General features: G+C 69.6%; 44 protein-coding genes and 1 pseudogene. 31 read left to right on the forward strand and 14 right to left on the reverse strand.

Annotated features, from left to right (window positions below):
* Nucleotides 1–134: 134 nt before the first annotated feature.
* Both ACFV2S_RS24880 and ACFV2S_RS24885 read right to left on the reverse strand, forming a co-directional pair.
* Complete coding sequence (locus ACFV2S_RS24880; RefSeq protein ID WP_385563087.1) at nucleotides 135–563, reverse strand: SRPBCC family protein; 429 nt, start codon at nucleotides 561–563, stop codon at nucleotides 135–137.
* 69 nt (nucleotides 564–632) lie between these two features.
* On the reverse strand, nucleotides 633–857 hold the full coding sequence (locus ACFV2S_RS24885) for a hypothetical protein (RefSeq protein WP_385563090.1): 225 nt from the start codon (nucleotides 855–857) through the stop codon (nucleotides 633–635).
* Between the two features lie 197 nt (nucleotides 858–1054).
* Here ACFV2S_RS24885 and ACFV2S_RS24890 point away from each other — a divergent pair, with 197 nt between their 5' ends.
* The 3 genes from ACFV2S_RS24890 (at nucleotide 1055) to ACFV2S_RS24900 (ending at nucleotide 3863) form a co-directional block, all read left to right on the forward strand.
* Nucleotides 1055–1639 carry a Clp protease N-terminal domain-containing protein gene (locus ACFV2S_RS24890; RefSeq protein WP_385563093.1) on the forward strand — a complete coding sequence of 195 codons (585 nt, stop codon included), beginning with the start codon at nucleotides 1055–1057 and terminating at the stop codon, nucleotides 1637–1639.
* A gap of 41 nt (nucleotides 1640–1680) precedes the next feature.
* Nucleotides 1681–2697: a DMT family transporter gene (locus ACFV2S_RS24895; protein WP_383796398.1), complete on the forward strand. Its 1017-nt coding sequence runs from the start codon at nucleotides 1681–1683 to the stop codon at nucleotides 2695–2697.
* Between the two features lie 176 nt (nucleotides 2698–2873).
* Nucleotides 2874–3863 (forward strand): DMT family transporter, encoded by a 990-nt coding sequence (locus tag ACFV2S_RS24900; protein ID WP_385563097.1) that lies wholly within the window; start codon nucleotides 2874–2876, stop codon nucleotides 3861–3863.
* 47 nt (nucleotides 3864–3910) lie between these two features.
* Here ACFV2S_RS24900 and ACFV2S_RS24905 read toward each other — a convergent pair whose 3' ends face one another.
* Complete coding sequence (locus ACFV2S_RS24905) at nucleotides 3911–4555, reverse strand: FMN-binding negative transcriptional regulator (protein WP_385563100.1); 645 nt, start codon at nucleotides 4553–4555, stop codon at nucleotides 3911–3913.
* 21 nt (nucleotides 4556–4576) lie between these two features.
* The gene (locus tag ACFV2S_RS24910; protein WP_385563103.1) at nucleotides 4577–5284 is read right to left on the reverse strand and encodes a pyridoxamine 5'-phosphate oxidase family protein; all 708 of its coding nucleotides are present in this window, start codon (nucleotides 5282–5284) and stop codon (nucleotides 4577–4579) included.
* Nucleotides 5285–5319: 35 nt separating this feature from the next.
* Here ACFV2S_RS24910 and ACFV2S_RS24915 point away from each other — a divergent pair, with 35 nt between their 5' ends.
* The 3 genes from ACFV2S_RS24915 (at nucleotide 5320) to ACFV2S_RS24925 (ending at nucleotide 8022) form a co-directional block, all read left to right on the forward strand.
* Entirely contained in the window at nucleotides 5320–6654 is a 1335-nt protein-coding gene (locus tag ACFV2S_RS24915) for an aminotransferase class I/II-fold pyridoxal phosphate-dependent enzyme (protein ID WP_385563106.1), read from the forward strand.
* A gap of 205 nt (nucleotides 6655–6859) precedes the next feature.
* On the forward strand, nucleotides 6860–7723 hold the full coding sequence (locus tag ACFV2S_RS24920) for an oxaloacetate decarboxylase (RefSeq protein ID WP_385563109.1): 864 nt from the start codon (nucleotides 6860–6862) through the stop codon (nucleotides 7721–7723).
* Nucleotides 7720–8022: a hypothetical protein gene (locus tag ACFV2S_RS24925; RefSeq protein WP_385563112.1), complete on the forward strand. Its 303-nt coding sequence runs from the start codon at nucleotides 7720–7722 to the stop codon at nucleotides 8020–8022. The genes ACFV2S_RS24920 and ACFV2S_RS24925 overlap by 4 nt, the downstream gene beginning before the upstream one ends.
* A 71-nt stretch (nucleotides 8023–8093) precedes the next feature.
* On the opposite strand, the gene ACFV2S_RS24930 is transcribed toward ACFV2S_RS24925, so the two are convergent.
* The gene (locus ACFV2S_RS24930; RefSeq protein WP_382869674.1) at nucleotides 8094–8279 is read right to left on the reverse strand and encodes a hypothetical protein; all 186 of its coding nucleotides are present in this window, start codon (nucleotides 8277–8279) and stop codon (nucleotides 8094–8096) included.
* A 101-nt stretch (nucleotides 8280–8380) separates the two neighbouring features.
* Nucleotides 8381–9508 (reverse strand): DMT family transporter, encoded by a 1128-nt coding sequence (locus ACFV2S_RS24935; RefSeq protein WP_385563116.1) that lies wholly within the window; start codon nucleotides 9506–9508, stop codon nucleotides 8381–8383.
* 73 nt (nucleotides 9509–9581) lie between these two features.
* Here ACFV2S_RS24935 and ACFV2S_RS24940 point away from each other — a divergent pair, with 73 nt between their 5' ends.
* Nucleotides 9582–10484 carry a LysR substrate-binding domain-containing protein gene (locus ACFV2S_RS24940; protein ID WP_383796419.1) on the forward strand — a complete coding sequence of 301 codons (903 nt, stop codon included), beginning with the start codon at nucleotides 9582–9584 and terminating at the stop codon, nucleotides 10482–10484.
* Nucleotides 10485–10500: 16 nt separating this feature from the next.
* Here the strand turns inward: ACFV2S_RS24940 and ACFV2S_RS24945 are convergent, their stop codons facing one another.
* Nucleotides 10501–10968 carry a pyridoxamine 5'-phosphate oxidase family protein gene (locus ACFV2S_RS24945; protein ID WP_383796422.1) on the reverse strand — a complete coding sequence of 156 codons (468 nt, stop codon included), beginning with the start codon at nucleotides 10966–10968 and terminating at the stop codon, nucleotides 10501–10503.
* A gap of 77 nt (nucleotides 10969–11045) precedes the next feature.
* Between ACFV2S_RS24945 and ACFV2S_RS24950 the strand changes: the two genes are divergently transcribed.
* Nucleotides 11046–11717: a cysteine hydrolase gene (locus ACFV2S_RS24950; protein WP_385563121.1), complete on the forward strand. Its 672-nt coding sequence runs from the start codon at nucleotides 11046–11048 to the stop codon at nucleotides 11715–11717.
* On the opposite strand, the gene ACFV2S_RS24955 is transcribed toward ACFV2S_RS24950, so the two are convergent.
* Complete coding sequence (locus tag ACFV2S_RS24955; RefSeq protein ID WP_385563124.1) at nucleotides 11704–12105, reverse strand: Rieske (2Fe-2S) protein; 402 nt, start codon at nucleotides 12103–12105, stop codon at nucleotides 11704–11706. The genes ACFV2S_RS24950 and ACFV2S_RS24955 overlap by 14 nt on opposite strands.
* Before the next feature lie 167 nt (nucleotides 12106–12272).
* Here ACFV2S_RS24955 and ACFV2S_RS24960 point away from each other — a divergent pair, with 167 nt between their 5' ends.
* On the forward strand, nucleotides 12273–13304 hold the full coding sequence (locus ACFV2S_RS24960; RefSeq protein ID WP_385563127.1) for an AraC family transcriptional regulator: 1032 nt from the start codon (nucleotides 12273–12275) through the stop codon (nucleotides 13302–13304).
* A gap of 103 nt (nucleotides 13305–13407) precedes the next feature.
* Nucleotides 13408–14016, forward strand: coding sequence for a signal peptidase I (lepB, locus tag ACFV2S_RS24965; RefSeq protein ID WP_385563130.1), 609 nt, complete (start codon nucleotides 13408–13410; stop codon nucleotides 14014–14016).
* 6 nt (nucleotides 14017–14022) lie between these two features.
* On the opposite strand, the gene ACFV2S_RS24970 is transcribed toward lepB, so the two are convergent.
* The gene (locus ACFV2S_RS24970; protein ID WP_385563133.1) at nucleotides 14023–14622 is read right to left on the reverse strand and encodes a TetR family transcriptional regulator; all 600 of its coding nucleotides are present in this window, start codon (nucleotides 14620–14622) and stop codon (nucleotides 14023–14025) included.
* 136 nt (nucleotides 14623–14758) lie between these two features.
* On the opposite strand from ACFV2S_RS24970, the gene ACFV2S_RS24975 reads away from it, so the two are divergent.
* The 7 genes from ACFV2S_RS24975 to ACFV2S_RS25005 all read left to right on the forward strand — a co-directional run bounded on the left by ACFV2S_RS24975 (nucleotide 14759) and on the right by ACFV2S_RS25005 (nucleotide 20153).
* Nucleotides 14759–15445, forward strand: coding sequence for a DUF6230 family protein (locus tag ACFV2S_RS24975; protein ID WP_385563136.1), 687 nt, complete (start codon nucleotides 14759–14761; stop codon nucleotides 15443–15445).
* 38 nt (nucleotides 15446–15483) lie between these two features.
* Entirely contained in the window at nucleotides 15484–15936 is a 453-nt protein-coding gene (locus ACFV2S_RS24980; RefSeq protein WP_385563140.1) for a DUF6114 domain-containing protein, read from the forward strand.
* On the forward strand, nucleotides 15933–16697 hold the full coding sequence (locus ACFV2S_RS24985) for a DUF6230 family protein (protein ID WP_385563143.1): 765 nt from the start codon (nucleotides 15933–15935) through the stop codon (nucleotides 16695–16697). Before ACFV2S_RS24980 ends, ACFV2S_RS24985 begins: the two co-directional genes overlap by 4 nt.
* Nucleotides 16691–17077, forward strand: a complete 387-nt coding sequence (locus ACFV2S_RS24990) for a DUF6114 domain-containing protein (RefSeq protein WP_385563146.1) — start codon at nucleotides 16691–16693, stop codon at nucleotides 17075–17077. The genes ACFV2S_RS24985 and ACFV2S_RS24990 overlap by 7 nt, the downstream gene beginning before the upstream one ends.
* Nucleotides 17074–17682 (forward strand): hypothetical protein, encoded by a 609-nt coding sequence (locus tag ACFV2S_RS24995; protein WP_385563149.1) that lies wholly within the window; start codon nucleotides 17074–17076, stop codon nucleotides 17680–17682. Before ACFV2S_RS24990 ends, ACFV2S_RS24995 begins: the two co-directional genes overlap by 4 nt.
* Complete coding sequence (locus tag ACFV2S_RS25000; protein ID WP_385563152.1) at nucleotides 17679–18371, forward strand: DUF6230 family protein; 693 nt, start codon at nucleotides 17679–17681, stop codon at nucleotides 18369–18371. Before ACFV2S_RS24995 ends, ACFV2S_RS25000 begins: the two co-directional genes overlap by 4 nt.
* 120 nt (nucleotides 18372–18491) lie before the next feature.
* Nucleotides 18492–20153 carry a peptidase M23 gene (locus ACFV2S_RS25005; protein ID WP_385563155.1) on the forward strand — a complete coding sequence of 554 codons (1662 nt, stop codon included), beginning with the start codon at nucleotides 18492–18494 and terminating at the stop codon, nucleotides 20151–20153.
* Nucleotides 20154–20232: 79 nt separating this feature from the next.
* Here the strand turns inward: ACFV2S_RS25005 and ACFV2S_RS25010 are convergent, their stop codons facing one another.
* The gene (locus tag ACFV2S_RS25010; RefSeq protein WP_385563158.1) at nucleotides 20233–21963 is read right to left on the reverse strand and encodes an FG-GAP repeat domain-containing protein; all 1731 of its coding nucleotides are present in this window, start codon (nucleotides 21961–21963) and stop codon (nucleotides 20233–20235) included.
* Nucleotides 21964–22123: 160 nt separating this feature from the next.
* The gene (locus tag ACFV2S_RS25015) at nucleotides 22124–25462 is read right to left on the reverse strand and encodes a hypothetical protein (protein WP_385563161.1); all 3339 of its coding nucleotides are present in this window, start codon (nucleotides 25460–25462) and stop codon (nucleotides 22124–22126) included.
* 656 nt (nucleotides 25463–26118) lie between these two features.
* Here ACFV2S_RS25015 and ACFV2S_RS25020 point away from each other — a divergent pair.
* Complete coding sequence (locus tag ACFV2S_RS25020) at nucleotides 26119–32796, forward strand: polymorphic toxin-type HINT domain-containing protein (protein WP_385563164.1); 6678 nt, start codon at nucleotides 26119–26121, stop codon at nucleotides 32794–32796.
* A 720-nt stretch (nucleotides 32797–33516) separates the two neighbouring features.
* On the opposite strand, the gene ACFV2S_RS25025 is transcribed toward ACFV2S_RS25020, so the two are convergent.
* A protein-coding gene (locus ACFV2S_RS25025; RefSeq protein ID WP_385563167.1) for an IS5 family transposase occupies nucleotides 33517–34378 on the reverse strand; the annotation gives its coding sequence in 2 pieces (ribosomal slippage) (nucleotides 33517–33861 and nucleotides 33863–34378; 861 coding nt in all).
* Between the two features lie 30 nt (nucleotides 34379–34408).
* Nucleotides 34409–35839: an ISAs1 family transposase gene (locus ACFV2S_RS25030; protein WP_385563170.1), complete on the reverse strand. Its 1431-nt coding sequence runs from the start codon at nucleotides 35837–35839 to the stop codon at nucleotides 34409–34411.
* Nucleotides 35840–35975: 136 nt separating this feature from the next.
* Between ACFV2S_RS25030 and ACFV2S_RS25035 the strand changes: the two are divergent.
* From ACFV2S_RS25035 to ACFV2S_RS25050, 4 genes and pseudogenes are all read left to right on the forward strand, one after another.
* Nucleotides 35976–36290, forward strand: a pseudogene (locus ACFV2S_RS25035) (transposase family protein); the annotation flags it as partial.
* A gap of 161 nt (nucleotides 36291–36451) precedes the next feature.
* Nucleotides 36452–37111, forward strand: a complete 660-nt coding sequence (locus ACFV2S_RS25040; RefSeq protein ID WP_385563173.1) for a ParB/RepB/Spo0J family partition protein — start codon at nucleotides 36452–36454, stop codon at nucleotides 37109–37111.
* On the forward strand, nucleotides 37108–38553 hold the full coding sequence (locus ACFV2S_RS25045) for a methyltransferase domain-containing protein (RefSeq protein WP_385563176.1): 1446 nt from the start codon (nucleotides 37108–37110) through the stop codon (nucleotides 38551–38553). Before ACFV2S_RS25040 ends, ACFV2S_RS25045 begins: the two co-directional genes overlap by 4 nt.
* 18 nt (nucleotides 38554–38571) lie before the next feature.
* Nucleotides 38572–39084: a hypothetical protein gene (locus ACFV2S_RS25050; protein ID WP_385563179.1), complete on the forward strand. Its 513-nt coding sequence runs from the start codon at nucleotides 38572–38574 to the stop codon at nucleotides 39082–39084.
* Nucleotides 39085–39127: 43 nt separating this feature from the next.
* On the opposite strand, the gene ACFV2S_RS25055 is transcribed toward ACFV2S_RS25050, so the two are convergent.
* A complete protein-coding gene (locus tag ACFV2S_RS25055; protein WP_376365930.1) occupies nucleotides 39128–39292 on the reverse strand; it encodes a hypothetical protein in 165 nt (54 codons plus the stop codon).
* Between the two features lie 784 nt (nucleotides 39293–40076).
* Between ACFV2S_RS25055 and ACFV2S_RS25060 the strand changes: the two genes are divergently transcribed.
* From ACFV2S_RS25060 to ACFV2S_RS25100, 9 genes are all read left to right on the forward strand, one after another.
* On the forward strand, nucleotides 40077–40613 hold the full coding sequence (locus tag ACFV2S_RS25060; protein ID WP_385563183.1) for a hypothetical protein: 537 nt from the start codon (nucleotides 40077–40079) through the stop codon (nucleotides 40611–40613).
* Nucleotides 40610–42148: a terminase large subunit domain-containing protein gene (locus ACFV2S_RS25065; RefSeq protein ID WP_385563186.1), complete on the forward strand. Its 1539-nt coding sequence runs from the start codon at nucleotides 40610–40612 to the stop codon at nucleotides 42146–42148. Before ACFV2S_RS25060 ends, ACFV2S_RS25065 begins: the two co-directional genes overlap by 4 nt.
* A 34-nt stretch (nucleotides 42149–42182) precedes the next feature.
* Nucleotides 42183–42935 carry a hypothetical protein gene (locus ACFV2S_RS25070; RefSeq protein WP_385563189.1) on the forward strand — a complete coding sequence of 251 codons (753 nt, stop codon included), beginning with the start codon at nucleotides 42183–42185 and terminating at the stop codon, nucleotides 42933–42935.
* Between the two features lie 87 nt (nucleotides 42936–43022).
* Complete coding sequence (locus ACFV2S_RS25075; RefSeq protein WP_385563192.1) at nucleotides 43023–43397, forward strand: hypothetical protein; 375 nt, start codon at nucleotides 43023–43025, stop codon at nucleotides 43395–43397.
* A 74-nt stretch (nucleotides 43398–43471) separates the two neighbouring features.
* Complete coding sequence (locus ACFV2S_RS25080; RefSeq protein ID WP_385563195.1) at nucleotides 43472–44023, forward strand: hypothetical protein; 552 nt, start codon at nucleotides 43472–43474, stop codon at nucleotides 44021–44023.
* Between the two features lie 54 nt (nucleotides 44024–44077).
* Nucleotides 44078–45721, forward strand: coding sequence for a hypothetical protein (locus tag ACFV2S_RS25085; RefSeq protein ID WP_385563198.1), 1644 nt, complete (start codon nucleotides 44078–44080; stop codon nucleotides 45719–45721).
* A complete protein-coding gene (locus tag ACFV2S_RS25090) occupies nucleotides 45705–45905 on the forward strand; it encodes a hypothetical protein (RefSeq protein ID WP_385563201.1) in 201 nt (66 codons plus the stop codon). The genes ACFV2S_RS25085 and ACFV2S_RS25090 overlap by 17 nt, the downstream gene beginning before the upstream one ends.
* Before the next feature lie 191 nt (nucleotides 45906–46096).
* Nucleotides 46097–46816, forward strand: coding sequence for an HNH endonuclease (locus ACFV2S_RS25095; protein ID WP_385563204.1), 720 nt, complete (start codon nucleotides 46097–46099; stop codon nucleotides 46814–46816).
* Nucleotides 46817–46918: 102 nt separating this feature from the next.
* A complete protein-coding gene (locus tag ACFV2S_RS25100) occupies nucleotides 46919–47116 on the forward strand; it encodes a hypothetical protein (protein WP_385563206.1) in 198 nt (65 codons plus the stop codon).
* Nucleotides 47117–47230 lie beyond the last annotated feature (114 nt).

Below are 47230 nucleotides of genomic sequence, written 5' to 3' on the forward strand. Positions count from 1 at the left end.
GCGCGCCCCCCCCGCGGGGGGGGGGGCGCGGGCCCCCCCCCCCCCGCCCCGGCCCCCCGGCCCCCCCCCCCCCGAGCGGGGGGCCCCCCACGCCCCCCGCCCCGCGCCCCCGGCCGTATTCTCCGGAGGTACGGTCAGGCCACCAGGCCCGAGAGCTTGCGCAGGGACTCGGTCAGCGCCGCCGTCGCCGAGTCCCTGAGCTTGCCCGCCATCAGGGAGACCGCCGCACCGGTGAACTCCCCGTCGATCCGTACCGTCGTGGCCTCCCCGTCCGCCGCCAGCGAGTAGCGCGTGGTGACGACGACCCCCATCGGGCCCTTGCCCCGGATGGCGAACGCCCGCTCGGACTCCAGCTCCTCCACCGTCCAGAGGACCTCGGCGGGGAAGCCCATCAGCTTCATGTTCTCGGTGAAGGTGGCGCCGGCCTCCAGTGCGGCCGGGCCGCCGTTCGGGAAGCTGGTGTGGGTGGCGTTCCACTCGCCGTACGAGGAGAAGTCCGTGAGCCGCGCCCAGACCTTTCCGGTCGGCGCCTCGATCCGTGCCTCCGCGCTGACTTCGGCCATGAGACCACCCCTTCACGCGTGCCAACTGGGTTCCGGTGTCGCGGAACGTAGCGGGGCGGTCGTGAACATTCAATACTGATGAACCGTCAGTTCTGCCGTCGCCGGTCCCGTGCCGTCGCCGATCCACCAGATCTCGGCCGCGTCGAAGCTGTCCGAGGCCCGCGGCGCCCCGTCCTCCTCGTGGCAGTGGAACGCCGCCCAGAACAGATCGGCCGGCAGCGCGTCCCGGGGTGCGTACACCCGGTACACGTACTGCCGCCCGTCGCGCGAGAGCAGCGCCACCATCCAGAACACGACCGGAGGACGAGCGGAGGGGGGTCCGTGGTTGCGGTGGGGGCGTAAAGCAAGGCGGCGCGCGCCCCTCGGGGGGCGACACGCGCGATCTCATCCGTAAGGAGGAGGAACCGTGCGGGCGTGCCCAACTCCGGTGGGATGCGGACATGCTTCTCCCCGGTGATGTTCCGGCCGCCCCGGCCTGATGAGGTGGGAGGGTGCACCATCCCGTCCCGCGCTCCCAGCCGCTCCCGTCGCCCGCCGCCCCGCGCGCGGAGCTCGCGCCCTTCCTCACGCCCTCGCTGGCGGCGGTCGCGTCGGCCGCGCGCCGCAGGGCCCTCAGGGACGGCGACCGCCAGATCGACACCGCCCACCTCCTGCACGCGCTCGTCGAGTCCGACCCCGAGGTCGGCGCCGCCTTCGAGAGCGGTCACCAGCTCGCCCGCGTCCTCGGCTACCTCGTCCAGCGGTCCATCGGCTACGGCCTGCGCTGGCAGCGCTCGGACGAGGAGTCCGCGACCCGGCGCCTGCTTCCCGCCGCGCGCGGGACCGAGCCCCCGGGATCCCGCACCTCCCCCTGGTCGCCGGCGGCGGCCGCGGCCCTGGAGGGCGCCTTCCGGCGGGCCGCCGACCGGGGCGAGACGCAGGCCCGCGGCCTCGATCTGCTCGCCGCGGTCGCCGCCGATCCCGAGAGCCGGGCCGTCGAGGTGCTCCGTCGGGCCGGGGTCGATGCGGACGCGCTGACCGCCCGGATCGAGGGTCTCGCGGCCGCCCGCGACGAGGAGCCGTCTCAACAGGTGTAACGGGGGTTACGGCCCTGACGGCGTCCTGTCATGATGGCCCGATGCACGCGTCTCAGGGGAGAAGCGCCGGCCTGGGACTCGCCCTGGCCTCGGCCTTCGCATTCGGTGGTTCAGGAGTGGCTGCCAAGCCGCTCATCGAGGCGGGACTCGACCCGCTCCACGTGGTGTGGCTCCGGGTCGCCGGCGCCGCGCTCGTCCTGCTGCCCGTGGCCTGGCGCCACCGGGACCTCCTGCGCCGCAAACCCGCGCTCCTCGTGGGCTTCGGCCTGCTCGCCGTCGCCGGAGTCCAGGCCTTCTACTTCGCCTCGCTCTCCCGCATCCCCGTCGGCGTGGCCCTGCTCATCGAGTACCTCGCCCCCGCCCTCGTCCTCGGCTGGGTCCGCTTCGTCCAGCGCCGTCCCGTCACCCGCGCCGCCGCCCTCGGCGTCGTCCTCGCCGCCGGCGGCCTCGCGTGCGTCGTGCAGGTCTGGTCCGGCCTGAGCTTCGACGTCCTCGGCCTGCTCCTGGCCCTCGCCGCCGCCTGCTGCCAGGTCGGCTACTTCGTCCTCTCCGACCAGGGAGCCGACGGGGCCGACGAGGCCGAGCGGGCCGACCCGGTGGGCGTCATCGCGTACGGGCTGCTCATCGGCGCGCTCGTCCTCACCGTCGTGTCCCGGCCCTGGGGCATGGACTGGGCCGTCCTCGGCGGCCGTGCCGACATGAACGGGACCAGCGTGCCCGCGTGGCTGCTGCTCGGCTGGATCGTGCTGATCGCCACCGTCCTCGCGTACGTCACCGGGGTCATCTCGGTGCGCAGGCTCTCCCCGCAGGTGGCGGGGGTCGTGGCCTGCCTGGAGGCGGTCATCGCGACCGTCCTGGCCTGGGTCCTGCTCGGCGAGCACCTCGGGGCGCCGCAGATCATCGGCGGTGCGGTGGTCCTCGTCGGGGCCTTCATCGCCCAGTCCTCGACGCCGAAGGCGCCCCCGTCGGGGCCGGTCGCCGGCTCCGGTGCGGCGGTCGCCGCGGCCGGTTCCACGGAGCGGGACGCGGAGTTGTCCTCCGGCCGGACCGCCCCCTAAGGTGCCGATCATGCATTCGACCGTGCTTCCGCCCCCCGCCGCCTAGCGCGCGGAGGACCCTCCTCGACGAAGACCGGGCTCGGCCGGGCGACTCCTTCGCCCCCGAGCGGTTCGTCGCTGCCCCCGCGCGGAGCCCAGCGACCACCCTTCCCTCCCGTCTTCCACGGAGCACCCACGTGTCGAACTCCTCGGGTCCCGCCCTGTCCACCGGGCGGAGCCTCCTCTATCTGATCGTCGCCGGCATCGCCTGGGGCACGGCCGGCGCCGCCGCCTCGCTGATCTTCCGCGTCAGCGACATGGGCCCGCTGGCCCTCTCCTTCTGGCGCTGCGTCGGCGGCCTCGTCCTGCTGCTCGGGGCGCTGGCGCTGCGGTCCCGCCGCACCGGCGCCCGCAGCGCCGCCCGTACCGCCGTTCGTACCGAGGGGGAGTCGCGGGGCCGGCGGACGGCCCGCATCCTCGGCACGGGGATCGGTCTCACCGTCTTCCAGAGCGCCTACTTCGCCGCCGTCGAGGCCACCGGCCTCGCGGTCGGCACCGTCGTCACCCTGGGAGCCGGCCCCGTCATGATCGCGATCGGCGCCCGGCTCACCATGGGCGAGCGCCTCGGGCGCGGCGGGGTCGGCGCCGTCGCCGGTGCGCTCGCCGGGCTCTTCGTGCTCGTGCTGGGCGGCGGGGCGGCGGAGGTGCGGCCGCTCGGTGTCGTCCTCGCGGTCGTCTCGGCGGCCGGATACGCGGCGATCACCCTGCTCACCCGGTGGCTCGGCCGGGACGGCGGCGGCGCGGACGCCCTGGCGACGACCACGTGGGCCTTCGCGATCGGCGCGGTCGGGCTGCTGCCCGCCGCGCTCGCCGAAGGGCTCGTCCCGCACACGGACGCGCCGCTGAGCGTCGTACTGCTCCTGGTCTACGTGGCGGCGGTGCCGACCGCGCTCGCCTACGCGCTGTACTTCGCCGGCGCGGCCGTCGTCCGGGCCGCCACCGTCTCCGTGATCATGCTCCTGGAGCCGGTCAGCGCGGCCCTGATCGCGGTCTCGCTCCTCGGCGAGCGGCTCACCGCCGCGATCGTGCTCGGCACGCTGCTGCTCCTCACCGCCGTGACGGGGCTGGCCCTCGCCGAGGCGCGCACGGCGGCGCGGGCGCGCAGGCGGGAGCCCGTGGCGGTCTAGGGCCCGTCGGGGGCGGGATTCCCGGTGACCCTCCCGCCCCCGGTGCGTCATCCGTCCGCGTGGCGCCGGATCTGGTGGGACCGGGCGTTCAGGTCGCCGGGGCCGGCCCGCTCCGCGAGGCGCCGGGAGACCCGCTCCCGGACCTCGCGCGGCTTGTTGCCCGCGTACTTGAACTTCGCCCGTACGTCGGTCACCTCCAGGCTCAGCACCCGGATCCCCGACAGCAGCCTGCCGAACGGGGCCTCGCCGGGGGCCACGGGCGCGGTGCCGCCCTCCGGCTGGAAGCGGGCGACCTGGCGGTTGAGCAGGGCCGCCTTCTCCGCCGGATCGTCCACCACGCGCGCGGTGCAGCGCAGCTGGACGGCCGTGTAGTACGAGGTCGGGGTGCCGTGCTCCGACGGGGCGCCCTCGGGGGCCGTCCAGTGCCCCGGGACGTAGACGTAGTCGTCGACCACGCTCAGGAGCGCCGCCGGGTTCGCCTCCAGGGCGCGCCAGAGCGGGTTCGGGCGGGCCAGGTGGACCAGGGCCCTGCCGTAGGGGCCGGGCTCGGGGTCGTACCGGAAGTGCGTCGGCTGCACCCACGGCGGCTCGCCGTCCTGGCCGTTGACGGCGAGCTGGCCGAAGTCGTGCCGGGAGAGCCAGTCGCGCCACTCGCCCTCGTCGTGCGCGGCGTCCCAGGGGTGGATCAGCATGGTCGGTTCGCCCTCTCCGCGTCAGAGCGAGGTGAGGTAGCCGGGCACGGCGACCGACGGGTCGAGGTCCTCGGCCGGGAGCGGCGTGCCGTACCCGCCCCGCACCGGGACCACACCGGCCCAGTGGGGGAGGGCGAGGTCCTCGGCGTCGTCGTTGGGCCCGCCGGTGCGCACCTTCGCCGAGACCTCCTCCAGGTCGAGCCGGATCACGGCGGTGGCGGCGAGCTCCTTGGCGTTCCCGGGGCGCGAGTCGGCCGAGCGGCCCGGGACGACGTGGTCGACGAGGGCGTCCAGGGCGGTCCTGAGCTCCTCGGGGTCGGTGACCTGGTGGGCGGTGCCGTGGACGACGACCGAGCGGTAGTTGAGCGAGTGGTGGAACGCGGAGCGGGCGAGCACCAGGCCGTCGACGTGCGTCACGGTCAGGCAGACCGGCAGGCCCGGGGCCGACGCGCCGTCGCCGGCCGCCCGCAGCGGCCGGGAGCCGGTGGAGCCGTGGACGTAGAGGCGCTCGCCGACCCGGCCGAAGAGGGTCGGGAGGACGACCGGGGCGCCGTCGCGGACGAAGCCGAGGTGGCAGACGTAGGCCTCGTCGAGTATCGAGTGGACGAGCTCCCTGTCGTACGAGGCGCGCTCACGGGAACGCGTGGGCACGGTCCGGTCGGTCGGCGTGTAGGCCTCGCCCGGCGCGGACGTCTCGGTCGCGGTGCTCGTGTCGGCGGCGGCGCTCATTGCGTACTCCATTGCACTAGTGCATAATCATGTTTGTGCTAGGAGAGTATCGGATCGAAGGCCGTCGCGCATCGGACATCGCCGCCAGCGTCGAGCGGGGCGTGGCTGCCGGCGCGCTCCAGCCCGGCCAACTGCTACCGCCCATGCGGGAGTTGGCGAGCGCCCTCGGCGTGAATCCCAACACCGTCGCGGCCGCCTACCGCACCCTGCGCGAGCGCGGGGTCATCGAGACGGACGGCCGGCGCGGCAGTCGCGTGCGGCCACGGCCCGCCACGACCGCGCGCGGCTCGATCCGGGTGGAGGCGCCCGCCGGGGTCCGCGACGTGAGCAAGGGCAACCCCGACCCCGCCCTGCTGCCGTCCCTCGCGGAGGCCTTCGAGGAGGTCGCCCGGAGGTCCGCCGAACGGCCCGGCATGTACGGAGAAGCCCCCGTCGACGAGGAGTTCGGGCGCCTCGCGCGCGCCGCCTTCGACGCGGACGGGGTGCCCGCCGGGCCCGTCGGCGTCGCCTCGGGATCCCTCGACGCCGTCGAGCGGGTGCTCGCCGTGCACCTGCGGCCCGGCGACGCGGTCGCCGTCGAGGACCCGGGCTGGGGCAGCCTCCTCGACCTGGTGCCCGCGCTCGGACTGCGCCCGGTGCCGGTCGCCGTCGACGACGAGGGGCCCCTCCCGGAGGCGGTCGAGCGCGCGATCCGCCAGGACGGCGCGCGCGCCGTGATCGTCACCGACCGGGCGCAGAACCCGACCGGGGCCTGTGTCACCGAGGAGCGTGCCCGCGCGCTGCGGCGGGTCCTCGCGGCCCACCCCGGCGTCCTGCTCGTCGAGGACGACCACGGGCACGGCATCGTCGCGCAGCCCCTCCATCCGCTGGCCGGCGTCACCGACCACTGGGTCCTGGTCCGTTCGGTCGCCAAGGCGTACGGGCCGGACCTGCGGATCGCCGCGTTCACCGGGGACGCCGAGACCGTCGACCGGGTGCTGGGGCGGCAGCGGCTCGGCCCCGGCTGGGTCAGCAGGCTGCTCCAGCAGGCCGTCGCCCACCTCTGGGTGACCGGCGCCGTCGACCCGGCCCACGTCGCGCGCGCGTACGGGAGGCGGCGCGACGGGCTCGTGCGGGCCCTGGCCCGGCGCGGCGTCGAGGCGCACGGGCGCGGCGGCATGAACGTCTGGGTGCCGGTGACCGACGAGACCGGCGCGGTGGCCCGGCTCCTCGCCGCCGGCTGGGCGGTCGCGCCGGGTGCCCGCTTCCGCATGGACACGGGACCGGCCGTCCGGCTCACCGTCTCGGGCCTCGCCGTCGCGGACGTCGAGGCGCTGGCCGACGCGGTGGCCCGCGCGGCGGGCCCGGCACCGGCGCGCAGCTACGGATAGGTCCCATCTGGGCTGCGGCGCAAGGCCGTTCCCCGCACAAGTGACGTTTCGCCGGTGAATGCGCTACGCCTGGAGAGTGAGTAAAGCCCTCGTAGGGAGATGTTCGCCGGTGTCTCAGGAAACCATCAGGTTTTGGTAAAGGCCCGCCGTGTTGCGGCGGTTCCGCACCGATGCCGTGTTTCCCGAGATGACCAGGAGTCACCCCTTGAGTTACGGAAGCAGTCTGCGCGAGGCCGTCGCGGCCCCCGGGACGACCCCGCTGATCGGCGTGTACGACATGTACTCGGCCTCCGTCGCCGCCGACCACTACGACGGGATGTTCGTCTCCGGGTTCGGCTTCGCCGCCTCGTACTACGGGCTCCCGGACATCGGCTTCATCGCCTGGCCGGACATGGTGGCGTTCGTGCAGCGGCTGCGCGGCGCCTTCCCCCGCCACCACCTGCTCGTGGACATCGACGACGGCTACGTCGACCCCGAGGTGGCCTGCCACGTGGTGGAGGGCCTGGAGCGGATCGGCGCCTCGGGCGTCATCCTGGAGGACCAGAAGCGGCCGCGCCGGTGCGGGCACGCGGACGGCAAGCAGGTGCTGCCGCTCGACGAGTACCTCGCCAAGCTGCAGATGGTGCTGGCCACCCGCCGGGACATGGTGGTCGTGGCCAGGACGGACGCCACGGACGAGGCCGACATCCTGCGGCGCGCGGAGTGCCTGGCGGCGACCGACGCCGACGTGGTCCTGGTGGACGGCGTGCGCAGCGTCGAGTGGATCCACCGCATCCGCGAGGTGGTCGGCGGCAAGCCGCTGCTCTTCAACCAGATCGCCGGAGGCAAGTCGCCGCGGCTCTCCCTGGACGAACTCTCCGAACTCGGCGTGGACGTGGCCATCTACAGCACGCCCTGTCTCTTCGCGGCGCACGAGGCGATGGACTCGGCACTCGTCGAGCTGAAGCGGGCCAACGGCCGGCTGCCGTCCTTCGACCCCGAGAGCGGTGTCGGGGTCGCCGCCTCGACGCGGCTCCTGGAGCGGAACATCGCCCGCCACCAGTCGGCTCCCGAGCGGGTCGGCGCGTGAGCCCGGTGATTCCGCGCCAGGTGCCGTACGGATCCGCGCCGGGGGCGGCCGCGGTCAGGGCGCCGCTCAAGGCGCTCGGTCTGGCCGCCGTCCTCCTCGCGGCGGGCGCCGCGCCCGCCGCGGCGGGCGGCAGCCTGCTGACCGTCGTCGACAACTCGCACGCCGACTCCGTCGTGGAGGTCGACCGCGCGGCCAACGTCCAGTACGGCAGCAGCGGTACGGCGGGGAGCGATCACGACGGCAGTGCCGTCGACGCCCTGCAGGCGCTCTTCGGGGGCGGTCGCCAGGACGGGGGCTGACGCCCACCGCGCGCGGAACGGCCGGACACCGCCCTCGTGGTGTCCGGCCGTTCCCGTGCCCCGCCGTGGCGTCAGTCCTCCAGCAGGTCGGGGAGGCCCAGCTCGTCGAGCTCGACCGGCTCCGGGCCGTCCATCGGGGCGACGGCCGTCACGGCACCGGCGGTGGCCGCGGCCTGGGCCGGGCCGGCGAAGCCGAGGAAGGCGCCTGCCACGGCGAGGGCGGCGACGAGGGTGCGGGGGATCGTGGTGAGGTTCATGCCCGGGGAACGACCTCGCCTCCACGGGAGTCACGGAGAGTGACACGGGAGAGGGAGAGGCGCCCGCCGGCGGCCCGCGCGCCCGCCGTTCGGGCGGCGCCTCAGTCGAGGGCGCCCGCCCGCGCGGACGCCGCGGCGTGTACGGGGGTGGGCGCGGGCGCGCCCACGGGCGCGGTCGCCGGCCTCGCGACAATGGTCTCCGGCGCCACAGCCGTGGTCTCCGGCGTCAGGGCGGTGGTCGCCGGCTTCACGGCGGTGGTCTCCGGGGTCTTCGCCGGGAGGGTCGTGCGGCGGGACGAACGGGTCTGGGTGAGGGCCGCGCCCGCCAGGACCACGAGCGCGCCCACCGGGGTGTTCCAGGTGAGCCGCTCGTCGAGCAGGGCGACGCCCGCCGCCGTGGCGATCACCGGGATGAAGTACGTGACCATGGCGGCCGTCGTCGGCCCGACCTCCGCGACGACGCCGTACTGCAGCAGCATCGCGTACCCCGTACCGAGCGCGCCGAGCGCGATCACGGCCAGGAGCGGCACGACCTCGACCGACTCCGGGGCCGAGGTGAACAGCGGTGTGACCACGGCCAGCTGCAGCGTCGCGAGTCCCACCTGGGAGCCCGCGAGCGACAGGTTCGAGGCGCCCGTTCCGCTGAGGGTCCTGCGGACGTAGATCCAGCCGACCGCGTAGCTGAAGGAGGCGAGCAGGGCCAGGGCCGTGCCCGTCACGTCCAGGCCGGAGAAGCCCTGCCAGGCGCCGAGCACGGTGAGGACGCCGATGAAGCCTATGCCCAGACCGGCCGCGCGGACCCGGGTCGGGCGGTCCTCGGAGAGCGCCACGAGCGAGAGCAGCATGCCCCAGAGCGGCGTCGTCGCGTTGCAGATGCCCGCCAGGGTGGAGGGGATGGTCAGCTCCGCGTACGCGAAGAGCGAGAACGGCAGCGCGTTGAGCAGGAAGGCCGCGACCGTCAGGTGGCCCCAGACGCGGGCCCCGCGCGGCAGCCGGTCGCGCTTCACGACGATCGCGACGGCCAGCACCGCCGTACCGAACAGGAGCCGCCCGAAGGTGACCTGGAAGGGCGCGAAGCCCTCTGTGCCGACCTTGATGAAGAGAAAGCTGAAGCCCCAGATCAGGGCGAGGGCGCCGAACCGGGCGCGCCAGTCGAGCAGGCGGGGAGCGGAGGCGGCGGCGGAGACGGAGGACGGGGAGGGCGGCGAGGGCGGGGCTGCGGGGCTCATGCACTCAGGGTGACGGGAGCGATGTCTTAGAACAAGCGAGAATTCCTCGACCCCTCCCCTTAGTATCGCTTACATGTTGAACCTGGAGCGTCTGCGCACCCTCGATGCCCTCGCCCGGCACGGTTCGGTCAGCGGCGCGGCCGACGGCCTGCACGTCACCACCTCGGCCGTCTCCCAGCAGCTCTCCAAGCTGGAGCGCGAGGTGGGGCAGCAGCTGCTCGCCAAGAACGGCCGGGGCGTGCGGCTCACCGACGCCGGGCTGCTGCTCGCCGAGCACGCCGCCCGGATCCTCTCCCAGGTCCAGATGGCCCAGGCCGACATCGAGGCCCAGCGGGGCCGGGTGGTGGGCGAGGTGCGGCTCACCGCCTTCCCGACGGCGGCGCGCGGACTCTTCCCGGCCGCGCTCGCCGCCCTGCGCGCCGGCCATCCCGAGCTCCGCGTCCGTACGACGGAACGGGAGCCGGAGCCGGGTGTGCGGGCGGTCCTGCGCGGTGACGCCGACCTGGCGATCGTCCTGGACTGGAGCAACAAGCGCGCACCCGTCCCCGGCGGCCTGGAGCGCGCCCACCTGCTCGACGACTCCGCCGACGTGGCCCTGCCCGCCGGACACCCGCTCGCCGGACGGGACGCGGTGGGCCTGGAGGACTTCGCCGACGAGGAGTGGGTCTCCTGGCCCGAGGGCGAGTTCTGCCACGACTGGCTCATGTTCACGCTGCGCTCGCAGGGCATCGAGCCGCGCATCGGGCACTTCGCCGGGGAGCACCACACCCAGCTGGCCCTGGTCGCGGCCGGACTCGGCGTGTGCGTCACGCCCCGGCTCGGGCGTCCGGTGCCGGAGGGTGTCGTCTTCGTCCCCGTCCGCCAGCAGGTCCGGCGCCACATCTACGCCACCTGGCGCGCCGACGCGGGCCGCCGCCCCTCCGTACGGGCCGTCGTCGCGGCGCTGCGGGCGGCGGCGGAGCCCCTGGCGAGCTGAGGCCGGGAGGCGCGCGTCAGAGGTCCGCGAGCTTGCGGAAGTCCCAGGACGCGATGGCGTCCGGGGTCAGCCGGAGCCAGGCGTGCCGGCCGTCGTGCGGCATGGTGTCCAGGCCGAAGTTCTTGGCGGGGAAGAGCTGTTCGGGCACGTCGAGCTCGGGACACGGCTCCCCGGTCCTCGGTGCCTCGCCGACGAAGACGGCCGTCCCGGACAGCTCCACTCCGCGCAGTTCCCCGTACTCCTCCCCGTCGTCCACCACCACGGCGATCCTCGGGTCGGCGCGCAGTTCCGCCCAGCGGCGGCTGCGCGTCAGGGAGTACAGCCACAGCGAGGAGCCGTCCCAGACGAACCAGAGCGCGCTCACGTGCGGGCGGCCGTCGGCGGAGACGGTCGCGACCCGGCAGGTGCGCTGCTCGGCGAGGAAGGAGTCGAGCTCGGCCGGGGTCATCATGATCCGGCGTCCGCGGCGCTGTGCGACGGTCATCGTCCGCACCCTTCTGGATTTCTGATGAGACGTCAGAAAGCATGGAGGGCCATCCGCGCGCGTGCAAGGGGGAGACCATGGGAGAGAGTCCGAGAGAACGGCTCGGGGAGCGGATCCGTCCGGACGGCGGAGTCGTCCTGCTCACCGTCGAGTGTCAGCGGGGTGTCGTCGGTCCGGACAGCGCCCTGCCCGAACTGGCCGCCGTCGCCCGGGCGTCGGGCGCCCTCGGCAACGTCGCCCGGCTCGTCGCCGCCGCGCACGCGGCGGACGTCCAGGTGATCCACGCCGTCGCCGAGCGGCGCCCCGACGGCCGGGGCGCCAACAGCAACGCCCGGCTCTTCGCGGCCGCCGCCCGGCTGCCCGTGCAGCAGCACAGCGGCAGCGCGGCCGTCCGGATCGCCGAACCGATCGAGGTCACCGACGAGGACCTGATCGTCCGGCGGCTGCACGGGCTCTCGCCGCTCGCGGGCACCGACGTCGACGCCCTCCTCCGCAACCTCGGCTGCCGCACGCTGATCGTCACCGGGGTCTCCGCGAACGTGGCCGTGCCCAACGCCGTGTTCGACGCGGTGAACCTCGGCTACACGGTCGTGGTGCCCGGGGACGCCATCGCGGGGGTGCCGGCCGACTACACCCCCGCGATGATCCGGAACACGCTCGCGCTCGTCGCCACGATCACCACGACGGACGAGGTGCTGGGGTGCTGGAAGGCGCCCCGGAGTCCGGGGGGCGCCGTCAGCCGGGGCTGATCTCCTCGCCCACCACCTGGATCGGCTCCGGCGGCAGCGGCGCGGGCGCCGGGCCGGACTTCACGCTGCCGTCCGAGATGTCGAAGTGGCTCTGATGGCAGGGGCAGACGATGACGCCGTCCTGGATGCTGCTCACGGCGCATCCCTGATGGGTGCACTTCGAGGAGAAGGCCTTGAACTCGCCTGCCTTGGGCTGGGTGATCACCAGGCCCTTGTCGGCGAGGATCTTCCCGCCGCCCACCGGGATGTCCCCGGTCCGCGCGATCGCCGTTCCCTCCGGAGCCGCCGCGCTCTTGCCGTCCGCGCCGTCCCCGCAGGCGGCGAGTGCCGCCGCGAGGCCCGCGCTTCCCGCCGCCGCGACCACCGTCCGGCGTGCCACTCCGCTCATGTACTTGCCCCTTTGTCGCTCGCTGTGCACGGGCACGGGTGTGTGCCGGCACCCGACGGTACGGCTGTGAGCTGTGTCCCGTTCACAGGATGCGTACTTCGGCCGCCTTACAGTTCTGAGTAGAGTGTCTGGATCTGGACATCCTTCGATGAAAGTGTCTAGCTTCGGTGAACTCGTCGGTCAGCACCCATCACCTACGGGCCGTCCTGCTCGGCGCCGAGCGGCGCGGCGTCGCCCCGGGGCCGCTCCTCGCCCGCGCCGGACTGCCCTCCGCCCTCCTGGAGACGCCCCCGGCCAGGGTCCCCGCCGACCAGTTCGGACAGCTCGTCAGAACGCTGTGGGCCACGCTCGACGACGAGCTGATCGGCTTCGGCGGCGCGCCCAGCAAGGTCGGGACCTTCGCGATGATGGCCCATGTGGCGGTCCACGGCAGCCGCGACCTCCGCGAGGCGCTGCGACGCGCCCAGACCTTCTACGCCCTCTTCCCGGCGGGACCGCGCTTCCGGCTCCTCGAACCCGGCGCGGGCGGGACCTGCGGAACCGACGAGGCGCGGATGGAGTTCGACGTCTCCGGCTACGACGACCCCCTCCACTTCGGCGCCGAGTCCACCGTCCTCGTGGCGCACCGCTTCGCCGGCTGGCTCGTCCGGCGCCGGATCGGCCTTCGGCGGGTCGAGTTCGTCCACCCCGAGCCCCCGCACGCCCGCGAGTACGCCCCGCTCTTCGGCGTGCCCTGCGTCTTCGGCGCGGACCGGACCGCCGCCGTCTTCGACCGGGCGGACCTGGACGAACCGGTCCTGCGGGACGCGGCGGCGCTCAGGGCCTTCCTCCGGCGCGCCCCGGCCGACGTGCTGGTCCGCGCCGATCACAGGAGTACGGCGACCGGCCGGGTGCGGCACCTCATCGGGCGGGCCCTGCCCGGCGGGCCGGTTCCGACGCCCGAGGAGCTCGCCGACCTCCTGTCCGTCAGCCCGCAGACCCTGCGGCGTCAACTGGCCGCCGAGGGGACGACGTACCAGCGGCTCCGCGACCAGGTGCGGCGCGACCACGCCATCGCCGAGCTGACCGGCGGCCGGGTGTCCATCGAGCGGCTGTCCCGGCAGCTCGGCTTCTCCGAACCCAGCGCCTTCCACCGGGCGTTCAGGCGCTGGACCGGTGAGACGCCCCGGTCCTATCAGACACGCGGTCAACAACCCTGAGCGGTACGGTCACAGCCGCCGCCCGGCGCCCGGCCTACCGTCCCGCCATGACCGAAATCGACCGGTCCCCAGGCCCCCGGCCGCCGGACCGCACGGGGTGCCGGTGAACGCGCGCCGGGCGGCCGGGGCCGTCCTCTGCACCGGTGTCCTGCTCTGCCTCCTCGCCGGGGTCGCCGTCACGGCCCTCGGCGTCCGGGTCGACGGCACCAGCATGACGCCCACCCTCCACCAGGGAGACCGGATCCTCGTCGCCCCGGGTTCGGCGGGCGGGGCGCGCCGCTTCGACGTGGTGCTGCTGCGGGCCACCGGGAAGGACGCCCTCCTGGTGAAGCGGGTGATCGCCCTGCCGGGCGACCGGGTGGCGATCGTGTCCACGCCGGACGAGCCCTTCCAGGTCCTCCTCCAGGAGGGCGGCCGGGGGCCCGTGCGCCGGGTGGTGGCGCCCCAGTGGGCGGCGCAGGCGCACCGTACGAGCGCCTGCTGCGGGCCGGACGGCACCCGGTCGGCGCGGCCCGGGCTGCGGACCGTGCCCGAGGGCGCGTTCTTCTACCTGGGCGACAACCCCGACCTGTCGGACGACTCCCGGGCGTACGGCTGGGGCAGGCTCGACCGGATCCAGGGCCGGGCCGGCGTCCGGGCCTTCCCGGTCTCCGCGTCACCGGACATCGGCAACCGGCCCGTCCTGGAGGACTACCGGGGGCCGGGCCCCTGACCACTCCTACGGGATCCGTTCCCGGCCCGTGCTCAGGGCGATCCGGAGCACGGTGTCCGCGATGCGCCGGGCCGACTCCTCGGGGGAGGGGCCGGCCTGGACGATGTGACTGGCGGTCAGCCGGACCGCCGCGTCCACGGCCAGTTCGCGGGCCACCGGGTCGACCGAGGGCCAAGCCTCCGTGGCGTACGCGCCGGCCATCGCGGTCGCGGTGCCGAAGGCCGCCGCGGACCGGGTCGTGAGGTACGGGAGGAGCCCGTCCTCGCCGGTGCTGGTCAGCATGGCCCTGATCAGGGGGTTCCGCGCGGCCAGCGTCAGGGTGAAGCCGACGGCGGCCTCGACGGCCGCGCGCAGGTCGTCCCGGTGGGCGTCCAGGCCCTGCTGGATGCCAACGAGGCAGCGCTCCAGCTCGCGCTGGAACAGGGCCTCGCCGACGGCCTCCTTGGAGGGGAACTCCGCGTACAGCGTCTGCCGGCTGACGCCGACCGCGCCGGCCAGGTGGGACATGCGCAGCTTGTCGAAGCCGCGGTCCGCGACCGCCTCGTACGCGGCGTCGAGGAGGCGCTCGCGCAGCAGTGTCCGGACCGTCTCCCTGAACCGTGGCATCGGGCAAGCCTAGTCCAGCGGGAAAAAGTCTCAGGATTGTCAGAAGTGTTGACACTTCTTTGGAAGCTGTCCAATTCTCGGACATGAGGCCGCGAAGTGTCATTCGACCGGTGCGGCACGACGGTTGGAGATTCAGATGCAGCACGAGACCCGGGGCGTCACCCGCTGGCGGAGATCGGCGTTCCTCGCCGTACCCGCGACGGCCGCCATCGCCGCCATGGCCACCGCCATGGTCCAGGGCGCGCTCGCCGCGAACCTCTCGCTCACGAGCGTCCCCTTCACCCTCAGCTCCAAGACGGTCGCCGCACCGCAGGGCATCGGCGCGGTCATGCACACCATCGACGCCGGCGGGTCCAAGGGCGCCGCCGAGGTCGGCATCGCCAAGGCGGGCCTCGACGGCATCTGCGTCCACGCCGTGCAGTCGGTGAACCTCCCGGTGATCGGCAGCCTCGGCACCTGGTCGCTCAACATCTCCTCGCCCGCCGCCGCCACCCCGCTCACCAGCGACCAGCTCGTCGCCGGAGCAGGCCTCCAGGCGAACAAGCTCGTGCTCGACGCCCAGGCGCTGAAGGCGGCCACGGCGACGCTCAACGCGAGCGACACCACCCCGAACGTCATCGGCGCCGCCGCCGACGGCGCCGGGATCAAGGGCACCGGAATCGACGACGGCACCCCGGGCCAGTTCGGCCTCGACGCCACCGGCGGCCGGACCGACATCAAGAACCTCAACGCCGACGCCAACGGCGCCACGATCGCCGGCGCCCTCACCCTCCCGGACCTCGCGATCGCGGTCGCCCACGGCGACAGGACCTGCGGAGCCTGACACCCGCACCACCCCGACCGACCGCTGCGAGGCCTCCCATGACCACCGACCCGCCGCCCGAGCCGACCGAAGGGTCCGTCACGGGCCGCGCCCGACGGGCCTTCCGCCGCTGGCGCCGCACCCGGCCGTTCTGGGCGGCCCTGTGGACCGGACTCGGCGGCTTCGTCATCTTCTTCCTGCCCATGGCACCACTCGGCAAGATCCTCCAGATCGGCGTCGGAGGGATCGCGGGGATGGCCGGCGGCGTCGTCCTCATGGCGATGGCCCTGCTCATCCTGCTGCTGCCCGGGCAGCGCCACACGGCAGGCGTCATCGCGGTCATCGCGGGCGTCGCCTCGTTCCCGCTCTCCAACCTCGGCGGCCTGCTCGTCGGGATGTCCCTCTCGGTCCTCGGCGGCTCCATGGCCTTCGCGTGGCTGCCGGAGAAGCCCGCCCGGCGCCGCCTCCTCGCCCGTACGACACCGGCCCCCGAAGGGAGCGGATCCGCGTGAACCCCCTCGCCTCCGGAGCGCGGGCGGGCCTCCGGGTCGGCGGCCGCGCCGCCGCCGACTGGAACGCCCGCATGCTCGCCCAGGCCGCCGACGGCACCCGCCGCGGCACCCGCTGGGGACGCGGCGCCCTCGCCCTCGTCCCCTCCGCCCTCGCCATCGGCGTCCTCGGCACCGCCCTCGCGCAGGGCGCGCTCGCCGCCAACTTCAGCGTCACAGGCCAGCCCTTCACCCTGACCACCAACGGGGTCCAGGGCAGCGGCTTCGGCGCCGTCGTCAACACCCCCGCCGTCGGACGCCCCGACGGCACCACGACCACCACCACCGCGATGGCCCGCGTCGGATTCGCCAGCGCCGGACTCGCCGGACTCTGCGGGATCGTCCACCAGACGATCGCCGGAGTGCCGTACTCCCTGCTCCTGACGGGCGGCCAGAAGGTGACGGGCGCCCCGCCCGCCGCCTTCACCACCGACATCGACGCCTCCAACCTCTACATCCAGGCCACCGAACTCCAGTCCTACGGGCCCACCACCCTCCAGAACGCGGTGATCGGACAGTCCGCCGACCAGGTCACCGTCGCCGGGAAGCCGCTCACCGGCGCCCTGCCCGGCGGCTTCGGACTCGGCTCGGCCGGCGGCGAGGGCGGCAGTTCCATCACGCTCCACGGACTGAACGCCACCGCGTACGACGCAGAGATGGCCGGGGCGCTCGTCCTGCCCGACCTGAGGATCAGGGTCGTCGCGGGAACGGCGACCACATGCTGAGCCGGGCCGGGGACGCGTCCGCCTGGTTCCGCGCCTTCCGCCGCACCCGGCCGTTCTGGGGCGCCGTGTGGCTGGTCGCCGGCGGCTGGACCGTCCTCAAGTTCTCCCTCAGCTCGCTGCAGTTGATCGTGAGCACCGGCTTCGGGGGAGTGGCCGGCTACCTGGTCGGCGGCGGGATGATCCTGTGCGGCCTCATCCCGCTCGCGCTGCCCGCCCAGCGGTACACCTTCGGCCTCATCGGCGTCGTCCTCGCCGTCGTCTCGCTCGTCGTCTCCAACCTGGGCGGCTTCCTGCTCGGCATGACGCTCGGCGTGCTCGGCGGCTCCATGATGGTCGGCTGGGGCGTCAAACGGCCGCGCCGCCGGGCGGTGGAGGGGTGACGGCCGGCCGGCGAGCCCTCGCCGTGGTCACGGCCCTCCTCCTCGCGCTCGGCACGGCCCTCTGGTCGGGCCTGCCGAGCAGCGCCTCGGGCGAGGCCGCCGCGGTCGCGCCGCTGGGCGTGCCCTTCCTGCCCTCCCCGGACCCCCTGCGCGTCACCATCGGCAGCATGGTCGCCGTCTCCATGACGGTCGAGAAGAACGTCACCATCCGGCTCTCCGACGGCTCGACACGCACCACCACCCAGTACACCTTCACCAAGCTCAAGATCCGCTCGCACATGAACGTGGTCCAGCGCGCGGCCGGGCACACCGTCACCATCGACGTCCCCGGCGAGGGCTCGCTCGGCGGCTACGACAGCGCGGGGAAGGCCGAGACGACGACGATGTGGGGGAACATCACGAACGTCTGTGTCCGGGTCCTCGTCAAGGTCTGCGGCGTGCAGGGGCTGCTCGACTTCTTCGGGTCCCTCATCCCGCTCACCGCCGGTGCCGAGGACTTCGCCGGCGACATCTACGCGATCCGGACGGTCGACGACCACGCGGCCCTCGACTCCACGGACAACCCCGTCCACCTCCCCGGAACGATCACGGTGACCACGCCATGAGCGTCCGCGAGGAGGGACGCACCCACTGGCGCCGGTCCCTCGCCGTCGCCCTGCCCGCGCTCCTCGCCGCCGGCGGCCTCGGCTCCGCCATGGCGACGGGCGCGCTCGCCGTCGGCCTCCGCGTCCAGGACCGGCCCGTCGACTTCACCACCAGCAGTCTGTACGGGACGCAGTACGGCGCCGCCGTCGTCGACCAGACCGTCGTACGGCCCGACGGCTCCACCGGCAGCGAGCGCGTGCTCCGCATGGGCTTCGCGGACGGGGTCATCAACGGCCTCTGCCTGAGCCGACGGCAGCAGATCGCGGGAGCCACGTACACCCTGCTCCTCACCCTCGGCGACGACGACCCGGACTCCTGGGAGATCAGGACGGAGAACACCGTCCTCGACCTGCGCAGCGCCACCGGCGTCCTCGACATGGACGGCGTCGTCGACCTCAACGTCAACGGCGCCGACGTGAGGACCGTCAAGGACGCCACCGGCGCGTACGTCGCCAACCCGCTCGACAGCCCGCAGCACCGCTTCGGCATCCAGGCGCGCTACGCCAAGTTCGACCGGATCACCGGCACCGCCCAGGACTTCCAGATACCCGGCCTCCTGACGACCCCGAAGCTCTCGCTGTCCGTCCGCCCCGGCACGGTCGCCTGCCCCTCACCGCCGCCCCCCACGGGCACACCCGGCACGCCCTGACCCCCGACTCCCCTGCCCCGCCCCGCTGTCACTCCGGATCGTTCCGGATGCCCTCCCCGGTGCCCCCGCCCCTACCGTGACGACGGCGTCCGCCTCCCACCCGTGACAGAAAGGCCCACCATGCCCAGAGGCTCATTACGCCGCGTGCTCACCCGGCTGGCCGTCGTCGCCGGTACCGGGGCCCTCGTCGTCGGGGCCGTCGCCCCGGCCGCCACGGCCCGGCCCGTGCCCGAACCGGTCCCGGGCAAGGACCGGGCCGGCGTCTCCCGCTACTTCGCGGGCCCGGAGGGGTTCGCCATCCCGACCGTGCCCTGCGACCCGGCCGGCCCGTCGGCCACCGACGGCCTCCTCGCCGACCAGCTCAACCCGCAGCTGAACGCGAAGATGGCCGGCTACCTGGACGCGTACAAGATGTCCTGCGCGCGGAGGGTCACCCAGGCGGTCAAGGACCGCGGGCTCAACCCGAGGGCCGCGGCGATCGCCATCGCCACGATCATCGTGGAGAGCAGCATGAACAACTACGCCCAGGCCGTCGACTACACCAGCCTCGGACTGTTCCAGCAGCAGGACTGGTGGGGCAGCAGGGAGCAGCGTCTGGACCCGGTCTACGCCACCAACGCCTTCTTCGACGAGGTGGAACGGCAGTACCCGGGCGGCTCGTGGAACGACGAGGCGATCGGCGAGGTGTGCTGGCACGTCCAGCGCCCGCGGGAGGACCTGCGCTACCTGTACGGAGTGGAGGCGGGCGACGCGACGCTCATCGCCAACGCCCTCTGGTCCGGGATGACGACCGGCCCCCGGCACCCGTACGGCTCGGGCCGCGTCGTGTCCGGGCGGTCCGCCGACGGACGCCTGGAGGCCTTCGCCGCCGGGGCCGACGGGGTCCACCACGCCTGGCAGACCGCGGTGAACGGCGCCTGGTCGCCGTGGCGTTTCGAAGGCGGCCCGCGCAACGCGCAGCTGGCGGTGGCGGCCAACGCGGACGGCCGGCTCGAACTGTTCGCCCTGTCGGGCAGCACCTTCGACCACATGTGGCAGACCGGGCCGAGCGCGGGCTGGTCCGGCTGGGCCAACTTCGGCACCGGCGGCCACCGGCTGGCCGTGGGCAACAACGCCGACGGCCGCATCGAGGTGTTCGCCTCCAACGCCGACGGCGTGTTCCACCGCTGGCAGACGGCGCCCAGCGGAGGCTGGGCGAATTGGGAGGGCGCCGGCGGCGGACCGGCGAACGCCCGGCTCGCCCTGGAGACCGCGCCCGACGGCCGCCTGGAGGTGTTCGCCCTGTCGGACACGACGTTCGGGCACCTGTACCAGACGGCGGTCAACGGCGGCTGGTCCGCGTGGGAGGACTTCGGCGGCGGCGGGCACGACGTCGCCGTCAGCCACGACCAGGACGGCCGCCTCGAGGTCTTCGCCTCCAACGCGAACGGGATCTTCCACCGCTGGCAGACCGGCCCGGCCTCCTGGTCGGCCTGGACGGGCACCGGCGGCATCGCCGACGCCGAGCTGACCACCGCGCGCTCGGTCGACGGCCGGGTCGAGGTCTTCGCGATCAACTCCGCGACCGCGAGCCACTCCTGGCAGACCGGCCCGAACGCCGCCTTCTCCGGGTGGGAGACCTTCGGCGGCGGTGGCACCGAGATCGGCGCGGCCAACAACGCCGACGGCCGCATCGAGGTCTTCGGCACCAGCCACGCCGGTGTCTACCACCGCTGGCAGACCGGCTTCACCAGCTGGGCGGAATGGGCCTGGCTGAGCGACTCGGGTCCCGCGGTCGACTAGGGAGCGGGCGGGGACGAGGGCGCTCGTCGAGCGATCCCGTCCCCTGCCGTCGCGTCACCATCGGAGACGGAGGGGTACCTCAGAGCAGCAGGTCGTACGTGCTCCAGCCGCCGCCGATCCGGGTTCGGGTGCTGAACGGCTTGGCGGCGCTGCCGGTGCCCCGGTACAGCCACAGCACCCCGGCCCGGTCGCAGGCCACCCCGTCCGCCTTGCCGTCATCGGTGAGGTCTCCTGCGACGACGAGTTGGTCGTAGACGCCCCAGCCGCCGCCGACCCGCACCCGCGTGGCGTACGGTGCTGTGCCGTTGCCGGTGCCCCGGTACAGCCACAGCACCCCGGCCCGGTCCCGCGCGAGCAGATCGGCCCGGCCATCACCGGTGAGGTCGGAGCCACCGGCGAGGTGGTTGTAGCCGCCCCAGCCGCCGCCTATCTTCACCCGCGTCTTGAACCGCGCGCTGGTGAAGCTTCCGGTGCCCTTGTAGAGCCAGAGCACGCCAGCCATGTCCCGGGCGAGCAGGTCCACGAACCCGTCCCGGTCGAGGTCCCCGGAGCCGGCGATCCGGTCGTAGGCGTTCCAGCCGCCGCCTACCTTGACGCGGGGTGCGTAGGGCGCCTGGTCGACGAGCTGGCGGTCGTAGTACCAGAGGGTGCCGGACGCGTCGCGGGCGACGACGTCGCCGAGACCACGGGTGACGGCGGACGGCTTCACGTCGGCCCGGTAGTAGAGACCCTGCTTATAGGGGGACAGGGATGTGATCGTGGCGTACGTCTGCCACCCGGCGCCGATCTCGGTTCGGCTGTTGAAAGGGGTGGAGGCGGTGCCTGTGCCGTAGTACTGCCACAGCTTGCCGGATGCGTCACGTGCCAGGAGGCCGTGCCGGGGGAGAACCTTGCTGCCGAGTGCCGCGAACGGCGCGCTCGACTGCACGACGTCACTGGACATGGTCGGGAAGTCGTAGATGTTGTAGCGCGACTGGGCCTGCAGCCGCACGGCCTTCTGTTGCACGGATGCCGTCAGCTCGTAGCTGATCGTGTGCTCACCAGGTTCGACGCGGCAGTCCAGGTTCATCGCGTCGACGATGAGCTGATCCGCACGGTACGAGCAGGACGCCCCGGAGTCGGTGGTGACGTTGCCCAGGGGGATCTTCCCGGGCCGATTCCAGAGCTGGCCTTCGGTGAGCCTGAAGGAGAGGGTCACCCTCCCGGCGTCGACGGCGTGGACACGGAGCTGCTGGCGGACCTTTCCGCCGGAAGGGACATCGGGCAGGTCGAAGAGGACAGTGTTCAGGGCGGCGTGTGCTGCGGTCCTGACCACGACCTTCGCGCTGCCGTGAGTGGCGTCGGCCGGCGTGGCACCGGCGGTGCGAGCTGCCTCGATGCCAGCGGCCAGGTCGCCGCCCCTGGGAACGTAGGCGAAGCCCCAGTGGACCGCGGTGTCCGACGCGTCCGCAGGTACGACGAAGCCGGGGCGCAGCCCAGAGGGACCACACACATAGACGGCGACGAGACCGGCGGCCTCCGTGCAGCCGTTGGCCTGCGCGGTGAATCCCTTCGGGACTCCCGCTCCGTCTCCGGCCGGTCCGGTCAGCGGCTTGGTGGAGAAGGCGATCACGGTCTTGCCGTCGGGGGTGCCGGACTCCACCTGAGGCGCGAGGCGGGGCGCGGTACCGGGAGCCGCGATCTGGTCGTGCGCGGACAGTCGCAGGACGTTGGCGTCGGCTGCGGCCGTGCCGGAGTTCGCGACTGTCGCCACGGTGAGGAGACCGGTGGTGGCGCTGGCGGCTGCTATGCGGCGTGCTGCTCGGTTCATGGATCCTTCTGCGTGTAGTGACGTGTGGAAGGGGATTCTGGCAGCGCAAGGCCCATGTGTCGGCAACTGAGTTGGAGGTCGCGCCAGAGAGAGGCAGGGCGGGCCGCGCCCATTTCGGGAGCGGCCCGCCTTGATGGGGCTATTGGTTGACCAGGGATGGTTAAAAGATGCCGGTGATAGTGGTGGCCCAGCCGCTGGTGCCGGCGAGACGTGGTGTTCCGTGCCGCGTCGAGCCGCCGGGGTAGGTGAGCAGGCAGCCGGTCGGGCACAGCCTGCTGGTCAAGTTGCCCGACGTGTCCATGTATTCGACGGGCGTGTCGGGGTCGGCAGGTGTCGTGGCCCAGATGTCGCCGTAGCTCTCATTGGCCGTGGGTTCGAACTGCTTGAACACCGAAGGTGTGCCCTCGTCGTCGAACGTGACTGCCTTGACGGTTCCCTGGATATTGCCCGGTGAGGTGAGGTAGGGGCGCTGGGTCCAGCCGCCGCTGCCGTATTCCTTCCTGTCCGCGAAGGGGAAGGAGAGGGTGCAAGCGGGGCAGCCGCCGGTGAGCTTACCCGGGTAGAGCCACAGCTTGCCCGTGGCGGGCTCACGACCGACGAGGTCGCCGACACCGTCACCGTTGATGTCATCTACGGCAAGGTTGGTGAAGTCCCTCCACCCACCGGTGCCCAGGACGGTCGACGTCGCACTGAAGGGCGCGGTCTGGTCCTGGCCGCCATCGGCGGCGGCCCTGCCGCTGTAGAGCCGGAGTTCGGCGTTGACACAGCTCGTGCGTGCCTTGGGGTCGTCCCAGATGCATTCGACGGTGATGAGGTCGTTCCCAGGCTTGCCGTCGATGTTGCCGGGCATCACGATCTGGCGCAGGCCGAGCCAGTCTTCCTGAGCCGAGTGGGTGATCTCCTGGCGGGAGTAGACCCAGGGAGAGCCCATTCCGTTGCCCGGGTACAGAAAGAGCTTGTACCTGTACTTGCCGTCGTCATCCTTGACGTAGAGACGCACGAGAAAGTCCTCGTAGCCGTCCGGCCCTCCGGTGGGACTGAGGAGGTTCTGAAGGTCACCACCGTGGGCGATGAGCGATCCGCTCCACCCGCCGGTGCCGACGATCTTCCCTGCCGCAGGGGTTCCGAGAGTTCCGTTGCCCGCGTAGAGCGACAGTTTGCCGTCGGTGTCGGTGGCGACGAAGTCGGCGTATCCGTCTCCGTTGAGGTCTCCACGACGGTCGTGGGGATAGGTGCCTGTCGTGTAGGGGGTGATGCCGGGCTCGTAGACCATCTCGGACTTGGTGGTGGAGAGCTGCACCGCTTCCTTACCGCCGTCGATCGGGGAGTGGTTGTCGGCGGCGTCGTAGGCCACGGCGTAGATGGTGCTGTATGGGGAGGTCGCGGGGGTGAAGGTGACAGTGGCGGTGTTCTTAGCGTCAGTGCCGGCGTTCACCCACGTTCCGTTGGAACAAAGCCCATTGTCGACGGATACGTAGTGGTCGGACCAGCAGTATCCGACCACATCGGCTGTGGGGTGGGTGAGGCGGAGCGTGACAGGCTTGCGGGCCGGGTACAGGTCCTTGGGCCGACGGCTGCCGTCGGGGTTCGTGGTTGTGCCGTCTTCGTCGACGGCGCTGCCGTCGGTGTTGAGGACGGTCACGGGCCCGCTAGGGCCCTTGCTGTCGACGGTGAAGGAGCAGGAAGCAGACGAGGCGCTCGTAGGGCCCTCGTCATCGTCCGCGTACACGCTCCAGGTGTACGTGCCGTCGGTCAGCTTGGCGGGCATGGTCGCGGATGCCCACTGGCCGCTCGTCACCCATTGGTAGTTCATCTTCGGGGCGAAGGAGACGGCCGTCCCACTGGAGTTCTTGACGGAGAAGACGGCCTTGACCTTGCCGCCGTCGGGGTCGATGACTTTAGCGGTGAGCGCGATGCCACTGTTGCCGATGGCGGTGCCGCAGGGGACAGGCTTGTTGCCATCACCCGAGGGGACCCAGGAGCCTTCGTAGGCAGCCGAAGCCTTCACCTGGGGCTTGTAGTTGTAGTCGACTTCAAGGACCGGGTTGTTGCGGAATCGCTTGAAGCTGTTCACGTTGCCGAGGTAGCTGTCCGGGACGCGCAGGCCCAGGACGAGGGTGCCCCAGCTGTTGTCGGCTGCCTGCTGGACGTACTCCTTAAGGGCGGTGCCGGTGAAGTCGTGCCCGGGTTCGTTCTGGGGGCAGTACGTCGCGTTGAAGCCGGGGAAAGAGTTGGACGCGAGCCTGCTGCCCCAAACCTGGGTGCGCCAGGTCGGGGTGGTGCCGATTCCTCCAGCCGACCACAGCTCTACCGGGCCTGTCGTGCTGGCATCGCAGGCCCAGGAGTGCGTCTGGATCACCGCGAACCTGGAGTCGAGGATGGTCGCACCCTCGAGCCCGTTGGTGTTCATGGCGAAGAAGGAACGAGTGTTGCCATCACCGTTGAACCCGATCCGCGGCTCGTCGGCGGGGGTGGAGGAGTTCCAGCCCGCCCCATCGGGGTAGGCGCCATCGGGCGTGGCCGAGTACACCACCGCCCACTTCTCACGGTACCCACCGCTGAAGGGCGGGTCGATGACCAGCGGGAACTGGTCAGCCGTGGCGAGGAGACCCGCGTCCGGGGTCAGAGTAAGCGTGTCACCGCTCACATCCGCAGCAACGGGGGCACTGTCGAGAGACTCGGACTCCGAGGCCTCAACAGAAGTCATCATCGTCGACATACCGGCCGCGGCTGTCTGCTGCCCCTCGGGCGCAGCCGCCGGCTGCTCCCACATCTTGGGTGCGGGCGCGCTGAAGACAATCTCGCCAGCCTCATCCTTCGCCAGGAGCTGGTGGTCGGCGGTCTCGGCGAGGGTGACTCCGTCCGTCTGGACGCCGAGTTCGATGCTGCGGAGGGCCGGGTTAGCGGCAGCTTCGGGGGTGTTGACAACCAGGTGCTGGGCGAATCCGTCGACTTCGGCTATGAGCTTCAGATCGACCCCGGGAAGCACGGAGCGGTACGTTGCGGTATCACCGTTTATTACTGGTTCGGGCAGAGTGCCTGGCCAGGACAGGGCGAGCTTCTTGCCCTCCTTGACCATCGTGGCCAGCGGCTGGGAGCCGCCGCCCGAGAAAGCGATGGAGAACACCGGGGCAGTTGGCGTGACCGATCCGTCGGACTTCTTGACGAGCGTCGTATCGGCCTGACGCCACTGGCCCTCGAACCGTGTCCACTTCGGAGTGGCGTAGGAGCGGCGGGTGGTGGTGCCGTCGGGGTTGGCGAAGAACTCGGCCGTCTCCTCGCGACGCTCGATGATCTCCACGCGCTGGCCCGTCCGTGCGGCCGTAGCGAAGGCTGTCTTCTCGAACTCGGCTTCCGGCGCTGCGGCTCCGCTGGCGGTGCTCAAGGTTGCGGAGGTCTCGGGCAGGGCCGCGGCTGCTGATACGGGCAGCGCCATTGAGGCGGCTATTGCCAGAGCGATCGACCTGCGGCCGCGTCTGGAGGATCTGGTGGTGCTCATGTTCTGTGATGCCTTTCCGGAGGGCGTAGCTCTCTTTACGGGTAAGAAAGCAATCCTGTCTCTCCTGGCGCCGGACTCTATCTCGGGTGCGGATGCCGCGATGCATCGGGATCCCTTTCCGTCGGGCGCGGAGAGAGCTGCGGATGGAAGGGCGGTCTTTACAACTGGAGCAGCTCACTCTGTTGTGGCGCGCCCTGAGAGATGCGGCTTTTGACCCTCGATGGCGCACAAAATGCCTGGTTGGAGGGTTGGTCACCCTTGTCGAGGGTCGTCTTGGATTGGAGGTGTGGCAGGCGTTCATCCGGAATCAGGCTTCACACTTGTGCTTGCCATGTGCGCAGGCTGCGGTGTTGGATGAGGGTGATCATCTGTATTTTTCGTGTTCTAACGGGGTGGGAATTCATATGTTGTTCCGCCATGCCTTCGCCATGCCTTTTTATGGGTGGCCGAAAAGGCGAGCGGCGAAGCAAGTGCAAACCGGGGCGGTCGGGGTTCTCTCCGTAGCCTTGAGCGTTTCTCTTCTCTCCGCACCTGCGTGGGCTGCCCAGGCCGTAGTGCCAAGCCCTCCGCCTGCGCCCAAGACGAAGTCGGTCAACGGCACCGACTACATCCCCACCGGGCTGAAGAGAAGACCCAAAGCGGACCCACCCTGGCAGGTGCCACCGGTCACCTGGCCCACCCCCGCCACGCAGCAGTTCACCGTTGAAACCGGAGAGCAGAGCCATGTGACGGTCGGCGGACTGCCGGTCCGCCTCGGGCGCGCCGCCTCACACGCGAGGAAGGCTGCTGCCGGCTCCGACCGAGTAGAGCTCGCGGTCAAGGATCGAGTCACCGCCCGGAAGGCGGGAGTCGAAGGCGTGCTGATGTCGCTCCGCGCCTTCGCACCGGCGACCGCCTCATCGAACAAGCTCAACGTAGAGATCGACTACACGGCTGTCCGCGGCGCGTACGCGGCGGGATGGTCTTCCCGTCTGCGCCTGGTGACGCTCCCGGCGTGCGCACTCACGACGCCTGAGAAGCCGGAGTGCCGCAAGCAGACGCCGCTGGCAACTGAGAACGACACCAAGAACCACACCCTGAGCTCCACGCTGACGACGACGGGTCCCCCGACCCCTCAGGCGCCGGCGATCGGAGCAGCGGCCAAGACGCCGACCGCGCTGTCTTCGCTCGCGGTGAACACCTCTGGGGCCACGATCCTGGCCGCCACTGCAGGCATCAGCGGCAGTGAGGGATCCTACGAGGCGACCTCACTGGCCACCTCCGGCTCCTGGTCGGCCGGCGGGAACTCGGGCGGCTTCGGCTGGAGCGTGCCGATCGGCGTTCCCACCGCACCCGGAGGACTCGTCCCGAAGATCGCCCTGGCCTACAACTCGTCCGCGATCGACGGACGCACCGCATCGACGAACAATCAGCCGTCCTGGATTGGCGAGGGCTGGGAGTACTCGCCCGGCTTCATCGAGCGCCGCTACGCCTCCTGCGAGAACGACAAGCAGGGCGGCAACAACACTGCCAACACCGGTGATCTGTGTTGGAAGTCGGAGAACGCCACCCTCTCCCTCAACGGCGCCTCCAACGAGCTCGTCTGGGATGCCGCCAAGAGCACCTGGAAGCTCGAAGGTGACGACGGCTCCCGCGTCGAACGCGTCTACGACAGCGAGCCGAACAACTCGGGCGACGAGGACTCCGAGTACTGGAAGGTGACCACAACCGACGGGACCCAGTACTGGTTCGGCAAGAACCGTCTCCCGGGTTGGTCCAGTGGAGAGGCCGAGACGAACTCCGTCTACACCGTGCCTGTCTACGGCAACCACACCGGTGAGCAGGGCCACGCGGACGACTACGCGTCCTCTGCCGAGCAACAGGGCTGGCGCTGGAACCTTGACTACGTCGTCGACCCGCACGACAACGCCATGGCCCTCTACTACACCAAGGAGCAGGGCTTCTACGCACAGAACAGCAAGATCGACGACCCCAAGTCCTACACCCGCGGCGGCTATCTCAACCGCATCGACTACGGTCTGCGCGCCGGCGCCGTCTACAGCACCACCAACCCCGCCGGTCGCGTCACCTTCACCACCGCCCCGCGCTGCACCGCAACGGACTGCACCTTCGACAAGGCGCATGCCACCAACTGGCCCGACACGCCCGTCGATCTGAACTGCACCCCTGGGACCGAATGCCTCCAGGGCGCGCCGTCGTTCTGGTCCAAGCAGCGGCTGACGAGCATCAACACCTTCTCTCTCGTCGGCACTACCCTGCAGCCAGTCGACACCTGGGCCTTGACGCAGTCCTTCCCCGCGACCGGTGACACCTCCACGCCGTCGCTGTGGCTGGACACGGTCCAGCGCACCGCCAAGGCCGGATCCCTCACTGACATCACGCTGAACCCCACCGTCTTCGGCGGCGAGCTGATGGCGAACCGGGTCGATGCCGCCGAGGGCCGGCCTGCCCTGAACCGCAAGCGCATCACCAGCGTCACCAATGAGACCGGCGGTCAGACCCTGGTCACATACAGCCCCGCCGAATGCACTTCGACCGCTCTGCCTGCGGCCCCGGACACCAACACCAAACGCTGCTACCCGTCTTGGTGGACCCCGGACGGCTACGTCGACCCGGTCAAGGACTGGTTCCACAAGTACCTCGTCACCCGGATCGACGAGAACGACACCACCGGCGGCAGCGGCTCCGAGTCGAACGTCACCAGCTACGAGTACGCCAACGGCCCGAACTGGCGTCGCGACAATGACGAGTTCACTCTCGACAAGCATCGCACCTGGAATGACTTCCGCGGCTACGGAACCGTTCGTGCCTATAGCGGCGCCACCAACCGGGTGAAGACCGAGAAGACGTACTACCTCGGCATGGCAGGCGACACCCTCGCCGACGGCAGCCCCCGGCCCGGTTGGGCGATCAACGGCCTCGCCGACCGCGAAGACTTCGCGGGCCGCGTGGCTTCCGATGCCACCTACGACAAGGACGGTACGGGCGGCAAGATCGTCAGTAGGACCACCTACACTCCGTGGGAGTCCGACGGCACTGCCACCCAGACGGTCAAGGGCATCACAGACCCCGACAGGCCGGACGACACTGCCCCGACACTTCAGCCAAAAACCGCGCACCTGGGCGGCACCGCAACAGAGAAGGCCAGCACCCTCCTCGACGACGGCACCTGGCGCACCCTCACCACCAGCCGCACCTTCGACTCGACTTACGGGCTCTTCCTGAAGGAGACCGACGACGGGGCCGGTACGGTCGAAACACGCTGCACCGTCAACACCTACGCAACGCCTGACACGACAAACTGGCTCATCGCATACCCCAGTGAGACCGTCACCACCAGCAACACAAACTGCCTCGCCACGCCTGACCAGGTGACCGGGCACGCGCGTACCTACTACGACAACCAGGTGCTAGGCGCGGCGCCCCAGACTGGCAAGGCCAATCCCACCAAGACAGAGCAACTCTCCGGATACAAGCCCGACGGCAACCCGGATTGGGACACAGTCGTCCAGGCCGGTCACGACGAGTACGGACGCGTCGTCACCCTCAAGGGACAGGACGACCAGCCGGTCACGACTACCTATGCTCCGGCCAACGGTGCACAGCCGACGACTGTCTCGACGACCAACGTCAAGAACCACGTTGTCAGGACCACCTTTGACGGCATGCGTGGTCTCAAGCTGACGGTCAAGGATGCCAACAACCGTACGTCCAGCAGCGAATACGACGCCCTAGGTCGACTGACCAAGGGCTGGAGCACAGGACGCGCCACCACGGAACAGCCCAACGCCACCATCACCTACAACCTCTCCAGCAGCATCCCTTCCACTGTCACCACGAAGAAGCTGTATGAGAACGGGACGTGGGGCACCAGCACCACCTTCTACGATTCGCTCCTGCGCGCGCGCCAGACGCAATGGGACGCCATCGGCACCACTGGCCGAGTCGTCAGCGACACCTTCTACGACAACCATGGCCGCGCCTACCTCGCCAACGCGCCGTTCTACAACAGCAGCGCAGTCTCGAACGCGATGCTGGTCGTCACGCCCAACCAGATCCCGCAGGCCGTGCGCGATGAGTACGACGGTCGGGGTCGTGTGATCGCCAGCATTCAGCTCTCCCTGAATGTGGAGAAGTGGCGAACCAGCACCGCCTACGGTGACTTCTGGACGGCCAGCGTCCCGCCTGCCGGCGGCACTGCCGCTCTCACTCTCAACGATGTGCGCGGCCGTACGGTCGAGGAGCGCCAGTACAAGGACCGCAATCCCCTCATCAACGCCGCGGCAACGCAGTACGAGAAGACCACCCGCACCTATGACAAGGCTGGCCTGCTCGCCGCCGTCACGGACACGTCCAAGCGCAACACCTGGACCTACGCCTACGACCTGCGCGGCCGCCTGACCGACACAACCGACCCGGACAAGGGTGCCACCAACACCCACTACGACCAGCTCGGCCGCGTAGACACCGTGACGGACGCCCGCAACGTCCTCTTCAACACCTACGACGAGCTCGGCCGCAAGACCGGCCTGCGCGTCGGCAAGATCACCGGCACCAAGCTCGCCGAGTGGACCTATGACATGCCCGGCGGTCTTGGGCTGCCAGCCACGTCGACTCGCTATGACTCTTCCATCTCCGCCAACGCCGAGTACAAGACCGCGGTCAGAGGTTACGACGCCACCGGGCAGCCCACGGGCACCACGGTGACCGTCCCGTCGGTGGCAGGAGAGGAACTGCTTGCGGGAACCTACACAGTCGCCACCACATCCTCTCCGGTCAGCGGCCTGCCGGCGACCGCTGCCTACAGCACCACCAACACCAACGCCACCGTGCACCTTCCTGCTGAGACCGTCACCAGCCATTACGGCGCGCAGGACATGCTCGGTCTTGTCGACGGCACTCTCAGCCAGGTCTACCTCCGCGGCGCCGGCTACACCCCGTTCGGAGAGCTCGCCCAAGCCCAGCTCGGCAACCTCGGCAAGCTGGTCACCCAGACGAACACCTACGAGGCGTCTACCCGGCGCCTGATCACATCCAAGGTCGACCGCGAGGCGGCGGGCCCCGCCACCCCATCCAGCATCACCTACAGCTACGACCCGGCCGGCAATATCACGTCCATCCGTGACGCCCAGGACGACGGCGCCTCCCTGGACCAGCAGTGCTTCGCCTACGACTGGGCTCGGCGCATCACTGAAGCCTGGACCACGGGCGATGCCTGCGCCACCAAGCCCGTTAACGGCACTGGCACCCCGAACCTGGGTACCGTCGAACCGTATTGGACCAGCTGGACCTTCACCGACACCGGCCAGCGAGCCACGGAGACACTCCACAAGGCCGGCACGATCACGGCCAACACCACTCGCACCTACGCCTACCCCCCCACCGCTGGTGCCGCCCAGGCCCACGGTGTTCGCACCGTCACTGCCACAGGCGGCGTAACGGGAACAGACACCTACACCTACGACGACACCGGCAACCTCATCAAGAAGGCCCCCGCTAACGCCGGACCGGTCCAGGACCTGACCTGGAACGAAGAGGGCAGGCTCGCTACCTCCACGATCTCGAGTAACACGACGTCGTTCCTGTACGACGCCGAGGGAACTCGGATCGTGAAGCGAGACCCGACCACCACCACGCTCTACCTGCCTGGTGGCCAGGAACTCGCCCTCACCCGAAAGGTCGGCACCACTCCGGCAAAGATGGCCGGCGGCACCCGGTACTACAACGTCCCCGGCGGCTCCGCCATCCGCACCAGCAACGACGGTAAGGTTCGCCTCCTCGTTGCCGACCACCACAACACCAACACCCTCTCCTTCAGCGCCGCCACCCTCACCTTCAACCGCCGCAGGACTCTCCCCTACGGCGGACAGAGGGGAGCGGCACCGGCCTTCTGGCCCGGCCAGAAGGGGTTTGTCGATGGCGACATCGACTCCACCACTGGCCTCACCCACATAGGCGCCCGCGACTACGACACGAGCCTCGGCCAATTCATCAGCGCCGACCCGCTCTTCGAAATCGACAAGCCTCAGACCCTCAACGGCTACAGCTACGCCGCGCAGAACCCCATCACCTTCTCCGACCCCACCGGACTCGGCACCGACGACGGTACGGGCCACACCGAACGGCCTGGCAAGAAGACGGGCGAAGGAACCGGAGTGCCTCGCGGCACCAACGCCGGTACGAATAGCAACGGCTCTGGGGGGTCGGGTGGCAGCGGCGCCGGCCAGCTCGGAGACTCAGGAATCTACCTCCCCGTCGAAGACGACGAAGAAGCTCCTGATGGATTCTTCGCTACGTTTAACGCGGAACTCCCCAAGCGGACTGCCCAGTGGAAGAAGGAAACCGGGGACGACAAGCTCCCACGTGACCAGATAGCCGCCCTGGGGATGGAAGTCTGCTCCGATCTCGGTACCTGCACCGACGCACAGATGGGGTACCTGTACGACGTCTACGTGACTCCCATCCTGCAGGAAGCGCCAGAGTGGGCGCTGGGAGGAGGACGCGGCGTAGCGGCTGGCCCTGGGCTTAGCAGAGTTATCGAGTCCATCAAGGAGCGCAAGGCGAAACTTCGTGCAGAGGTTTGCCCCGGTAACAGCTTCACGCCTGACACTCTCGTTCTGATGGCAGACGGGACAGTAAAGAAGATCGAAGACGTACGGAGGGGGGATCGAGTTGTAGCTACTGATCCCGAAACCGGCGAGTCGCGACTCGAAGAAGTCACGGCTGAGATCAAGGGGCATGGAACCAAGAAGATGGTGAAGATCACCATCGACATCGATGGTGACCACGGTGCAGCTACAGCATCCGTCATGGCGACCGACGGACACCCCTTCTGGGTCCCGGAGCTCGGTGAATGGGTCGAAGCCACCGATCTTCAGGAAGGCAGCTGGCTTCAGGTAGCGAGAGAGGGGAGTTACGTCCAGGTAGAATCCATCAAGCGTTGGACTGCGGTCGAAGCGACGGTGTACAACCTCTCCGTCGAAAACCTCCACACGTACTATGTACTCGCTGGCACCACGCCCGTCTTGGTGCATAATGCGGGCAAGCGTGGCACCTGCGGACCTGGCGACGTTCCCAACATTGTCCATGACGGCGTCGATGACATCGTCAATAATGGACGCCCCCCGCGACTCACACCCCAGGGTGACGTCGATACATTCACCGTGCGCCCCAATACGCCACCTGCTATAGCCAGGAAATGGGGCGGCGCAACCATCTATGACATCCCAGGTGGCGGTAACAGATACCGCATCCTGGTCAACAAGCACGGTGATATGGGCTGGGTTGACAATCACGATTACACCAAGATCAAGCCGTACTTCCCGCGTCCATAGTTTTCAGTAAAGCGGCGACGGGCTCCGGAGTGATATCCGGAGCCCGCCTGCTATGCTGCGCTGGTGTAATGTTTGACTGGCAGGGTATTGGCTCGGAGGCTCTTTGTGAATGACCAGAAGCTGTCGGAAGTGTTGGTGCAGGCTGGGATCCGGTTTCGGGGCATCTATGAGACGCCGGCGACGCTACCTGTCAGGGCTGCTTGGATCGCTGTGAGTTGCGGGCGTAGTGACGGTCGGCGCGACATTATTCTTGACGCCAGCGATGCAGATGTAGTCAGTAATGCAAATTCTAGTTGGTTTGGCTTGGCTAGTGAGAGTGGCCTGTTTGGTGGGCCGGACAGAGAATTCCTACTGGGGGTCGACCTTGCCGATGATGAATCGGCATCCATTCTTCGATGGGCTAAGGTTGAATTGATGGAAGACTGGGACATTATGGGGAGTGGTGCGGCTGGCGGAATGCTTGGATCGGGGGCGGGGAAACCTGAGTTTGTGATGATGTCAACCAGTGGGGAAGTCGTATTGCGGGGAACGACCTGGGAGGATGCAATTGGTGTCCTTGCGGTCCCCATGCCTGGTCGCGTAAAGCTAATTAGGGAATACGTTGAGCGACTTGCTTCGAATTCGAGATCTGATTTCCATGAGCGTCGCTCTGCTTCCGAATGGCTTCATTGTCTCTAAGTGAACCTTTTTCATCTTGCCCCTGAAGAGCTCGTAACACGATCATGAGCTGTGCTTCTCGAGGCGTCTCCAGCAGATAAGGCTGCAGGCGAGGGAGACCAAGGCGTCGTGGAGTTCGGTTCGCCGTTCCCAGCGGACGGCGAGGCGTTTGAACTGGTGCAGCAGGGCGAAGGTCTGCTCGACGACGTAGCGGAGCTTGCCCAGGCCCTCTATGTTCGGGGCGCCTCTGCGGGAGATGATTGGCAGGGTCCGGCGTTTGCGTAGTTCGAGGCGGTGGGGGTCGGAGTCGTAGCCCTTGTCGCCGAGCAGGGCTTCGGGGCGTCGGCGGGGCCGGTCCGGGTGGCCGGCGACGGGCGGGATGCCGTTGACCAGGGCGAGGGTCTGGGCGGATGTCGTTGACGTGGGCGGCGGTAGTGATGACCTTCAGCGGGGTGCCGCGTCCGTCGCGGACCAGGTGGTGTTTGCTGCCCGCCTTCCGCCGGTCGACCGGCGACGGACCGGTGTCGGCTCCCCTTTTTTTCGCGCGAATGTGGGAGCCGTCGACGCACGCTCTGGACCAGTCCAGCTCGCCGGCCGCGTTCAGCTCGGCGAGCAGGATCCGGTGCAGTCGGTCGAAGACCCCGGCCTTCTGCCACCCCTCAAGCCGCCGCCAGCATGTCTGGCCCGATCCGAATCCCAGCTCCAGCGGCAGCAGTTGCCAGGCGATGTCGTTGCGGAGCACGTACAGGATGCCTTGCAGGCACAGCCGGTCCGGCACCGGCCGCGGGCCGGGAGCCTTCTTGGGCCAGGGCGGCAGCAGCGGCTCGATCAGCGCCCACAGGTCATCGTCCACGATCCACGGCCGGGTACTCACGCCATCCCGAACGGCCGAATCGTCACACCGGTCACGGCCGACCAGGAGCATTCAGCAAGATCGTGTTACAAGCTCGAAGGGCTATAAAAGCTGGTCAACTGGGGTGGTGACGCAGCAGAGCCCCCGGTCGTTGGCGGTGTTGATTCCACTCGACACTGCCGACAGTCCGGGGGGCCCTGTTGGTTCCGTATCCTTCCATGCTCGACGTCCTGTACGAGCTGGTCGAGTATGTTTCCTGGCTGATCTACGCCCGAAGGCGTGAATTGAACTCGCCATGGAGACAGAGCTTCGGCGTAGTCGCGTGACGCCCAGTTTGTGATCACTTGAGGCCGAGGAGCGCGAGGGGGCGACGGGGGTCGCGGGCGTTGTGGTGGAGGCCGGCCGCGATGTTCTTCGCTCCGGCTGCCCGGAGGGCTCCGATGGCGAGGTTGCGCCAGGTGGCCATCGCCCGGGGCGCGTTGTCGGTCCGCCCAGTTGTGAGGTGTCCTCGGCGAAGGTGGTGTCGCGGACGTGGTGCAGCGCCTCGATCCTCCAGTGGTCGCGGACGAGCCGGGCCAGCTGGGACGGGGCGGCCTGCTCGGCGGTCAGGCTGGTGACGGCATAGACCGTCTTGACGGTGGTTCTGCCGGTCTTGCGATCGGTGCGGCGGCGCTTGATCTGGACGGCCTGGCGGGCTCCGGGGAAGAGAAGGTTGTTCACTGTGGCGGCCTTGATCCGGCGGATCTCCGCGCGTCCGTGGCCGACGCCCTTGGTGCGGCCCTGGAGTGGGATGTCCTTCCAGGGAAGGAACTGGAGCTGTCGGCGCAGTTTCTTCTGGTTGCCCTTGACGATCACGATGTAGTGCGCCGCGCGGCCGAGCAGGTAGTCGGCGTGCTCGCGCTGGGTGTGCATGGCGTCGCTGGTGACCATGACGCCGGCCAGGTCGGCGACGGTGTCCAGCAGGGGCTGGAAGCAGGTGATCTCGTTGGTCTTCTCGCCGACGTCCATCTGGGCAAGGACCAGGCCGGTGGTGTGGTCGAGTGCGGCAAGAAGATAAATCTTCCGGTCCTTCGCCTTGGCCGCGCCTCGCTGACTCTTGCCGTCCACGGCCAGGCCGCGCAGCCCGGCGGCCCCGGTCGCCTTCGGGCGGCGGTCCGCGAGCCAGCTCCCGACGGCTTTGTCCAGTGCGTCACCGTCGACGCGGGCCAGCAGCCGGCGGACCGTGGTCTCAGCAGGCAGGACCCGCCTGGGCAGAAGCGGATCGGGGCGGGTGCCGACCTGTTCGAGCACGTGCGCCGGGGCGTCGGCGATCCACTCAGCGACCGCGAGCAGCGAGGTCGCTCCCGCCAGCACCGCGCACGCGGTGAGTGCGAGCACGACGGCCAGGCGGTGGCGCACGCCGCATGGATCACGCGGGTCCGGCACCTCAGCCAGCCGCTCCAGCAGGCCCGGGACCTCCTCGGGTCCGGCCTGCGGACTCTGGCGCAGTTGGTCAAGGGCAGGCGGGATCAGCGATGATGCGTCTGCAGGCACGGTCTTCCACTCGGATCACGGGGCGTAGAGAACTCCATGATCTTGGAAGCCGTGCCTGTCAACGTTCCGAGAGCCCCGCCGAGCTGGCAGATCGCCACGAACCGGGCGACACGCGACTACGCCGAAGCCCTGGCCATGGAGACGGCTCGGTTGCTTCAAGCAGGCTCTCCTCACGCTGGCTCATCTGCGTAAGAACGAGACGTTTGCCCAGCTCGCGGCCGGCTTCGGCGTCTCGACTGCAACTGCCTGGCGGTACGTCGATGAGACCCTGAACGTCCTTGCCGCCTGGACACCAGGCCTGCACGAGGCTCTGACCGGCCTGGGCGAGGGCGACTTCGTCATCGTCGACGGGACCCTGATCCCTACCGACCGCATCGCCGTCGACGAACCGTACTACTCCATGAAGCACCGAAAGCACAGCATGAACGTGCAGGTCATCGCCCGGCCCGACTGGCCTAACGCCGACCAGCTGACGCCAGAGCATCCGGATCTGCGAACGCCATGGGTCAGATCCTTGTCGGCCGTGCGCACAAGGGAGCCAGGTAGCCCCACCAACCGCATAGGCTGGTCTTCTTGTAGGGCGCGGGGACCGGCCTACAAAAGGGACGCCTCGTGACCGCGCTCGCCAACATCCCCGAACAGCTCATCCCGCTCGCCGTGCCCATCTCGGAGCTGACCCCCTACTACCGCAACCCCCGCACGGGCGACCTTCCGGCCATCGCCGAGTCCCTCACCATGAACGGCCAGTACCGCGCCGTCGTCGTCAACAAGGGAACGCACACCGGCCGCCCCAACGAGATCCTCGCGGGGAACCACACCGTCGCTGCCGCGCAGCAGCTCGGCTGGGAGCAGATCGCAGCCACCTGGGTCGACGTCGACGACGAGGCCGCCGCGCGCATCGTCGTGGTCGACAATCGGACCAACGACCTCGCCGGCTACGACACCGCCCTGCTCGCCGAAGTCCTCTCCGAGATCCCCGACCTCGGCGGCACTGGCTACGACCGCGAGAGCGTCGACCGGCTCCTCGACGACACCTCCCTGCCGGAGACCCTGGAGCTCACCTCCGACGGGGCGGGCACCGGCGCGGCCGCCACCGTCGATTACCTCCAGTGGGGCTACCTCCAGTGGCAGTCCAAGCGCGTGCGCATCACGGCCGAAGAGGTCGAGGCCCTGGACGCCATCTACACGAAGTTCGTTGACGACACCAACAGTGACATGGGCTTCGGCTGGCACGTCCTTCAGCAGGCCCACCGGGAGGGCGAGTCCGCATGAGCAAGGTGCCCACCACGACGTTTCACGAGTCGTATCCGCTCGACCAGCTCCGCCCCGCCGACTACAACCCGCGGCGCCTCAGCGAGAGCGCCTTCATCCGGCTCCAGGCATCACTGCGCCGGCACGGCGTCGTCAAGCCGGTCATCCTCAACGCAGACGGAACCCTTGTCGCAGGTCACCAGCGAACCAAGGGGCTCAAGGCGATCGGCCTGACCCACACGCCCGCGGTCATGCTCGGCTCGAAGGTCCGCCTCCAGGACGAGATCCAGTTCAACCTGCTCCACAACCGCGTCGAGACCGAGGCCAGCGTCGTTTACGCCGACCCCGGCGAGCTCGGCGCCTGGTCCTGGATCCCCTGGCAGTCCATCCGCGTCGCCGAACGCAAGAACCTCTCCTTCGTCAACGCGATCGGGCACATGGCCGCCGGCCACGGCCCGTGGGGAAGTGTCGTCATCGATGACCAGGGCCGCATCGTCCTCAACGCCGAGTACGCCGTCGTCGCGTCCATCAACCGCTTCGACCTCCTCGCCTGGACCGTGCCTTCCTCTGAGGCCGCGCAGCTGCACGCCGACCTCACCGGCGAGTACGGCGTCTACGACTGGACAGCCATCGAGGGCAAGGCCCCTGTCTGGAACCAGCACATCGTCCAGCCCAAGAGGCTCCGGCAGTTCTCCTCCAAGGCCAAGGCCGGGAAGCTCGCCTACGGCTCTGAGACCTGGGACCAGCTCGTCACCCCTTGGCTCAAGCCCAGCCATCGCGTCGTCGACTTCGGCGCCGGATACGGCGACTACGCCAAGCACCTGCGCGCCAAGGGCTTCAACATCCACGATTACGAGCCCTACCGCTGCCGTGACGGTTCCTACGCCGTCGACATCCGGGCCGTCGTCGGCATGCTCCGCGACATCGACACCGACATCCAGGCCAACGGCCTGTACGACGTCGTCGTCCTCGACTCCGTCATCAACGCCACCACCAGCCTCGACTACCAGCACTGGGTACTCACCACCGTCAACGCCCTCTGTGCCGCTGACGGCGTGGTGTGCCTCGGGACCCGCAGCCTCGGCCGCGAACTCCGCGACGAGCAGGCCAAGCGCGTCACCTCACAGACCGCCACCACGAAGATGAGCTTCCTCGACGAGGACAACGTCGAGATGAACTTCGTCAAGGGGAAGTGGCAGAAGCTCCGCTTCCACACCCCCGAAAGCCTCGAACCCCTGCTCCGGCGCTACTTCGAGGACGTCAAGGTCACCGACCTCAGCGAGTCCAACCTCAAGGCCACCTGCCGTCGCCCCATCCCCCTCCCGAAAGGGGAGTACGAAAAGGCCTTCGAGGAGGAATTCAATATGCCTTACCCGAATGGCTTCCGGCATGACAGGCATCTGGAGTTGGTGGGAAATTTGATAAAATTGGTTATAGAGAGAAATCTTTCTCTCGGAAATTGAGAATTCGGTGGGGAGCTCATGTCGGAACGAATAAGGGTGGGAATCGAGGCGCGTTCCCTGTACCACATCATGTGGCTCGCAGGGGTGCGCCACGTGGCCCTCGACCAGCACTGCCTGCGGGCCTTCGGGCAACCGGACCGCCCGCGGGTCGACCCGAAGCGCCGGCACCAGCTCGTCGAACTGCCGGCGGCCAACCAGCCGCTCGCCTGGTACCTGTGCGCACTGCCCAACCCCTGGAGGTGGAGCGACAACGCCCACCTCGCCTTCGAGGCCGCACCGGGGGAGGACTGGGAAGGGCCCGCCCTAGTCCCCGGGCTTCAGGTCCGGCTGGAGAATGCTCGCCCCATCACCGGATGGGGCGAGCGCGACATCCCCGCTACTGAACCCCGGCGCAACTCCGTCCGTTTCCGAACCTGCCGCAACTACCAGTTCGCCTGGTGGCTGCGCGCCCACCGGAACGCGCCGGACGCGCCGCCCGAATTCATCCCGCCGAAGAAACCTGGCGAGGGTGAGCAGATGGCGCTGATGTGACACGAGAGCCCGCGCCTCAGTTTCCTGAGGCGCGGGCGCGTCGTCAGTCGCGGTTGCGGAACCGACGAATAGCCTCACGAATCCGCTCGGCGACCTCGACCAAGGTCACGACCAGCTGCTCGAACTCGGTGGCGAGCTTGGTGACGGCCCAGAAGGTGAGACTGAGGGCCCCCGCGAGTGCGAGTGCCCAGATGATGTACGCGTCCACTGACGGACCTTTCGAGACGGGGTGCTGCCCCGCCTCGAACCTCAGGCAGGACAGCGAGTTGGAATGGGCGAAGTTGCGAAGCCCACTCCAGGTGCGCGCGGCACGGTGGTTGCGGCAAGGCGGGCCACGCCGCACGGGGCGTTAGCCCGGTGAACCGGCACGCGTCCGGCCGGGATCGGCTGGACTCCGAGAAGAGAGGCGAGGTACAGCAGAGCCAGTGCAGCGACCGCACGCCAGGCCGCTTCAAGGGAGGCCAACTGCTCCGAGGAGCAGTCCCCGTCGTCGTACCGCGCGAACTCGTACCCGCCTGAGACCAAACCGGACCTGATAGACGGCGTAGCTTCACGATCGCAGTGATCGTGCGGCGGTACTTCGGGCTCGGCGGACAGCCAAGCTGGCTCACCCATAGACCAGCGGAGACGCCCAGGAGTCTCGACGGTCTCCTGGAAAGCCCGATGGACTTTCCGGAGATCCCAATGGTCAGCGAACCGCGTGGCCACCATGGCCATTTGAAGAGCCTGGAAGACGGCGGACTTCCCGGAGGAGTTCGTTCCGACCAGGATTCCCTGCGGCTCAATCGGCTTGGAGCTGAGGATCCGCACATTGATGAACTCGGGCACCACCCCCGTGGGGGTGTACCTGTACGGCGCCTGGAGGCCGCCCGCTGAGTCAATGCGCACGAGGGAAGGCTAGCGGTAGCCACGAGGCGTCGTGGCCGGTTCGGCAGGATGAGGGATCATGAGTTTGGGCGCGGGGGCGCACCCGAGCCGTGAAGGACCCCGACGTGGGACGCCCCGACAAGGCCGCGCGTGCGGCCATCGCGCGCCGCCGCTCGGACGCCATCGACCTCCGCCTCGCCGGCGTGGACTGGCTGACGATCGCCCGCAAACTCGCCGCCGACCCCGCCGTCAACAGCGACGGCATCGCCTACCCACAGGGGTACGGCATCGACCGGTACCGGAAGAAGCAGGACCCGCCCAGCGACGAAGCCCTGATCCACGCCGCCTGCCGCGACGTCCGACAGGCCCTCGCCGACCGGCGCGCCGAGCTGAAAGACGACGTTGACGAGCTCCGCGCCCTGGAGGCCGACCGTCTCGACCGGCTGTTCTTCGTCGCCTACAAGAAGGCTGTCCGCGACCAGGACCTCGCCGCCGTCGACCGCACGCTACGGATCATGGAACGCCGCGCCCGGCTCCTCGGCCTCGACATGCCCGCCCGCACCGAACTGTCTGGCCCCGACGGCGGCCCGGTCCAGGTCGAGAGCACCACAGTGGACGAGCTGGAGAAGCTGATCGCGCTCACCGACCCGGACACCAAATGAGGGCCCGGGACACCGCGAGCGTTGTAGCACGCTACAGGACGCTGCCGTCGGCGCAGCGTCGCTCCATAGCCCGCTCCGCCTCCCCGGAGCTGCGGGCCGAGCTCGTGCGCGCCGAGCGGCAGCTCGCAATGGATCGCTCCCCAGGGGCGCTCGCCGCCGTGCTCACCGGCGGCCGTGAGATGCAGGCCCCTCATCTCGGCCTGATCGACCAGGCGTTCATTGACATGGCCGAGGGCCGATGCGACCGCGTCATGCTCACCATGCCCCCGCGGCACGGCAAGAGCCGACGCGCCTCGCGCTGGGCCCCCCTGTGGTATCTGCGCCGCAACCCCGGCCACCGCCTGATGATCGCCAGCTACTCCGCCGACCTCGCCGACGACCACGGCCGGTGGATCCGAGACGCCATCCTCACCTGGGGCGACGACCTCGGCCTCCAGCTCAAGCCCGGCAGCCAGGCCGCCAACCGCTTTGACATCGTCGGCGGCGAAGGCGGACTGCTCGGGGCCGGCCTCGTCGGCGGCCTGACCGGACGCGGCGCGCACATCGCCATCGTCGACGACCCGGTCAAGGACATGGCGGACGCCGACTCCCCGACCATGCGCAGACGGGCCTGGGACTGGTGGACCTCCGTCATCCAGACCCGACTCGAACCCACCGGCGCCATATGTCTGATTCAGACCCGCTGGCACGAAGACGACCTCGCCGGACGGATCCTCGCCGCCGAACGCGACGCCTGGCGCGTCATTGACCTCCCCGCCCTCGCCGACAGCCCGGACGATCCCCTCGGCCGCGCGTCCGGAGAGGCCCTGTGGCCCGAACGCTTCGACGCCGCTCACCACGCCAAGACCCGCAAGCGCGTCGGCGAACGCGTATGGGGCGCCTTGTACATGCAGAAGCCGCGCCCGCCCGCGGGAGGCGTATGGCAGCGCGACTGGATCGACAGCGCCCGCATCAACGCCGTCCAGTTCTCCGGCCTTGATATGGCACGCATCATCGTCGCCGTCGACCCCGCCGGCGGTGAGAGCACAGTTGGCGACGAGACCGGCATCGTCGGCGTCGCCCGCGACTTCGACCGCCAGCTCTACGTCCTCGCCGACCGATCCGGCTCGATGGGCGCCAACGACTGGGGCCTCGCCGCCTGCCGCCTGGCCCTGGAGCTCAAAGCCGACGCCATCGTGGTGGAGAAGAACTACGGCGGCGACATGGCGCGCCAGGTCGTCGTCCAGGCATGGGAGCAGCTGCGCCGCGACGGCGTCACCAAGGGCTTGCTTATGCCGATGATCCTGGAGGTCACCGCGAAGGTCGGCAAGCGCCTCCGCGCGGCGCCCGTGGCCCAGCTGTACGAGCAGCAACTCGTCCACCACGTCGGCGAGTACACCGAGCTGGAAGACCAGATGGTCACCTGGGTCGAAGGGATGGACAGCCCGGACCGTATGGACGCCGCCGTGCACGGCCTCACAGAACTGGCCGACCCGGACCAGCTCGACACCCTCCCGCCCGGCTCCGACGACGACCGCTTCGACGGGCGAAGGTGATACCCCGGACGCCGGCAGACCCTACCCTCCCTCCATGACAGACATAGATCGGCGTCGTCGGCGCCGACGCCTGCTGCTCGTCCTGGCCCTCCTTGCCACGGTCAGCGGCCTGGTGGTGCTCACTGCCCGGAACGAGCTCGGGACGGACCGGGCCAGCGCCATCGCGGCGTTGCTCAGCGTCGTAGCCGCCGCAGCCGCGTGGGAGGCGACCGGCCGCGCGAGCGACACGGCCGAGGAAGCCAGGCGCACGGCCGAGATTGTGGCCCGGATCGAGCGGGACAGGTGGCACGCGGAACTCACCCCGCAGTTCAAGTTCACCCTCACCAAGGAGGGCGACCGAGCGGCCAAGCTCCTCGTGCACCTCGCTGGCCCGGATGCCCTCAGGCACTTGGACTCCGTGACCGTGAGGATCGGGGACGACGACTACGACCACACCCCGACTCAGCAGCGGCTCGGGTACACCAATCCGATCGGGCCCACTCCGGAGCAGATCACCGCCCACGTCTGGGGGCCGTTCCGCCTCCGACCCCGGATCAACGAGGCCGACGAGCACGGTCGCGAGCTGACCTTCCCCGACCTCCACGTAGGCCGCGGCCGGCCGCTCGCGCTGGACCGGACGATGCCCGGCGCGTGGATGGAGGGCACGACCTACGACTCCTGGCAGCAGCAGTACGAGGGGCACCCGCTACGGCTCCTCTTCACCTGCTGCCGGGGCGATGAGACGTGGCAGATCACCCGAACCGTCGACAACCCGGACTGGCGCCCAGCAGAACCCTCTTCCACCTAGCCGGGACCGCGTCCAGACCCTCGTGCCCCAATACGGCCCCATGAGGAAACAGCCCGTCCGTGAAGGGGTCTTGGTAGCCTCGCGATCATGAGATCTCGGGGGAGCTGGTCCGCTACGGCGTGCGGCGTCCTGCTGGCTGCTGTCTGCCTCGGCGGTTGCGCCACGGGAGACAACCCGCCGACCGCCGATCAGCAGCGGGACGCGCATCTCGACCGCGTACGGGACGCCTACCGACTTGGGCGCAGCGCAGGACTGGAGCTGCAGGAGCAGAAGATTGCCGACGGCACGCCGTCGGCCGCCTCCAGTCCGAGCGAGGAGGAATGCGCGGCGCGGTGGATCCAGCTCGGCGAACGCGAGCAGACACCAGGCGACCGGGCGGGGTTCGTCGCCGCCTGCGCCTCCTTCCCGCAGCCGGGACTCCCTGGGTACGACGAGGCCGTAGCTGAAGCCACGGCTGACTGAAACGAAGCCGGTATAAGTCGGTCAATGTCATAGGCCCTCAGTACAGTCCCTCACCACACAGGAGGAGGACTGCGTTGGCTGGCGGCAACTTCTATGACCGGGCTGATGAGCCTGCACTGCTGTACGTGGTGCGACATGAGCAGCTGGATGCCCTCAAAGTCGGGGTCGTTACTCAGGGGTCTCGTGCTCTAAGGCTGGGCGCTCACACACGGCGGGGCTGGACTACTGAGCTGACGCTTGACTTCACATCTGGGCATCAGGCACTACAGGCTGAGCGGGCCGTTGTTCGATTTCTGCGTGACTGTGGGGCAACGGACCTCTTGCCTCAGGGAGAGATGCCGCAAGGCGGATACACGGAGACCGTCGCCCGGGCTGCCCTAGTGGATCTCGACCGAGATCTCCTAGTTGATCTCGCGCGCGCGGCGGGTCGCATCGTGCGTAAGGCGGCCTGCCCGATCAACCGGTTCTTCCGTGACGTCGGTGAGGTCGCTGCGTCTCTCAAAGCCATGATTGACGCTGGCAAAAAGGAGGACGCCCGAGAGCCGCTCCTTGAGCTCTTGGGTGCCCTCATGGAGTTCGAAGCCCGCTTGGATGAAGCGTGGGGCGAGGGGTGGGGCAAGGTGTAGCAGCTTCCGCGTACGCTGATCACCGGCGCGGGGCCGACTGCCTGGAGGGGCATTGTGGGCCTGCGCGATCTCATCACCGACGCCTGGAGCTGGCTGGACTACAAGCCGGTCATGGCGGACCCGCGGCGGCCCGGCCGGAACGCCTGGGCGGACCTGACCTCGTCCTGGATTCCTGACGAGGATCTGCGTCGTCTCGCGGCATACCGGCTGCTTGCTGCCTACGACTCGAACCAGGCCGGCCAGCTTGCCGCGCTGAGCGGCGACGACGACAGCGGCGCGGAGCGTCGGGAGCTGGGTGACCCGTCGAAGATCGTGGACACCACCCTCGGCTACCTCCTTGGCTCCGAGCAGACCATCAGCGTCGCCGGCGCCGAGCACGCCGACGACGAGCCGTCCCCGCAGGCCGACGCCGCGCGCACCGTGCAGGAGCTGCTGCGGTCGTGGGCCGAGAAGGAGTTGCTGCCGCTGCGGGTCCAGCAGGCCGAGCGCAAGGCGATCCTCCTGGGCGACGGGGTCTTCACCCTGGCCTGGGAGCCGGGGAAGGGCCGCGTCCTGCTGCGCACCTGGGACCCGGGCCTGTACTTCCCGGAGTGGCCGGAAGACGGCGAACAGGACGGCGCTGAGTTCCCGATGCGTGTCCACCTGGCGTGGGAACTGCCCGAGGATAAGCGCCGGGGCTTGAAGACCCGGCTACGGCGCATCACCTACGAACTCGCCCCGATCGGCCCTGCCAGCCGTCGGGCCACAGACAAGAGTGGCGGCGCAGTCCGCGAGTTCCTGTACGACGAGGCCGGGACGCCGGTTCTGGTCGGGGGCGATGAGCGTAACGAGGACAGCGGTGTCATTACCCGCACATACCCGTGGGCACCGACCAGGCCGAGCCCGTGGACGTGCTGGCTCACGGACGCCGAATGGGACCTGGGCGACCTCCATCACGCGGACCTGCTCTACGACCTGCCGCTGCACAAGGCTACCTACCGTGTCCGCTCGGACGGCGAAGTCCTTGACCGCCTCGACCTGCGCTGCGACTTCATACCTCTGGTCCACATCACGAACTCCATTCCCACCAGCGGCGAGCACTGGGGAAAGCCGACCATCGCCACCGTGCTCCAGGGCCTCGACGAGCTGGCGGCCACTGACACCGACAGCTCCGGCGCCTCCGCGACGACTGGCTCCCCGATCATCGGCCTGTCAGGGGCCCGCCTTCCCATCGACCGCGCGACCGGACAGCCGCTGCCGGTGAAGGTCCGGGCCGGGACGGTGTGGCAGCTCAATGAGGGCGGCCGTATGGATGTCCTCGACACCTCCGCACAGCTTGCGGAACTCCGGGCCCGGGTCGACCACCTCATCGACCGCGTTGCTGCGAACTCCCGCCTCACCGCCGCCGGCCTCGGCGCCCTCGCCCGCACCGCCCTACCCTCCGGCTACGCCCTCCAGCTCGCCTTGGGCCCGCTGGACTCGCTGATCGCGGCCATGCGCCTGGCCCGCACCCACAAGTACGCCGTCCTGCTGCGGATGGTGCAGAGGCTCCACCAGGCCGGGCAGGCAGAGGGTTGGGCCTGCGGGGGAGTCGCTGCCCGCGCGCCTCACGTGGGAGCCCCACACCCCCACCGACCGTGCCGCGGTCCTGGACGAGGTGGTCAAGGGAGTCGGCGCCGGCGTCGTGTCCGTGGAGACCGGCGTGAAGATGCTCGTTGACGCCGGATACCCGATCGACGACCCGCAGGCCGAGATTGCGCGTATCCAGGCCCGAGCGTTTGAGTCTGCCGCCCGTCTTGCTGACGCCACCGGGGACAACGCAGCCGTCCGTGCCTATCTCGGATTGCAGAGCCCGAGCGACGACATTCCAAGGGTGTCGATGCCCGAGGGGCGGCGTACGTGATTGCGCTCCTCCGAAGAGCGTTGAGTCGGGTGAGGGTCTGCCTGTGCCGCACATGTGCCTCACCTATGCCGCGTTCCTGCCGCGTGGTTGCATCTAGCTGCCGTAATGTTGCCGCCACCTTGCCGTGTGGGCTATGTTCTCGATCGTGGTGACGCTTGCAGCGTCTGGACCGTGGAGGGAGGGAAATAAAGATGGCTGTTGAGGGTGTGCCCGACTGGCGAGATGCAGGGCCGGGCCTCCTAAAGCGCATCGGCGCCTACCTCGCGTCAGAGGTCGGCGAAGGGAACACCGTCTCAGTTGGGGCCCTCCATGAGGCGTTTCCTGACCCCAATGCCACCAGGCGACTTCGAGACCTTCGAACCTACGGTTGGGAACTCGACCGGGTGGGGGATGGTCAGTCGATCTCCTACCGGCTGGTCAAGATCGGGGAGCCGGTGTGGGAACCCGCCCACTCACCTCTCCGCCGGAGGGCGGCACTGAGTTCGCGCCGTCGGATGCAGGTACTTGAGCGTGACGACTTCCTCTGCCAGGCCTGTGGAGTCGGCGCCGGGGAGAGCCACCTGGATCCGCCTCATGATCGTGCCCGCCTGACTGTTCACTACAGGATCCCGATCTCTGAGGGTGGTATCGACGCAGTCGACAACCTCGTCACCGTGTGTGACCGGTGCCGGCCGGTTGGGCAGGAAAAGGCGCGAGCCTCCGCCGGGGAAATAGCCACCCAGGCCAGAACTCTGCCAATGAAGCAGCAGGCCGCTCTCCTCGGCTGGATGACCTTGGGTGAGCGCCCACGTACGACCATGGACCGGATCTGGGCTGCCTACCGACACATGAACGACAGTGATCGGCAGGCTCTTAGAACTGCAATCGCGGCCAGCTTTGCGGTCGAAGAAGAGGATTTGGACTTCGACTAGCGCCGTGATTCAGAGCACCGCCGACCCCAGCACCTTCCACAGCAACGGGGTCGACGGTGGCCACACACGCTCACGACATGGAGAGGAGGTGACACTCCCATAATGACGTATCCGCTGGATGACCGGCGCCCCCTGGGCACTGAGTGGCTGGTGGCGATCATCTGCGCACTCCTGCTGGTGCTCGGCCTCCTCGTTGCGCGCGGCGCCATGAGCTCCGCGCAGCTCGAGGAGCTGCTGGCGCAGCTCATCGGTGCGGCACTCGCAGCTCTGGCCTTGCGCGTGGTCGATGCCAAGGCGTAGTTCAGTAACCGACGGCGGGGTGCGGTTTGTGACCCCCGGGGGGGTGTGCGGGGGCTGCGGAAACTCGTTTTTATGTTGAATGGGGGGGGGGGGCGGGTGAGCCCGGGTCGGGTG

Source organism: Streptomyces sp. NPDC059695, from assembly GCF_042733785.1.
GTDB lineage: Bacteria > Actinomycetota > Actinomycetes > Streptomycetales > Streptomycetaceae > Streptomyces.

Bases quoted from the DNA above. Each gene is read 5' to 3' on its own strand.
- ACFV2S_RS24880 (WP_385563087.1), bottom strand. From the start codon at position 563: ATGGCCGAAGTCAGCGCGGAGGCACGGATCGAGGCGCCGACCGGAAAG.
- ACFV2S_RS24895 (WP_383796398.1), top strand. From the start codon at position 1,681: ATGCACGCGTCTCAGGGGAGAAGCGCCGGCCTGGGACTCGCCCTGGCC.
- ACFV2S_RS24905 (WP_385563100.1), bottom strand. From the start codon at position 4,555: ATGCTGATCCACCCCTGGGACGCCGCGCACGACGAGGGCGAGTGGCGC.
- ACFV2S_RS24910 (WP_385563103.1), bottom strand. From the start codon at position 5,284: ATGAGCGCCGCCGCCGACACGAGCACCGCGACCGAGACGTCCGCGCCG.
- ACFV2S_RS24930 (WP_382869674.1), bottom strand. From the start codon at position 8,279: ATGAACCTCACCACGATCCCCCGCACCCTCGTCGCCGCCCTCGCCGTG.
- ACFV2S_RS24935 (WP_385563116.1), bottom strand. From the start codon at position 9,508: ATGAGCCCCGCAGCCCCGCCCTCGCCGCCCTCCCCGTCCTCCGTCTCC.
- ACFV2S_RS24940 (WP_383796419.1), top strand. From the start codon at position 9,582: ATGTTGAACCTGGAGCGTCTGCGCACCCTCGATGCCCTCGCCCGGCAC.
- ACFV2S_RS24945 (WP_383796422.1), bottom strand. From the start codon at position 10,968: ATGACCGTCGCACAGCGCCGCGGACGCCGGATCATGATGACCCCGGCC.
- ACFV2S_RS24950 (WP_385563121.1), top strand. From the start codon at position 11,046: ATGGGAGAGAGTCCGAGAGAACGGCTCGGGGAGCGGATCCGTCCGGAC.
- ACFV2S_RS24955 (WP_385563124.1), bottom strand. From the start codon at position 12,105: ATGAGCGGAGTGGCACGCCGGACGGTGGTCGCGGCGGCGGGAAGCGCG.
- ACFV2S_RS24970 (WP_385563133.1), bottom strand. From the start codon at position 14,622: ATGCCACGGTTCAGGGAGACGGTCCGGACACTGCTGCGCGAGCGCCTC.
- ACFV2S_RS24975 (WP_385563136.1), top strand. From the start codon at position 14,759: ATGCAGCACGAGACCCGGGGCGTCACCCGCTGGCGGAGATCGGCGTTC.
- ACFV2S_RS24980 (WP_385563140.1), top strand. From the start codon at position 15,484: ATGACCACCGACCCGCCGCCCGAGCCGACCGAAGGGTCCGTCACGGGC.
- ACFV2S_RS24990 (WP_385563146.1), top strand. From the start codon at position 16,691: ATGCTGAGCCGGGCCGGGGACGCGTCCGCCTGGTTCCGCGCCTTCCGC.
- ACFV2S_RS25000 (WP_385563152.1), top strand. From the start codon at position 17,679: ATGAGCGTCCGCGAGGAGGGACGCACCCACTGGCGCCGGTCCCTCGCC.
- ACFV2S_RS25005 (WP_385563155.1), top strand. From the start codon at position 18,492: ATGCCCAGAGGCTCATTACGCCGCGTGCTCACCCGGCTGGCCGTCGTC.
- ACFV2S_RS25010 (WP_385563158.1), bottom strand. From the start codon at position 21,963: ATGAACCGAGCAGCACGCCGCATAGCAGCCGCCAGCGCCACCACCGGT.
- ACFV2S_RS25015 (WP_385563161.1), bottom strand. From the start codon at position 25,462: ATGAGCACCACCAGATCCTCCAGACGCGGCCGCAGGTCGATCGCTCTG.
- ACFV2S_RS25045 (WP_385563176.1), top strand. From the start codon at position 37,108: ATGAGCAAGGTGCCCACCACGACGTTTCACGAGTCGTATCCGCTCGAC.
- ACFV2S_RS25050 (WP_385563179.1), top strand. From the start codon at position 38,572: ATGTCGGAACGAATAAGGGTGGGAATCGAGGCGCGTTCCCTGTACCAC.
- ACFV2S_RS25065 (WP_385563186.1), top strand. From the start codon at position 40,610: ATGAGGGCCCGGGACACCGCGAGCGTTGTAGCACGCTACAGGACGCTG.
- ACFV2S_RS25070 (WP_385563189.1), top strand. From the start codon at position 42,183: ATGACAGACATAGATCGGCGTCGTCGGCGCCGACGCCTGCTGCTCGTC.
- ACFV2S_RS25075 (WP_385563192.1), top strand. From the start codon at position 43,023: ATGAGATCTCGGGGGAGCTGGTCCGCTACGGCGTGCGGCGTCCTGCTG.
- ACFV2S_RS25095 (WP_385563204.1), top strand. From the start codon at position 46,097: ATGGCTGTTGAGGGTGTGCCCGACTGGCGAGATGCAGGGCCGGGCCTC.
- ACFV2S_RS25100 (WP_385563206.1), top strand. From the start codon at position 46,919: ATGACGTATCCGCTGGATGACCGGCGCCCCCTGGGCACTGAGTGGCTG.